Source organism: Paenibacillus shenyangensis (assembly GCF_000346635.1).
GTDB classification, from domain to species: domain Bacteria; phylum Bacillota; class Bacilli; order Paenibacillales; family Paenibacillaceae; genus Saccharibacillus; species Saccharibacillus dauci.
Genome location: NZ_AOIG01000003.1, coordinates 230,686 through 288,356, shown reverse-complemented (window position 1 = coordinate 288,356; position 57,671 = coordinate 230,686). Strand labels below are relative to the sequence as shown.

Below are 57,671 nucleotides of genomic sequence, written 5' to 3'. Positions count from 1 at the left end.
CATGGCAAGACAGTCAATCATCTGCCACCACAGGAGCGTGAGATCGGGTTTGTTTTTCAGAACTATGCGTTATTCAAGCATATGACGGTATTCGATAATATTGCGTTTGGTCTCAAAGTCAAAAAGATCCGCAAGGAAGCGATCCGGGAGAGGGTACGCGAGCTGGTCGAGCTGACCGGACTATCCGGATTCGAGCATCGTTATCCGCATCAGCTGTCCGGTGGTCAGCGGCAGCGTGTTGCTTTTGCCCGAGCGCTGGCACCTGAACCGCAGCTGCTGCTGCTGGATGAGCCGTTCGCAGCGATCGATGCCAAGATCCGGCAGGAGCTGCGTACCTGGCTGCGTGAACTGATCGAGAGAGTCGGTATCACTTCGATTTTTGTTACTCATGATCAGGATGAAGCGATCGAAGTGGCTGACGAAATCATGATTATCAATAGTGGTCGTCTGGAACAGAAGGGTACGCCATGGGATATTTACAAGCAGCCTTCTACACCATTTGTGGCTTCCTTTATCGGGGAGTCGACGATCGTAGAAGAGATTGGCCAACTTAAAGGATTCGATCATCACGGAATCACTGCTTCTGCACGTGCATTGATCCGGCCGGAATATATCGAGATTGGACCTGCGCATGAGTTCCGCCTGCTGTCTGCCACAGAGACAGGTATTGTCAGACATATGCACTTCCGGGGCAGTCAGTGGATGGTAGAAGTCGAAGTAGGTACCCATCGACTGATCACCTATCGGTCACTGGAAAAAGATACGCTGGAAGTAGGACAGGACGTTCAGGTACTCGTTCACCGTGCTTATCTGTTCAATGATGACGAGAGCTGGATTGCGGAAAATACGCTCAAAGCCGATCCGTTATCGGTATTTATTTAAATGGAAAAAGAGATACGGCACCTGCAGCGAGTATATGCGAAGATCGTAAATAATCGTTTGACAGGCTATATAGCTTGGAAAGGAGAGAGCGGGGTGAAACAGAAAAACTCATGGTCGCTAAGATTACTGGCAGGGGTTCTTGTGCTGAGTATGCTGCTCTCCGGATGCAGTAATGCAGGAGAATCCACTACACAGCCCGCATCCGCTGCGCCGGCGACAGATGGGGAAGTCACCCTGGTCATTGGCGCCTACAGTGTAGCCAAGGATGCAGTCGGTGAGATTCTGCCAGAGTTCCAGCAGTACTGGAAAGAGAAAACCGGTCAGAATGTGCGCTTCCAGGAATCGTATGAAGCTTCAGGTACGCAGGCACGAGCGATTGCTGGAGGATTCGAAGCCGATGTAACGATTCTGTCGCTGGAAGGGGATGTCGACAAGCTGGTCAAAGCAGGGCTGGTCAACAAAGACTGGAAAGAGGCTCCGTATCAGGGGATGGTTACACGCTCTATCGTAGTGCTAGGTACACGTAAAGGAAATCCGCTCGGTATTCATCAATTTCAGGATCTGGCACGTCCCGGGGTGAAAGTGCTGTATCCCAATCCCAAAACATCCGGCGGTGCGCAGTGGGATATTAATGCGATCTATGGCGCCGGGCTCAAGCAGTCAGAGCGGGAAGAAGGACAAAAAGATCCGGCTGCAGCCAAAGCTTTTTTGGAGGCGGTGCATCAGAATATCGAATCGCTTGATAAAAGTGGGCGGGCTTCGATGGCTGCGTTTGAATACGGAGTAGGCGATGTGATTGTAACATACGAAAATGAGCTGCTGGCACGGATGGCCAAAGGAGCACAATACGATCTGGTCGTACCCGACGATACGATTCTAATCGAAAATCCAGCTGCCGTGGTCGATTCCTATGTAGACAAGCATGGTACACGCAAAGTGGCCGAAGCTTTCCTGGATTATCTGCGCACGCCGGAAGCCCAGGAAATTTTTACCAAACACGGATTCCGTCCGGTAGATGAGCAGGTAATGAAAGCTCATCGCAGTGAATACCCCGATCCGTCAGGATTATTTGATATACAGTATCTGGGTGGCTGGAGTGAAGTACGCAGTTCGCTGTATTCCAAACGCGGGATCTGGTATCAGGTGCTGGCAGGAATTTGATCCTGTATTGCCTATCCAAAAGAAATTAAAGCTATCTTTTTACACGTTGTAAAAAGGTAGCTTTTTTTATTTGCGGGTCTGTATAATATGAAATAATGATTGTTTCTGATCTCCAAAACATGCACCTTGGGCCGTACATACCGAAATAGTAGGGAAAATGATATACTCTAAGATATAATACATTACAGGCAACAGAATACTGCCTTACGCGCAAAAGGAAACCTTTAAGCGTTATTATGATTATATAATCAGTTAGAGCTATATTCATTAAACTTGTACTTTTATGAATGACATATGAATTGGTGTATACGAATAGGTAATCCTGATGATGTGCAAGAACTATACCCTCAGGCTCAAGGAGAGAATACAGGATGAACGGACGTGTAGTAGATCGCTTAACATTTTTGGGGACCGGTGATGCAATGGGGGTTCCCCGGGTATATTGTGATTGTGAAGTATGCGAAGAAGCGAGAAATAGTGGGACGAATCGGCGTCTGCGCTCTTCTGTACTGATTGAAAGTACGGAAGGTGATTTTCTGATCGACTGTGGTCCCGACTGGCGGCTGCAGATGGAGATGACCAATCGTCGTGCGGATATTACGGATATCGTTATTACCCATGCCCATTTCGATCATATTGCGGGTCTGCCGGAATGGGCAGACGCTTGCCGGTGGCAGGGAGTCAAAGGACGTGTGTATGCACCACAGGAAGTGCTTGATATCATTCAGCGTCAGTATCCATGGATTCATACGCATCTGGATATGATCGCTAATGATGAAGGCATGATACTAAGTGGCTGGAAAATGACACCGTGGAAAGTGCACCATGGGTTTAATGGTTATTCCTACGCGTACCGTATGGAAAAGCATGATTTTGGATGGGTATACTGTCCGGATGCCATCGGGCTGACTGCAGAGCAAAAAGTGTTGATGGATCGTCTGGATCTGCTGATTTTGGGAACAAGTTTTGTTCATGAAGAGGCAGAATACAGTGGGCGTTCGGTATATGATATGTGTGAAGCTGCTGAATTGGTAGATGAATTGGCTCCGATTGAGACAATCTACACGCATATGTCTCATGGTGTAGATCTGCGCCAGGAACTTGATTTGCCTGTAGGTGCCCGTACAGCGCGTACAGGTATGACAATTGATTTGGGTAATTATACGGTATTATTGCCCGAAGAATAGGAATCGGAATTGAACTGTAAAAGCAAGCCGGTATCGGAAGATACCGGTTTTTTTGTATTTTTTTGATTATTTTTTAGAGGAATTCAGGAATTTACAGTATTACCGCGTAGGTTTACGTAGTTTTATGTAGGTGTAGTTTAATATTATAAAAAATGTAAGTATACCTGACAGTCTTATCACGAAAAAGATAAATTCAGTACATAAAAAGGAGGAAAAGGATGATTACCTTCCATGAAGTTGACAAATTCTATGGCGACTTTCAAGTTTTAACAGGAATTAACCTGCATGTCGAATCAGGAGAGGTTGTCGTAGTACTTGGTCCCTCCGGCTCCGGTAAAAGCACGATGCTGCGCTGTATCAACCGTCTGGAAGAAACAAGCAGCGGTCAGCTAACTGTAAACGGAGTACGTGTGGATGAACGCAAAACAGATCTGAATAAGCTGCGCCGCAATATCGGCATGGTGTTCCAGCACTTCAATCTGTATCCCCACAAAAAAGTAATCGATAATATCACCCTGGCTCCGATTAAAGCACTGGGCGTCTCCAAAGCGGAAGCGCATCAGACGGCTATGCATTATCTCGAAAAAGTCGGTATCGCCGATAAAGCGCAGGCATATCCTTCCCAGTTGTCCGGTGGACAGCAGCAGCGGGTAGCAATTGCCCGCGGTCTGGCAATGAAGCCGCAGATTATGCTGTTCGATGAACCGACATCGGCGCTTGACCCCGAAATGGTCGGTGAAGTGCTGGACGTTATGAAAGCCCTCGCTCTGGAAGGAATGACGATGGTGGTCGTTACCCATGAGATGGGCTTTGCCCGCGAAGTGGCTGACCGTGTTGTCTTTATGGATCAGGGCAGAATCGTAGAAGAAGCTCCACCGGAGCAATTTTTCTCCGATCCGCGCGAAGAGCGTGCCAAGCTGTTCCTTAGCCGATTGTTGAATCATTAATACCTGTAATTCATGGATATTCGCAAGTCATTACACATATACCAATGAAAAGGGGAAATGAATAATGTCCAACAAAAAAAGATTCTCGCTCCTTCTTATATGCATGATGGCTCTGGTAATGGTACTGGGAGCATGTAGCACGACCAAGACGAATCCAAGCGGAGGCTCTGCCGAAAGTAATACAGCCGCCCAACTTGATCAGATCAAGCAGCGCGGCAAACTGATTGTCGGCGTCAAGTATGACACCAAATTGTTTGGTCTCAAAGATCCGGGCAGCGGCAAAGTAGAAGGTTTTGATGTAGATATGGCTCATGCCCTGGCGAAAAGTATCCTCGGTGATGAAAACAAAGTCGAGCTGAAAGAAGTAACTTCCAAAACACGTATCCCGATGCTGAACAATGGTGATGTGGATATGGTTATCGCTACGATGACGATTACGGATGCCCGTAAAAAAGAAGTCGATTTCTCCGATGTCTATTTCCAGGCGGGACAATCGCTGCTCGTGAAAAAAGGTAGCCCGATTCAGGGTATCGAAGATGTGACTGCCGATACTACAATCTTGGCAGCCAAAGGAGCTACATCAATCGATAATATCGAAGAAAAAGTACCAGGTGTAAAAGTACTGGAATTCGATAACTATCAAGATGCTTTTAACGCTCTCAAAGCAGGTCAGGGAGAGGCACTGACCACAGATGATGCTATTCTGTATGGTATGGCTGCACAGGATCCAAACTATGAAGTCGTAGGCAAACCATTTACAGATGAGCCATATGGTATTGCTGTGAAAAAAGGCCAGACCGGCCTGGTGGAAGCCATCAATAAAGGACTGACCGATATGAAAGCAGACGGTTCTTATGATGAGCTGTACAAAAAATGGATCGGTAAAGCACCGGAAAGCAAGTAAGTTTGGCTGATATGAAGTCAATAGCACAAGATCGGTAAGGTTAGAAATCAAATAAGACAAAGGATGGGCCATCACGCCCGTCCTTTTCATTAGAAGAGATGAGGAATCGATCTGGGATTGATGTTCAAATACCGATGGTGGTTCAGAACTGGAGTGAAGAACTAGCCGGAATCGGAATTGAGCATAAGAGAGCAAGTCCATGCAGTCAGAGCATCATGGATATACTGGATTGCAAAGAATCAAAGGAGGTATGAAAATGCTGGATTTTTCTATTCTGATTGAATATTTCCCTGACTATATGGAAGGGTTTTTGAATACAATTCAAGCAAGTCTGATCGCACTGGTTGGAAGCTTTATCCTCGGTACTATTATTGCCGTGTTCCGTATTACCGGAATCAAACCACTGCAATGGCTCGGAACCGCTTATGTGGAATTTATCCGAAATATCCCCATTCTGATCGTCGTACTGTTTTTCTATCTGGGATTGCCTTCGTTGGGTGCTAGACTTGATGGGTTTCAGGCAGGAACATTAGGATTGACCGTTTATACATCTGCATTTATTGCTGAAGCGATTCGTGCTGGTATCCTGTCTGTACCCAAAGGGCAGATGGAGGCTGCACGTTCATCAGGAATGAGTTACATACAATCCATGCTGCATGTTATTTTACCGCAGGCAATCAAACTCGTTATTCCACCTTTGAGTAACCAGTTTATTAACCTGATCAAAAATTCATCTGTCCTGACTATTGTAGCTGGATTGGATCTAATGTACTTTGCCGATTCGATTAACGGAGACAGTTATGCAACAGTCAGCACATATATGTTCACCGGAATGTTCTATCTGATACTGACATTGCCAATGAGCTACGGATCGCACGTGCTGGAACGTAGATTGGCCAAAAGCTCATAACAATCCGCAATAAGGGTTAAAGGAGGAGTACTATGGATTTCGCAGGTGCGTATTCACCCGAGAATTTGAAGTTTCTGATGGAAGGTCTGGGCATGACGCTGTATGTGGCCTTCTTTGCTATTATATTCAGTTTTGTAATCGGATGTTTTGCTGGAGTTATCCGTTATATGAAGATTCCCGTATTGTCACAGGTACTGGCAGTTGTCGTGGAGATTCTGCGTAATCTGCCACTGCTGCTGATTATTTTCTTTGTTCAGTTTGCGGTGCCGCAGATTTCATTTTTCGGCATTCAGTTCAAGTTTACCATTCCCGTAGGTGCGATTATTGCGCTGACACTGTTTGAAGCGGCAATGATCTCGGAAATTGTCCGGGCGGGACTTAATTCCATTCCCAAGGGTCAGGTTGAAGCTGCGCGTTCTTCCGGTCTCGGAACGGTGCAGACGCTCTGGCATATCGTTCTGCCCCAGGGCCTGCGCCGGATGGTGCCGCCGCTGGTCAGCCAGTTCATTTCCCTGCTTAAGGATACCTCGCTGGCAGTAATCGTAGCATTGGCTGAACTAATGCATAACGCACAGATTATTATGGGTCAGAACCATAACTATCCGATCCCGATTTTACTGCTTGTCGCCATGATCTATTTTGTTGTAAATTATACATTATCGCTAATCTCCAGACGGCTGGAGACACGCACAGTTTAAAGTACACACAGGCAGCCGGTTTCCGGAAGGAGACCGGTTTTTGTGATCTTTGCAGACGAAACATGTTGTATAACCGTTATGGAGAGAGTTTTATAATGAAAACAGCATGAAAGGGAAATTTTATGATACCATATAAACAATTTCACAAAACGACAGAAGCCCTATTGCCTGCTGCAGTCACACGCCAATCCGAATCGCGCCGAAAGGGAGCTGAAGGACGCATGCCTGCTCTTTTCAGAAATGAAAAAATTCAGATTCTGACGGTAGCGCTTGGAACAGCGGTTGCCGGGGAGTTCAAGATCAATCCGGTACCGGGCGATCTGTTCCGGATCGGTCTGGGTGGCAGTGCTTTTCTGCTGTTCCTGCTGTTGATGAATCGTTTACCTTTTATCCGGGCAGGAATATGGACAGCGGTTACAGTAATTATATTCCGCATTCTTCTGGATCTGATTCTGAGACCCACTGGATTCGATCTAATTGACCGGATACAGGTGCATACATCAGGCGGTTTGTATTATCTGACCTTTTCGATAGGGATGTATCTGATTCAGGGACAGATTGAACGTATGAATCTGCTGCTGCTGGGTGTACTCGCGACTTGTATCGATTTTAGCTCCAATACAATCGAGATGATCTGCAGATGGATGCTGACCGGATCGGAGATCTCCAATCCGGCGACCTGGATGTATATTATAGTTGTAGCTGCGATCCGCGGATTTTTTATGACCGGGCTGTACAGCAGTATCGCAGTAAGCCAGATCCGGGCATTATCGCTGGAGCAGAACAAGCGAATGGAGCAGATGCTGTCTGTCAGTTCCGGTCTGTACGGCGAAGTATTTTACTTGCGTAAATCGATGGATACAATCGAACATGTGACCAGCAGCAGTTATCGTCTGTATATGGATCTCAAGCGGGAGGGACTGATCGACTTTAGTCAGCGGCAGCTTAGTATTACCCAGGAAATACACGAAGTTAAGAAAGATTCGCAGCGTATTGCTGCTGGTCTGCTCAAGCTGTTCGATCACGATGCCCAGTCCTTATTGTCCTTATCAGAGATTATGGATTATGCGATTCGTGGCAACCGTAAATATGCCATGATGCTGAACAAGCAGGTCGTATTCAGTGCCCATCTGCAGCAGGATTATCTTACTTCCGACTATATTCCGCTTTTGACACTGCTTAATAATCTGCTGGCCAATGCAATCGAAGCCCTGGATAAGTCGGGATCGATTGAGCTGCGGATCGAGCAGCAGTCGGACTGGACCGTACTCACTGTAGCTGATTCGGGCAAAGGGATTCCCGAACGCGATCGGGAGATGATTTTCGAGCCTGGATTTACGACCAAATTTGCCCAGGGAGGCAGTGCGGCTACCGGTATCGGTCTGTCGCATGTGCATGATATTGTCGTATCGCTTGGCGGCAGCATCCGGCTCTGCGAAAGTCAGGAACATGCTTCATGGGCAACTGCTTTTCGGGTAGAACTGCCAACCGATTCATTAAAGAGAGGATGATAATATGGGATTATCTTTTTGTATAGTAGATGACGATCCAGCAACACGTGCAATGCTGGAAAATATTATCAGGGAAAGCAAGCTGGGCGAAGTGACCGGAACAGCAAGAGGCGGGGAGGAAGGCACCCGTATTATTCTGGAAAGTCAGCCGGATGTGGTACTGATTGACTGGCTCATGCCGGATCAGGATGGACTGGAGACGATTATGCAGCTGCAGCGGCAAGGGTTCCGCGGCAAATATATCATGATCTCGCAGATTGAAAATCAGGAGATGGTCGGTGAAGCCTATCAGTCGGGGATCGAATTTTTTATTCGCAAGCCGATTAACCGGATTGAAGTAGAGTCCGTGCTATCTCGTGTCAGCGAACATGCAGAGATCCGGCATTATCTGCATGAACTCAAGTCTTCACTGTCCCGTCTGGATACGCTGAATCTGCTGTCTACGGAGCGCCAGACTGCTGTGCCCGTCAAACCGCGCAGCATTAGCGAAGTGATTCGTCCTATTTATATGAATCTGGGTATAGTCGGGGAAGCGGGCTGCAACGATATTACCGCTATTATGGAAATGCTGCTGCAGCGTGGTCAGGCCGGTCCATTCCCGCCGCTCAAGCAACTGTACGAGGGAGTGGCTGCCAGCTATAAGAGCACTCCACGTGAAGTTGATAAAGAAGCCAAAGCGATCGAACAGCGTATCCGCCGCACCGTTACGACAGCGCTCACACATCTGGCTTCCATTGGACTCACCGATTACGGTAATCCCAAGTTCGAGCATTATGCACCGCTTTATTTTGATTTTGAGGATATCCGCGCCAAGATGAAAGAGATTGACGAAGAACGCGATGACAGCAAAAGCAAGGTAAGCATCAAAAAGTTCCTGCAGGTCTTATATCTGGAAGCACTGGATCAGATGCAGAATGTATAATTCGTCCGTATGAGTATGATGTAAATCCAGATACGTCGACAATGCAATCTACAGCCATTCAAAACAAAAAGCACCTTGCGGTGAGTATAGCATTATCCCGGCAATAATCCGGAATGATGCTATACTCTCTGGCAAGGTGCCTTTTAGTACCTATCTTTTACAATCTCCAAGAAAAAATCCAAAGGAATGACGGTGAGAATCAATAGGTTACAAAGCCTTTAAATCCTCAAAGTTTTAGATTAATTAATGTTTTAAATTTCTACAAAACAATGCCAAAATGAATTCCCTTTCCGCAGCGGACATGCACATCTGGTACAGAATTTATCAGCAGTACAAATCGCTGTCCAATACAAATGCATAACAGCCTGTACCATCTACAAATTATCAGCCTTTAAGAATAAACTCCTCGATAACCTGCTTCACACCATCTTCGTTATTGCTTGCTGTAATATAATCCGCAATCTCTTTGAGTGGTGCAATCGCGTTACCCATAGCTACACCCAGACCAGCCACTTCCAGCATTTCATGGTCATTCCAGGAATCACCAACAGCAATTGTATCTTGCAGATCACAGTTAAAATGATTGGCAAGGAAAGTCAGTGCAGCGCCTTTGGTACCTTCTTTGTGCATGATTTCCAGAAATTCCGGCTTGGACTTGGTAATATGCACGCCATCACCCAACAGTTCACGCAGGATCGGCTGCAGCTCGTCCAAGAAAGCTGGATCGTCGATGATCAGCATTTTTGGTGTAGGCTGTTCGATCATTTTGGCAAAGTCCGGCTCTACATAATATTGTGTACGATTCAGCGTCGTATAATCAATCAGATGCTGGTTCAGCTCACGGGCATACAGTTTGTCATCGATATACGTCTGCAGATGAAGATTGTGCTCTACGCAGTATTCGAACAGTTTGCGTGCAGCTTCTACAGGAACATAACGCTCATACAAAACTTCTTCATCCATCAGGTTTTTGATCAATGCACCCTGATACGTAATGATCGGTACATTCAGTCCGGTCTGGCGAGCAATCGCCTGGGCAGAAGCATAGGCGCGTCCGGTAGCGAGCGTTACTACAGTGCCTTTGGCAACTGCTTGTTCCAGGGCTTGCTGTGTGGCAGGGGTAACTTCTTTGTCATCGTTGATCAGTGTATCGTCGATATCAATAGCGATTAATTTGTACATGGTATGTGCTCCTTCTATCCATTAATAGATCTGTATTTATATATCTGTGATGAATCCTAGTCTTCCAGCAGAGCCAGTCCGACAAAGTCTTCCAATTCTACATTACCAAAGTAATGCTTGAGGTCGATCCCCTGCAGGGCTTCGCGCACGGCATTTTCCTCGTACCGCTGACCGCGCAGCTTGTTCTCGATATCGGCAACGTCGCCTATACCGAAGAAGTCGCCATAAATTTTGATTTCATGGATATGACCCTCTTTGATATTCATGCGAATATCAATAATGCCGGCCGGGAATTTTTTGGCGTGTTTGATATTGGATTCCGGTGACTGACCATAGTTCCAGTCCCAGTTACGATAACGTTCTGCAGAGATTTCATGGATTTTGGCCCAGTCTTCCTCGGTCAGTACGTATTGGGGAACATCCGCAGGTTCTACGCCGAAAATATGACGCAGAATATCATCACGGAATTGCTCCATCGTCATCGGCGCATTCAGGAATTCGGAGATATTGGCAACCCGGCTGCGTACCGACTTGGTACTCTTGGATTTGAATTTCTCCGGATTTACTTTGAGTGCGGACTGTACATTGTCCAGTTCGGAGTTGAACATCAACGTACCATGGCTGAACATACGGCCGCGTGTAGAGAACTGTGCATTGCCGGAGATTTTCTGCTCACCTACCTGCAGATCATTACGACCGGACAGCTCGGCATTTACACCAAGCTGCTGCAGCGCTTCGACTACAGGCTGGGTGAATTTGCGGAAATTATGGAACGATTGTCCGTCATCTTTGGTCAGGAAGCTGAAGCTGAGATTTCCGAGATCATGATACACAGCTCCGCCACCAGACAGACGGCGTACGACGTGAATATTATTGGCTTTTACATATTCGGCGTTGATCTCTTCGATTGTATTTTGATGCTTGCCGATAATGATGGATGGCTCGTTGATATAGAACAGCAGATAGCTGTCATCCATCGGCAGATGCTTGAGCACGAATTCTTCAATAGCCAGATTGATCGTTGGATCGGTAATGCCTTTGTTATCGATAAAGAGCATGGTCTTTCCTCCATTTATGTTCACCTTACCGGCATGGTCTCTGCGGAGGCGAGTACAACTGCTGGCCGGCAAAACAGAGCCTTATCTGCTTGACCGGACAGTCCGCGGGACTGAAATGTCCGCAAATCTGCCTGCTTTCTTATTGTAAACCAAAGATATACCAAAACCAATTGAATTATGCAAAATGATAGTATTGTTCATCCATCTGATCGTAGTGACAGATTACTGGATCGATCCCCGATTATGCGTTTAGCTGCAAAAACAGACGGGTAATAGCTGGTAACGCTTGCTACAAGGAGGCATACAACGATGAGTGATCAAGCCAAAGATTTGCTGCAAAGTAAACAGGAAAAAGACCAGCATAATCAAGACATGAAAAATTTCGTGGATGGTAAAGAGAAATCACCGGATATCGATCAAGGGGTGTCCGATCAAAGTCGTGTACCGGATGAGCAGCATCATATGAAAGATCAGGAGAATCGCAGAATATAACCGTATAACCAAAGAATGGCCGCCGGGCTGCTTGACTATATAAGCGGCTCGGCGGTTTTTTCTGTATATAAATGCTGAGCGCATAACGATCAGGGACCAGCAATCCACCTCTTAATTTTATTGAGATTGCTATATCAGCTATAGTAATGTAAATACATATGCGCAGAATTGCAGCAGTATGCCTGCTGCCAGCTCTAGACAGGGCGGGAAGGCATATGACGAGGATCAGGAGGGAAAGCAGCAGTATGATTGAAGTTTATGGACATGGAGGCGACCGTACGACAGCAGCAGAGCAGTTTGGCAGGCCGATAGCGGAAATGATGGATTACAGTGCAAATATGAATGCAGCGGGTCCACCCCCGGGTTTGCTCGATTATCTGGCAGAATGTCTGCCGCAAATCATTCATTATCCGGACCCGGTACATCGTCGGCTGCGAGGACTGATCGCCGAGCGGAATCGATGCAGTAATGAGCAGCTGGTTATTGGTAATGGAGCAGCAGAATGTATGGCTTTGCTGCTGCTGGCACTGCGTCCGGCTGTTGTCGGACTGGTGGAACCGTGTTTCTCTGAATACGCGCAGCTATCCAGCCAGTATGGGAGTAAGATTATACGCATTTATGGTCGACAGGAATTGGATTACCGGGCAGATGTGGCAGAGATCTGTCAGCTGATTACACAGGTGGATCTACTTTTTCTCGGACAGCCGAATAATCCGAATGGTGTGCAGTACATACGCGAAGATCTGAAGCGCATCGCTGATACAGCGAGAACTCATGGAGTGACACTGGTAATCGACGAGGCTTTTACAGATTTTATTCCGGCTGGGCAGCGCGTATCGCTGCAGAACGAGTTGGAGCAGTATCCGAATATGATTATTGTGCGCTCGATGACCAAGTTCTATGCAATTCCCGGTCTGCGTCTTGGTTATACAATCAGCTCGCTGGAGCTGGCTGCCCGTCTGCGTAGTCAGCAGGTAACCTGGAGTGTCAATACACTGGCACAGGCTGCTGGTGAATGGTGTCTGGAACACGCTGATGATACAGATTATGAACAGCAGACGATCCTGCATAATATCGAGCGACGGGAACATCTACGGGAGCAGCTTATACAAATGGGATGCAAGGTCTGTGCGGGAGAGGCGAATTATTTGCTGGTCGAGCTGCCTGAGCCATGGGAAGCAGAAACGTTCCAGATGGCCATGGGACACAAAGGAATCCTGATCCGCAGCTGTTCCATGTATCCGGGCCTTGGCAGTCGGCATATTCGCGTTGCGGTCAAGGATGAGAAACATAATGCACAGCTGCTTGCAGGTTGGAAGCAGATTATTACCGGCCAGCAGAAGGGTGAACAGCAATGAGTCTGTTGTACTGGCAGTATGATGCTCTCTGGGCAGGCGGAATATGGATACCTATGGCTGCTTATTTACTGGACCGGATTATAGGCGATCCGCGCTGGCTGCCGCATCCGGTGATCGGCATGGGACAAGCCATTCACAGGGTAGAGCGTATGATTCGGCGATGGTCACTGCCTGAGCATCGATTGCGTGCAGCAGGAATTCTGCTGCCGCTGCTGATTGTAGGCGGAGCGTGGCTTATCACGTGGTTAGTTCTGCTGGTGGCCAATTGGATTCATCCTTACCTTGGTGCAGGGCTGGAAATTCTGCTAATCGCTACCACCATAGCTTCCAAAGGGCTCAAGCAGGCAGGCATGGAGGTCTATCGGGAACTGATTCGGCAGGATTGGCAGGCTGCCCGGCGCTCACTCGGCATGATCGTGGGACGGGATACAGATCAGCTGGACGAACCGGAGATTATTCGCGGGACGGTAGAGACGATTGCCGAAAATATAGTGGATGCCGTCATTTCGCCGCTGATCTATGCACTGCTTGGCGGAGCACCGCTGGCGATGGCTTATCGCGCCGTGAATACACTGGATTCCATGGTCGGTTACAAAAATGATAAGTATCTGCATCTCGGCTGGGCTTCTGCCCGGCTGGATGATATCGCCAACTATATTCCTGCAAGGTTAACCGCTATCCTACTGATTGTACTAAGCGGATGCTTACGATTAAATGCGGTCGGTGCATGGCAGACGGTAGTACGTGATGCTTCCGGTCATCCGAGTCCCAACAGCGGCTACCCGGAAGCTGCTGTCGCCGGCGCGCTGGGTATCCGTCTCGGGGGACAGAACCGTTATCATGGAGTACTGTCGCATCGAGCATATATGGGTACAGCCCGGCGCCATATGGTGCCGGATGATATTGTTCAGACCGCCCGGCTAATGTACTGGACAGGCAGTGTGACTATAGTCTGTGCGACAGTGCTGGCGATAGGAATCAGGATAGGAGGCAGCGGATAAGGATGAGCGTACATATATTGCTGCTGCGCCATGGCACTACACAGTGGAACAGGGAGAAGAGGTATCTTGGACATACGGATGTGCCTTTGCTTACTGAATCTTATCAGGAATTGGAGCCTGTCCGGCGGGCACTGTCTGCCTGGCAGTGGGATGAGATCTATTGCAGTGATCTTCTGCGCTGCCGAGAGTCGCTTGATTATGTACTCCCTGTAAAGAGGAGCAAGGGAGCGAAAATAACCTATGATCCAGCGCTTCGTGAGCTGGATTTTGGAGAGTGGGAAGGTTGTATCTACAGCGATTTGTGTGACCAGGCGATGTACAGACGCTGGATTGATGATCCTGCGTCGATTTGTCCACCCCATGGAGAGCCCTGGCAGCATTTTAGCAGTCGGTTGAACCATTTTGCGTGTACATTATTACCTGAATTACAACCTAACCCTGCCGGATTATGTGCATCTTCGCTGGATGCCTCCCCGTCGGTCATAGCCGGACTTTATGCAGTTCCATCATCGGAAAAGAAAGCTGAGAAAACGCGACAGATCCTGATCATGACGCATGGTGGAGTGATCCGGCAATTGGTTACGCTATGGTGTCCGGAGATTCCATTCTGGGATTTGGTGATTCCACCTGCTGGAGGCTATTTGCTCAAATGGGCTGAGGCCGATTGTGAGGTAGTGTCTTTTCCCCTATAATCAGAAGGTTAATGTCAAAGATGCTTATAACAAAGGAGAACAAATAATGAATACGAACAGATACACTTCCAGATGGGCAATGTTCATCATGACCCTATCGCTTGCGCTACTGCTCGCTTCCTGCGCACCTGCTCAGGAAAAAGCTCCAACTGCAGTCCAGCAGCCGGCCGGTACTAACGAACAGAGCAGCACGGCTACCGGGCAGACAGTCTATCCACTGACTGTCCAGGATGCCACCGGCAAGTCATTTACCTTTGAGCAGGCGCCGCAGCGGATTGTGTCGATCTCTCCGGCAGAGACAGAAGCTTTGTTTGCTCTGGGGCTGGATCAGCAGATTGTCGGGGTCTCGGAATATGATGATTATCCCGAACAGGTTAAGACCAAAGCCAAAATTGGCGGCATCACCGAGCCGAATGTAGAGACAATTATCGCCCAGAACCCGGATATTGTGTTCACGGGCATCTCTTCCAGTGAAGAGCTGGTACAGAAACTGCGTACAGCAGGTATTAATATTTTCAAAACGACTCCCAAAACGGTAAATGATGTTATGAGCAATATTGAACTGTATGGCAAAATTACCAATCGTCAGGCTGAAGCCAAAAAAGTAACGGATCATATGAAGCAGCAAGTACAGATGGTTAAGGATGCAGTTGCTTCGGTAACACCAGAGCAAAAGAAAAAAGTATATATCGAGTTCTCTCCGGGATGGACCGTCGGCAAAGGAGAATTCATGGATGAACTGATCACCCTCGCAGGCGGTATCAATATCGCTGGAGATACCGAAGGCTGGAATGAGATTAATGAAGAAAATATTGTCGCAGCGGATCCGGATGTAATTCTTTATTCCAAAGAAAGCGTCGACAACAAAACCAAGCAAACGCTGGATCAGATTATTCGTGCCCGCAGCGGCTGGAATAAAATCAAAGCTATTCAGAACGATCAGCTATTTGGTCTGAACGATGATCTTGTGAGTCGTCCAGGACCTCGTGTGACAGATGGATTAGTCGAGATTGCTCATGCGATCTATCCGGATCTGGTCAAGAAATGAGCCGCAAAGCGACACTGCCGGTACTGCTGTTTGTCGCTTTGCTGGTAATTAGTCTGGTACTGACGACCGGAATCGGTTCAGTCTATATTTCGGCAGGACAGATTATACGTATTCTGCTGTATCATCTACCTTTTATGCAGCACTGGATTGTACCGGATTGGAGTGGAGCCTCCGAGCAAATTATGCTGCGAATTCGTATGCCGCGTGTCGTGCTGGCTATGCTGGTGGGAGCAGCGCTGGGTGTTGCCGGCGCTGCTTTTCAGGGGGTGCTGCGCAATCCGCTGGCCGATCCATTTACACTGGGGGTCTCGTCAGGGGCATCGGTGGGAGCAGCAGTACTTATTTTTACAGGATATGAATACTCGCTGTTTGGTAGCTGGACGTTGCCGTTGGTTGCTTTTGTTACAGGGATGATCACGCTGTATGGGGTATTGATGCTGGCACGTGAACAGGGGAGGATTCCGACGAACAGCCTGATTTTGTCAGGCGTGGTGATGCAGTCTTTTCTCGGCGCGATTGTTTCCTTTCTGGCATCCATGTCCGAGGGAAGCGTGAATGAGATTATATTCTGGACGATGGGCAGTCTGAGCCTGCGCGGATGGCCGTATGTTGTCGTTATGCTGCCGTATGTATTGATCGGTATTCTATTTCTGTGGACACAGTCGCGGGCGATGAATCTGCTGGCTCTCGGGGAAAAGGAAGCGGCCCATCTGGGCCTCCCGGTAGATCGTACCAAAACGCTCGTATTGATTGTAGCTACATTGATCACGGCGGCAGCGGTCTCGGTATCCGGTGTGATTGCGTTTGTCGGACTGGTCGTGCCGCATATGATTCGTCTGCTGACTGGTTCTGATTATCGTCTGCTGATTCCACTGTCAGCGCTGGGAGGAGGCATTTTCCTGATGTGGGCCGATACGGTTGCACGTACGGTGTTGTCACCGACGGAGATTCCGCTGGGTGTCGTAACGGCTTTTGTCGGGGCGCCATTTTTTGCCTATTTGCTGCATCGCTACAAAAAGCAGCGGACCGATTAATGGATACACAGCAATCTGTATGCCGGGGCATAAAGTAGCACATAGCCATAAGAGAGAGCATACTAGCAGACAGCGGAAAGGAAGATTCCAATGACACCGATGAGAACGCAGCAGGATCAACATATCCAGAATGCAGCCCCTGTTATAGAGCTTCGTCAGGCTGGCAAAGCTTATTCGCGCAAGCCCGTACTCCAGGATATTAATTGGCAGGTGCAGACAGGGGAATACTGGGGGATTATCGGTCCCAATGGCAGCGGCAAAACAACGATGCTCCAGTTAATCTCCGGTATGGAGAGGACGGACACGGGTACGGTACTACTGGAAGGCAGGGATATTAGCAGCTACAGCAGGCGGCGTATTGCCCGGTTCACAGCTGTACTGGGTCAGGAAGGACTTGCTCCGCTGCATTACCCGGTACGCGAAGTATTAACTATGGGCAGATATCCGTATCAGAGCTGGCTGGGCCGGGATGAACTGGATACGGCCGATGAGCTGATTGATCAGATTATGGATCGTCTGGATCTGCGCTCGCTGGCTGACCGTCCACTGGATCAGCTGAGTGGTGGACAGCGTCAGCGAGTTGCTTTTGGTAAAGTAATGGCACAGCAGCCCAAACTGCTGCTGCTGGATGAACCAACGACGTATCTGGATATCGCCTATCAGATTCATTTTATGGAATGGCTGGATGAATGGCGGCGTGAATCGGGGATTACTATTATTGCTGTACTGCACGATCTGAATCTGGCTGCGCGTTATTGTGATCGTCTGCTGGCGCTGAATGAAGGACAAATGATCCAGACAGGCACTCCGCAGCAGCTAATGCAGGAAGAGACAATTCGTAGTCTGTTTCAGGTAGAGCCGGCGATTGTTCATCACCCGGATATTCATGTACCGCAGCTGCTGCTGAAGCGTCAATAGCAGGGCAGCCCGATCATTATTTTCATAAGTAATGTCATCTTATTATATCAATGTAAATGTGGAAGTCTGCGGCATTTCTATGGACTCGGATACCAGTGAATCATTGAAATGAGAGCAAACACAAGCAGGAGGAGGAGCATCATGGAGCAGTTTATTCGAGAAGTATCTGAACGTATCCAACCTGTCCGTCTGGAGGTGGGCCGGGCAGCACAGCTGCATTTGGATCAACTAACCAAGCCGCCCGGAAGCCTCGGAATGCTGGAGAATCTGGCGGTACAGCTGGCATGTATCACGGGAGATGTCAAATCGGTCATACAGCACAAGACCGTAATTGTGATGGCCGCGGATCATGGGGTATGCGAAGAGGGAGTCAGTGCTTTTCCGCAGGAGGTTACCCAGCAGATGCTGCTCAATATGCTGTCCGGTGGAGCAGCGATTAATGTACTGTCCCGTCAGGCGGGAGCCGATGTGCTGTGCGTAGATATCGGGGTGAAAGGCAATGTAGAGCATCCCGAACTGCTTAACCACAAAATTCGCCAGGGCACCGGCAATATGGCGCGGGAACAGGCGATGACACGCGAACAAGCGGTACAAGCGATCGTAACCGGAATGAATATCGCTATCGAAGCAGCAGATCGTGGCAGCCAATTATTTGTTACTGGTGAAATGGGAATCGGCAATACAACAGCCAGCAGTGCGATGTTGTGTGCCTTATCCGGCTTATCACCGGAAGAAGTAACCGGCCGTGGAACCGGACTGACAGATAGCGGACTTAAACGCAAAGCCAGCATTATCAGAGACGCGCTAGCTCTGCACCAGCCGGATGGCAAGGATGCGATAGACGTATTGATCAAAGTAGGTGGTCTGGAGATTGCCGGCCTGGTGGGTGTCATTCTGGGAGCAGCTTCCCAGGGCTGTCCGGTAGTACTGGATGGATTCATCTCTACAGTAGCTGCTGTAGCTGCCTATACGATGGCTCCGCAGGTCAAAGGCTATCTGATCGGCTCACATATGTCTGCGGAAAAAGGTCATCGTCTTGCTCTCAAAGTGCTGGGAATACGTCCGCTGCTACAGCTGGATATGCGGCTTGGAGAAGGAACCGGGGGTGTGATCGTGCTGCATATGATTGATGCAGTCAGTCATCTGATGAACGAAATGTCTACTTTCACCAGTGCAAGGGTGTCCGGCGGTTCCGGGAATATGTCCTGATGAGCATATATCGCCATAACAAAGTGCTCGTTACCGGTGGGGCCCGCAGCGGCAAAAGTACATTTGCAGAACGTCTATGCGCTGCCGAACATTCACAAGCATGGTATATTGCGACTGCACAGGCTGCCGATGATGAAATGCGGGAGCGTGTGCGTCTTCATCGTCAGCAGCGGCAGGAGAGCGGATATGTCTGGGAAATAGATGAGGAACCGATGAATCTGGCTGGTCTGCTGCGCCGCCGGACCGAAGAAGATAATGCACCTGCACTGCTGATCGATTGCCTGACTCTATGGCTCTCCAATGTGCTGCTGCATTATGAGCATGATCCTAATGTACAGGAACAGGTGATGCGGCAGGTCGATGAGCTGGTTACGGCGATCGAAGCGTATCCGGGAGCCATCATTCTGGTGACCAATGAGGTGGGCGACGGAATTGTGCCAGCCTATCCGCTAGGCCGCTTGTACCGGGATCTGGCAGGTATAGCCAATCGCCGGATCGCTGAGGTCTGCTCGCGTGTATTTCTGGTGACTGCAGGTATCCCTATAGAACTCAAAAGCAGGGAATACCGATTATGAACAGGGAATTGGAAGCTATTGCAGCTGCTTTTCAGTTTCTATCGCGTATTCCGGTACGGCTGGAGCTGGATTTTGGCAATGAGCTGCTACGACGTAGTGTAAAATACTATCCGTTCGTCGGTTTGGTGATTGGAATATGTGCTGCTGCCGGAGCATTGCTGTTTCAGTGGCTTCTGCCGACGGCACCTGCTGCTGTGCTAACTCTTTGTCTATGGATTGGCTTAACAGGCGCACTGCATCTGGATGGCTGGATGGACAGTGCGGATGGATTGCTTAGTCACCGATCGAGAGAACGGATGCTGGAAATCATGAAAGACAGCCGGGTAGGAGCCATGGGTGTAATCGCCTGTATCCTGCTGCTTGCCTTGAAAGGATCACTACTGTATGCGCTGATGGCTACCAGCAGTAAGGATTCTACATATACCGTTTATATCGTTATGATTCTGCCGATGATCTGGAGCCGCTGGTATATGGTTAAAGCAATAGCCAGCTGGCCTTCAGCCAGGCAGCAGGAAGGATTGGCAGCTCTGTTCTCGGGTACCGGTCGCATGGAACGCAATCATGCCAGCTGGATCGCGATTGGGTGTACAGCTGTCGTAGCTGTAACTTTGTGGATGATACTTTCTCCGTCAGGCGAATGGATAGTCGATAATCATCTATCCGGATACAATACCCATATGCACCTTGTTTTGACCGCTTCACTGCTCAGCTGTCTGCTCAGTCCAATCTGTGCCTGGCTCACCGGCGAATGGATGGCTCGCCGTGCAGCCAGACGGCTCGGTGGATTGACCGGCGATATTTATGGTGCATTGAATGAAGGTGTGGAACTGATCGTTCTGCTAATGATCACTATGATCTGGTATCAGTTCGGACTGCTGGGATAATGGCAAATCAAAAGGAGGCTGCAGGATGCGAAGGTCAATTATTATGCTGCAGGGCACAGCATCAGATGTAGGGAAAAGTGTAATCACTACCGCACTCTGCCGTATCTTTACACAGGATGGCTGGAATACGGCCCCTTTCAAATCGCAGAACATGGCGAACAATTCCTATGTGACCCCGGATGGGAGAGAAATTGGGCGCGCCCAGGGCGTACAGGCCGAAGCCTGCGGCAAATGCGCAACGACCGATATGAATCCAATTCTGATTAAGCCTGTCCGGGATATGCATTCGCAGATTGTGGTGCATGGACAGCCTTATGCCCAGATGAGTGCGTGGGACTACCGGCAGGACTTTTTGCCACAGGCTCGTCCGCTGGTAATGGAGGCACTGAACCGGCTGCGGGATCAGCACGATATGGTAGTGATGGAGGGAGCAGGCAGTCCCGCTGAGATTAATCTAAAAGATCGCGATATCGTCAATATGAATCTGGCAGGCTGGGCAGATGCTCCGGTGCTGCTCGTAGCGGATATTGACCGCGGCGGTGTATTCGCTGCAATCGTCGGTACGCTCGAACTGTTGGAATCCCATGAACGTGAACGGGTCAAAGGATTCATTATCAATAAATTCCGGGGTGATCTGGCGTTGCTGCAGCCTGGACTTGATTGGCTTCAGCAGCGTACCGGGATTCCGGTGATTGGAGTGCTGCCATACGAAGAGAATCTTCATCTCGAAGCCGAAGATTCCGTAGCTCTCCAGCGCAAATCCAGTATTCCTCTGCCGGATCGTGAACTCGATATCGTCATTATTCATTACCCGCGAATATCCAACTTTACAGATTTTGATCTGTTGGAAGCAGAACCCGATGTATCTGTACGTTACGTTGATCATCCCGATCAGCTGGGAACGCCTGATGTTATTATTTTGCCTGGAACCAAGGATACCCTTGGTGATCTGGAATTTCTGCAGAACCGCGGTCTGGCTAGTTGTATCAAAAAGCAGCATACCCGGCACTCCGTGCAGTTGGTCGGCATATGTGGTGGCTATCAAATGCTCGGTAGGCATCTGCATGATCCGGCTGGCCATGATTCACCATCTCCTCGAATGGCCAAGGGACTGGGTCTGCTTCCGGTCTCGACCGTCTTTGCCTCGGCCAAGACGACGGTACAGGCAGAAGGTCACCTGAATACGGAATCTCCATGGTTCCAGCAGATGAAGACGCTGGAACCACCCCTTTCTGTCAAAGGATACGAGATTCACATGGGTACCACAACGGTAGAGAGCAGAGCCGATGTGCAGCCCTTGTTCCATCTACACCGGTTATCCGGCAAAAAAGGTAACCCTGCCACGATTGAAGACGGATGTATCTTGTCCGATGGCTCTGCCTGGGGAACCTACCTGCATGGAGTATTCGATAATAATCAGCTTCGCCGCAGCTGGCTGAATTTTCTCCGCCAGCGTAAAGGACTGGAGCCGCTGATCCAAAGCATACACGGTCAGACTCGTCGCGAAGAAGCTTTTGACCGCTTGGCTGATACGGTGCGCAAACATCTGGATATGAAGCGCATTTATGAAATTGCATCCGGACAATAACAATTGCCTATACATCTAGGTGAAAAGAATGCCAAAACATAGAACGCCACAAAATAAGAGCAATGAACGATTACACAGAATAGATACAAAAAGCAGCCACTTCCTTGGGAGAAGGGCTGCTTTTTATATTGTAGTTATCCATAACGTTATGATCGATCTTATTTATTTCTGTAAAGGTACCTTAGCTTACTTTGAACTTGCTGACTGCTTCCTGCAGAGAAACTGCCTGTTCGTTTAGCTCCTGCATAACTGCTGCATAAGCGAACATCTCCGAAGACTGGCGTTCCGTATTTTTGGCAATGCCTTTAATATTACCGAGTGCTTTCTGGGTAATCTCGGCAGTCTCATCAACCGAAGCACTCACCTGTTCAGAACTTGCAGACATCTCCTGGGTAGCCGCAGAAGTCGATTGAACCGTCATGTTGACCTGCTGCATCAGCTCAACGAGCTGATTGAATGCTTCACCTGCCTGATGCACCAGCTGTGTACCGGATTGTACTTCCTGGCTGACCCGGTTCATGGATTCGGTAGATTTCAGGGATTCTTCACGAATTGATTGCAGAGCGGATTCGATCTGCTGCGCTGCGCCGCGGGATTGGTCCGCCAGATTGCGTACTTCAGCAGCAACGACAGCGAATCCGCGTCCATGCTCACCCGCACGGGCTGCTTCAATCGAAGCGTTCAGCGACAGCATTTGAATCTGTTTGGTGATCTCGCCGATCGAGAGCAGGATCTGGCTAATCGCTTCGGAGCTGTCGATCAGGGTCTGTACGGACTGGCGTGTATCGGTAACAACCTGCTCGACCGAGCTCATCTGCTGGATAGCATTCTGGGCCATATTATTCCCGGTAACTGCACTGTCCGAGGCCTGTCCAATCTGGTCGGAAATATCAGCAGTGGACGAAGCGATATGCTGGATGCCATTGGTTATCTCTTCCATAGCACGGGCATTTTCGGTAGAAGAAGTCGCGATCATCGTACTGCCGCCTTCTATAGTACTGATGGACTCCACCGAACTATCGACCATTCGGTGCATTTTGTTAATACGGGATGTGAGAGCTTCTGTCCCCATGGATACTTTCTCCGAGCTGTCGAGCACATGATTCACCATAGCGCGCAGATTCTCGGTCATCAGTCGGAAGCCGCGTGCCAGTTGGGCGATCTCGTCGCTTCCGGTCATTTTGATATCCTGCTGCAGATTACCTTCGGCTACGAGCCGTGTATGACGAACGAGTCTGGCGAGCGGCAGGGTGATTTTACGGCTGAAGCGATAAGCAATCCATAGACATACAGCGACCGATACAATTGCCATAAGCAGTGTCATCAGTACCAGATTACGGGTAATACTATCAACGAAGCTTGCATCCATACTGGCAGCCACAAGAATCGAACTGCCCGGTATATGATAGTAATAAGTCACATGAGAACCGGCATCGGTTGTATACAGATCTGTTAACAGTTTGCCGTCTTTCATTGCTTGCTGAATATTATCGCTTAATTCTACGCTCTGTTCTTTTTTGAAATTTTTGGAGGCATTGGACAGTGCGGTAACAACGGCTTTGTCTTTGTCGACCCGGAGTACGTACAGATTATCCAGCTCATAAGCTTTGAGCTGGGAATCCAGATACGTCTCCAGCTTCATTGTCTCGCCGCTGTTGCCCTGGGCAGACTGCATGACCTGTGTATTATCGAGTCCCTTTAGAATCCCGTCCATCGCAATATTAAGCACCTGACGGAATTGTGGAACGACATTGTTATTGACCACTCCCCGGGTCATAACATAAAAGAAAATACTCATAACCAGACACACTGCAATAATCAGCAGGGCAAAGGTCACCATAATTTTACGGCTGATCGATTGATTAATTCGAAACATGCTGAATCCCCTCTCCATACTTAACAAGTCTGCAATTCGATACTGAAATTCATTTTGGATAATTAATATCCCTGAATTGATCCCCCGACGTGATAATAACTAACGCGACTTTTTACGATACATACTCCCAAGAAGTATAAAGACAGGCTGCCATTCATATGTATGCTGTGTGAGTATCTAGTCCTGGTTTTATTTGACTCCTTTCGACAATATATTGAGCTTATAACGATAAGATATTCTATAAAACTATGAAAAATGAACATTATAAGCAGATTGAACTATGATAAAAGACATAAATAATTTCTTATTCTATATCAATTGACCATTGTTTGAATAGGTATTTTTGCGTATAAATAGTCAAAAATCTAAAATAAATATCAAAATAAGCAAAAATAAGGCGAAAAATAAAGATTAGGTATCACAGAATTAACACTACTTGTTTACTCGGGATTATGTTAGAATAAAAACGAAAATAGACAGATAAAGGGGAGAATATAATGCATGTATTTCTAGTTATACTTAACGTACTCATTCTGGCAGTACTGATCGGCGTGCTGATCTGGATGCAGAAGAAACATATTTCTTTTACGAAACGGGTATTTACCGGTCTGCTGCTGGGTATCGTATTCGGTGCCTTTCTTCAATTGATCTATACACCGGATTCCGAAGTGGTGTCGGATTCGATGGAATGGTTTAGCCTGGTCGGTAACGGCTATGTAGGTCTGCTGCAAATGGTCGTTATTCCACTGATTATGGTCTCGATCATCATGGCTATTCTCAAGTTGAGCGGCCGTCAGAATCTGGGTAAAATCAGCGGCTCTATCCTGGCTGTACTGCTGCTGACGACAGCGATTGCTTCCGCAGTAGGCATCGCATCTGCACTCAGTTTTCATCTGACAGCAGAAGGTATGCCGATTGGTCAGGTAGAACAAGAACGCGGAGCAGCTCTTCAGGAGCGTCTCGGTGAAGTGCAGGATAAATCATTGCCGGCACAGCTGCTGGAATTTATCCCGACGAATCCATTTGAAGATATGACTGGAGCACGTCAATCCTCCACACTGGCTGTTGTTATTTTCTCGGCTTTTGTTGGTGTAGCGGCTCTTGGCTTTATGCGTAAAAACCCTGCTCAGGGTGAAATATTCCGTAATTTGATGGAATCCATCTATGGTGTAGTTATGCGCATGGTAACGCTGATTCTGCGTCTGACTCCTTATGGAATCCTGGCACTTATTACCAAAATGGTTGCAACGACAAGTGGTCATGATATTCTGAATCTGTTCAAATTCGTAGTCGCTTCTTATGTAGCGCTGATTGCGATGTTCGTGATTCATATGATTATTCTGGCTATTAATGGACTCAATCCGGTCCAGTATGTGAAGAAGATTATTCCTACGCTGACTTTTGCATTCACTTCTCGCTCCAGTGCAGCGACGATTCCATTAAACGTAGAGACACAGACCCGCAAACTGGGCGTGTCCGAAGGGATTGCCAATCTATCTGCAAGCTTTGGTGCGACGATTGGACAAAATGGCTGCGCCGGGATCTATCCATCCATGCTGGCGATTATGATTGCACCAACAGTGGGCATTAATCCGCTGGATTGGCAGTTTATCCTGACGCTGATCGCAGTAGTCACAATCAGTTCGCTTGGTGTTGCAGGTGTCGGCGGTGGAGCTACGTTTGCTGCACTGATCGTTCTGTCCACGATGAATATGCCGGTAGCACTGGCAGGTCTGCTGATCTCCGTAGAACCGCTGATCGATATGGGACGTACTGCTCTGAATGTGAGCGGATCGATGACAGCCGGTCTGGTGAGCAGCCGGGTACTCAAGGAACATGACAAAGACGTCTACAATCATGAAGATCGCGATCTGGATACAGCTGAAGCTTCCTGATTGCAGAATTGATCTTGCGTAACATCCGGTAGAATACAAGGCAAAGCGGCAGGCTGATGTGCCTGTCAATTATTCCTTTGTGGAATACTGCATTGTACGCGCTAAATGCTAAACCGAACAGGCATGCCATACGCATCCGAGGATGCAGCAGGCATGCCTGTTTTTTTATCATGATACAGGGTTGTGAATTATGGAAAATGAATGCAGAACCGAGCTATCTACAATGTTGTTCAAAGGAACTGTTTTCCATAATATGTTGGCAATGTCGTATTCCTGTGATAAAGTAGAACAGGTTTTCCACAAAATTCCGCGGTTCGTAACCATCCCGCGTTATCAAAACTAGGGGGAAAGAGTAGTGCTCAACAATATAGAGTGGGGTATTTTGTTTGTTATTGTGAATTATGCGTTATTTACAATCTGTTATCGATTGTTTGGGATCAAGGGATTATACGGATGGATAGCAATCGCTGCTATTCTGGCGAATATCCAGGTCGTCAAAACGATCGAGCTGCTGGGAATTGTTACTACACTGGGTAACACGATGTATGTCAGTATGTATCTGGCAAGCGATCTGCTGAATGAACGATTTGGACCACGTGTAGCACGCAAAGCAGTCTGGTTCGGATTTTTCACTCTGATTGTAACGACGATTGTTATGCGGATGGCTATTCATTTTGATCCGGCAGTGGGAGTGGATGTCTCCCAGGAAGCGCTGGAATTGATTTTTGGTCCTCTGTCAACGCTGTTGATTGCCAGTCTGACGGCTTATCTGGTCAGTCAGTTCCTCGATGTTCGATTGTATAAATGGCTGCGCCGCCGTTTCCCGGCTCCGCATCAGCTGTGGATTCGCAATAACGGCAGTACAATGATCAGTTCGTTTATTGATACACTGATCTTTTGCAGTATTGCCTTTTTGGGGATGTATGAATGGTCGGTCTGGATCGAGATTTTCCTGACAACTTATATACTCAAATTCCTGCTTACTGCTGCAGGAACGCCTTTCCTTTATCTGGCGCGCAGTTTCAAGGTGCATGAAGAAGATCTTCCGCAGCTGATCCAGCCGGGACATCCTGCTGCCGAGCAAGAATTACCCTCATCGACTTCCTGATCCATAGATTCAAAATAAAAGACACATGATTGCATATCATCCATGCAGTCATGTGTCTTTTTTGGCTATGGTTATTCAGTGTATGATCCAGTATTCGTTCTGCACCAATTAGCCGATAACGGTTAATTCTTTGGGGAAAGAAGACAGTACATCGACACCGTCGGCGGTCACGATTACATCATCCTCGATCCGTACGCCGCAGTGTCCCGGTACATAGATACCCGGTTCTACCGTGAACAGTACGCCTTCTTCCAGCACATTCTCATTGCCACCATGAACCGAAGGGTATTCATGGGTATCCATACCAAGTCCGTGTCCAAGACGATGGATAAAGCGTGGGCCGTAGCCAGCTTCAGTAATCACATCACGTGCAGCCTTGTCGATTGAGGCAAAAGTAACCCCCGGACGTGTTGCACGAATCGCTGCTTCATTCGCCGCCAGTACCGTATTGTAAATGCGTCTGGCTTCCTCATCCACTTCGCCAATAGCAAAAGTACGTGTGATATCGGAAGCATAACCATTATAGAAAAGTCCAAGGTCAAACATAACCAGCTCGCCTGCTGCCAGTTTGCGTGTCCCCGGTACACCATGCGGTAGAGCGGTATTCGGTCCGGACAATACCATCGTGTCAAAAGCAGGCTTTTCTGCGCCCAGCTTTTTCATCTGGTATTCGAGCTCGGCAACCAATTCAATCTCGGTAATGCCGATTTTGACGCTGGAAAGACCGCGGCGCAGTACTTCTTCGATCTTCAGAATAGATTCTCTCATCCGCTGTACTTCTTCCGGTGACTTGCGTGAACGCATGCTGTTCAGCATATTGCCTACATCGATGTACGATGTAGCATTGAGTTCAGCAGACAGCTGTTCGAACCGTGCTACCGACAGATGTTCCTTTTCCAGACCAAGATTGCCTACATTGCCATTGATGCAGTGCTTAAGGCGAATATAGGGATTATCCGTATCCGTATGGGTCTCAATGCGTTCCACACTGGATACGCTGCGCGCCTTGTCTTCGTCCAGCGCAGGCAGCAGCATAAAAGCTTCCTCTCCATCGGGAATAAATAATCCCAGAAAACGTTCATGTGGATCGCTCGCAAAGCCGGTCAGGTAGTATACATGTTTGGGATCGGTAATTAGCAGGCTGTCTACGCCGGCTTCTCTCATTAATCCACGCAGGGTGGCGATTCTGTCATCCATAGGTGCAGCTCCTCGTCATTATGAAATAGTGTAAAAGTAGTATGAATCCTGTTATATCATTACCCGCAGCGGGTTCTATCACTCTTTCTATTGTAGCGGTTAATCCGGCTCAGGAAAAGCAGGTGACCGGATTCGCTTGACTGTGAGCAGAGAATGGAATCAGGATTGTGCTATAATAACCCCGGATGAAATAGAGCCGGCGCAAGTAGACAATACAGCCAGGTAAGAGGAGGAGCAAAGATGCGGCTAATTCCCGAAAAGGTCCCTTTCCGCATATCGACTACTGATCTTGAAGTGATATATACCGAATCAGGCGGTGCGGTCATTCGTCTGGATGTGCAGACGCTGGATGATACCATACATAATCATTATCGCGAAATTCAATTGAAATTCAGCACAGTCGCTGAACTGAGATGTATTACATTGAACTTGTTTGAACAGTATGCGGGCACTATTGATATATCGCTGCCGAAGGGAGAAGGGGTAACTTACTGGCAACAATATGGTTATCCTTTGGATTCAGGCTTGTATCAAGTCATTCCATCCACGATTCTGGAGGAAAAGGAAAAGCTTTTCGACCCTCACAGCAGACTGAATCTGCGCCATTATCTAATTGCAGGCTACGACAGTTACATAGAAATTATCGCTTCTGGCTATACCCAAACATAGGGAGGTTTTCACACATGAATCAGTCTATTGTTCATATTGCTCTGGTCGTTCACGATTATGATGAAGCTATCGAGTTTTATACACAAAAATTAAATTTTACGCTTATCGAAGATATTTACCAGCCTGAGCAGGACAAGCGCTGGGTGGTTGTCGCTCCTCCCGGCTCTACAGGCACAACGATCCTGCTGGCGCGTGCGTCCAAACCTGAACAAGAGCCTTTTATTGGTAATCAGGCAGGCGGACGGGTGTTTCTGTTTTTGAATACAGATGATTTCTGGAGAGATTATCATGCCATGCTAGCCCAAGGGATCCATTTTGTGCGAGAACCCAAAGAGCAAGATTACGGAATGGTTGCCGTCTTCGAGGACCTCTACGGCAATCTATGGGATTTACTGCAATTAAACGAAGATCACCCTATCGCCAGACGATTGGGATAATTGCAGAATGCCGATATCATGTATTCGCGAAGCAGTAGATTGTTCATATACGACAAACAGCCTACCTGTTGTGATATAAGGTGGGCTGTTTGCAGATTTGAAAATAAAGACAGTTGATCAATCGGCAGCAGTCAGCGCTGCATGGATTTCTTTCATTTGTTCCAGATGGCGCTGCTCGTGAAGACCGATAAATTCGTTCCATTCTTCAAGAGTCAAAGGACCAAATACCGGATGGTTCATCGTTTTATGATGGAGATCTTCACTGCTCGCAGTCTGGATAGTCTCTTCCAGACGAGTACGTGAGCGATCCAGGCGGGCGCGAAGTTCAGTGAGTGTCAAATGCTTATCTGCCGGTACCATGGCAGGTGGTGCAGGGATATGACGTGAACGATCTAGGGTCAGATGGAAAGACGGAGTAGCTGTCGCACCGGAGACCGGAGCCGGTGTTGGCTCATCTTGCTGAATAGTATGTGCCAGCCGATCGGTAATGGCCGTCTCCATTAGGTACAGATGCTCCATAACCTGGGCGATAGTCCATTGGTCAGGACGGGCATGTTCATTCAGGATCGGCTCATCCAGTGAACCGGCAAAATTCCATATTTGTTCGCGAACTTTGATTGTATTGGGATGCAGCATAAGTGTAGCCTCCTTTGATAAATAAACGCGTTAGTATGGATGGCGGTACATATATCCTATCGTTCAAAATGGTACAGCGTCAGGGAGAAATCCTGTATTGTATACAGGATATGGAGCAGCTGAAGCCCAAATAATAATCGTCCCTGATCTTACATACTTGTACAAGCTGATTTTGCCTGAAACATGGTCATTATACAATGATAAAAATCGCCATGTCATTATTTATCAGCTACAATAATTCAGAATAGCTATCAAGCGGGTAATAATAGGCTAGCTACTATAATGGAGAAGCAGATTAACCGATTGAAAGGGGTAAAAGGATGAGACCAACTAATTCGAACCAACCAGACCCGGAGGAACAGCAGCGTCTTGAACAGGATTATGGATATGCAGCCATTTATACGGCCAAGCTGTTATACAAGCAAAAACCGGTGATTGACCGTGAAGCTCTTTATGCCAAAATACAGGAATATGCTGGACCACTCAATACAGCCGAAGATCTGGAGGGTCAGGAAGAGACACTGGCTGTCTGGGAAGCCAGAGAATCCGTCAATGATAATGGGGAATCACAGGAGCAGCTGGAAGATCATTATCACTTCTTTCATCTAAATCATACGCTTGAATATCAAGAAGGACCGATGCCTGTCCAGACGGTATTGATGCCTTCAGTAAATGGTGTACATCCCGAAGAATATGAGACAGCGCTTCAGCAATCCTGGCATTGGCCGGAAGTTGCCGAGACACTGGCTGGCTGTTCTTACGAGATGATTCTTACTGATATGATGGCTCGGGGGATGCCGCATCAGCGCAGACTTCCGCTATTCAATCATGTGCTGCGCGCGATTCTGGAAGTGGTTCCTTGTGACGCGGTGTATTACAACGAAAGTGACAAGCTGGTGGATCCGCAGGCACTGCTTCAGGCATTCAGCCAGGGGCATGAATTGTATGGTGCGCTGAATATTCGTCTGTACAATATCCAATCGGATAATGGACGCCGGGAAATGGTCATGGACAGCCGCGGACTGGCTGCATTGGGCGTACCGGATGTGCAGTGTCATTTCTATGATATCGAGCCTGCAGAAGTGGCGCAGTTCCTGATGAATACAGCCGAGTATCTCTATCATCAGGGCGACATTATTGCAGACGGCGAGACGATCGGTATGCATGAGAATCAGCGCTGGAAAGTAGAACATCAGTATTCCCTGGTCGGACCGCGCCGGGTAGTACTGGACGTTGATCCAGGCGAAGCCTATTATGCAGGAATGCACGAATCCAATCGATCGTCCCGCAGTCAGGGATAGGCAGTATCATGGAATACTATAGATTGCGTTTTGAGGAAAGTGATGAGAATTATTACTTTGAAATTGACGACGACCGTACCGTATTGCGTCAGGTAATCGAGGATGAGGAGCGCTGGGTCGTTTCCAGCCGTCCGGATGAGGAACTTCATTTTTGCCTGTATGATCAGGACTTTGACCAGAGCATGGACGGGGCGGATGGTGAAGATATTTCACAGGAAGAATTTGAACAGGTATGGACGCAGGCTATGAAGCCTTATCGCAAAGACTGGAACAGCATCAAAGCCCATTATAAGCCGGGTGACAAAGTAACCGGAGTGGTAGAGGTAAGCTATCCACAGGGAATTATTCTGAGTCTACCCAATGATGCTTTTGGCATTGTAGCCGATGATGAATGTGCCCAGTTTGTTCCGGTAGAGCATCGCTATCCCGGACATATGCTCAAGACTGTGGTGATCGGCTTTGATGAAGTTAACGGTTGGGTGGAGCTGTCCTGTCGTCCAGACTGAGTTCAAAAGGGGGATGTATATGCAAGAAACAACGATTCATCATTTGCAGACCGTACTGCAAAACGGTTCGCTGCTGTCTCCGGATATGTGGGAGCAGCTTGATATTGAGCGGTATCTGGAATATCGGGACAGTGCAGATTTTGATACCGCATGGATTCAGGCTTATCAGCAGCTGCGTCGTGAAGGGCTGAAGCCAGCAGAAGAAGAGCGGGTACGGGAGTGGAGCCGTCAGGCTTTTGATCAGGTTATTCGGGCATCCGGCAGTAGTGAGCTGGCTACTTATGTCAGTGATGATATGGATATGGTCTTCTGCGCTTATCTGCTTGGACTGGATCACGAATTTATCCGGGAGCTGGCAGGCCACTATGAACAGGGTGAACTTCCGGTCTAATTATCAGGATGCAAGTACTTGTATATGGGGCCATATCCAATGATATATTACGTCTCAGACCAAATACGCCGTGCAGCCCCTTAACGGGCGGCACGGCGTATCATTTGATTGAACACTTCGGATAGTACAAGTCCCAACGCGATCGAACCGGAGATCATCGATGCCTGGGCAGCGAGCTCGGTTGCAGCCGTGTAATGATTTTCCACAAAGGATCGCATTGCATTATAAGCCAGTCCACCGGGAACCAGCGGAATGACTCCTGCTACACTAAAAATAATGACCGGTGTCTTGTAAATACGCGCAAATACCTGGCTGATTCCGCCTACAATAAAAGTAGCCATGAGGGTAGCTCCTACCGGATCAATATGCTTGTGCAGCATGACATAGACGATCCAGCCAAGCATGCCGGCTACACCGCACTGTAGCAGCGAACGCCTTGGCGCATTGAATATAATGCCAAAACCGGCGGTGGCGATAAAGCTGGTAATTAACTGAGCCAGCATAGTAGGCATAACTTCCTTTCCTGAATCTATCGATTTATCCCGATCAGACGAATGTCAAAATAATGGCGACTCCTGCTCCGATCGCAAAAGCCGTAAGCAGTGCATCGGCACCTTTGGAGATGCCCGAAACGAGATGGCCTGCCATCAGATCACGTATCGCATTGGTAATCAGCAGCCCTGGAACGAGCGGCATAACAGATCCGATAATAATTTTATCCAGTTCATTTCCCCAGCCATAGCCAATAAACAGGGAAGCCAGCAGCCCGATAATAAAGGCGGCACACAGCTCCGCAAAAAACTTCACCTGCACCCATTTGTGCAAATAAAGCATGGTGGTATATCCTGCCAGGCCTGCAACGAGAGAAGGGATAAAATCTCCCCAGCTGCCCTGAAACATAATAGTAAAACAACCACTGGAAATCGCTGCAGCCATCATTTTCATCCAGGATGAATATTCTGCAGGACCGGCTTCAATCACCTTGAGCAGTGGATAGGCTTCTGCAGGTGTCAGCTGTCCGCTGCTGATTTGCCGTGAAATAGCGTTTACCTGGGCGATCTTGTGCAGATCGGTTGTGCGTTCGGCGATCCGTGCGAGCCGCGCGCTCTCGGCGCCGGTGATCGAGAACATAATAGCAGTAGGCGTCACATAGCTGTGCGCACCCGGCAGCCCGTAGGAAGTGGCTATACGGGTCATTGTATCTTCCACGCGGTAGGTTTCCGCGCCGCTTTGCAGCATAATCTGACCGGCCAGCATACAGGTATCCATAATTTCATTGATCGCCCTGCTGAGGGTTGTCGGTTCTTCCAAACTCGTTCTCCATCCTCTCTCTTGATGACTCATCTATCACATTATGCGCGATACCGGAAAATCATTCAATAACTGTTATACCCACATCATGCAAAATATTCTTTCTTTCTTCTTTTGTCGGAAAAAGGAGATTTAGCGCACGAAATAAACATAATAGATAGCCTGTTGTCGATTTCCAAAAATGAACAATATATTTTTACGAATATGTCATAAAAAAATGTTCCTTCTGCGTTGTAGAAGGGTATAATGATACTTAATCTACTATAAAGCGAGTGGCGTCATCTCAAATCATACGTAAATATCCGACGTTATTATACGCGATAGTTGGAGCGGCATACTGCCTAATGTGGTAGCACGGAGACTGTGAACAATGATTTACAGTCGATGAATTGCTGTTATCTGCCTTGGTTACATGACATGTTGGCGTGGCATACTATCATACTGCTGAGGGAGGAAAGAAAGATGGACAAGGTTATGCATGAGAGTAAGGTACTGGAGGAAGTGTTCGGGGAAGGTGTTCACCTGGAACAGGTCAAATTCTGGAGAGGCCAGAGACGTAATCTTGCTTTTTATACCAAGTCTATCGGGGAGCTGCGCGTGACCACAGGCAAAATTGTGGCCGATGATCCATACAGCCTGATTGAATCTACCCCATTTGTGCAAGTGTTCCCCAAAGGATCTTTCCCTGTCGAGTTGTCAATTGCCCGCATTACCGATCCGGCTGTATACAAGGAAGGCCGGGAAGATATGGTGGATGAGCGTATTGCCTTCGTACGTGTAAGGTTCAGCGATGCTCCCGTAGCTCGCTGGGCAGGAGCAGAGCGCGAATTCAGCCCGGAAGCAGATCCGAATAATCTGTATGAACAAGCACGCTGGGGCTATGCCGTTGATTCCGGAACCGGCAGTCTGCTGGATGCACAAGCTTATCAATGGCTATCCGAACAACAGGAAATGGACAACCCCGAAGTCGCTCAGGAGCTGATGGATGCGTGGGAATCGGCAGCGATCGAATCATTCCGTCCTTCACGCAGCTGGCTGGTCACGGAGCTTGAGACTGGAGATAACATTGCTTTGTTCTCCAGCGGATTTGGCAATGGCGTATACCACAGTTATATCGGATACGCTGAGGATGGAAGTCCGGTACAGCTGGTCACCGACTTTAACGTATATCCGGATTGATCGTTTATGAGGATCGGTACTGGTTGCCGGTCTGTCCGAGCGCTGTTTACTAAGAAGAGACCAATCATATAGACTGTTTTTAGCCGGATGAGCTGATTCATCCGGCTAAAGCTGTGTAATAACTAAACAGGCAGAGTTTTTCGACTATTTAAATGTAAAGGATGTGAGTACTGATGAGTAATCTGGAAAGAGCTATTATTCTGGCCACCCGTGCGCATTCCGGACAGGTCGACCGTTCGGGTCAACCGTATATTCTGCATCCGCTGCGTGTGATGCTCAAAGTGAGTTCCGAAGAAGCACGTATCGTTGCTGTACTGCATGATGTACTGGAGGACACAGATGTTACTGCTCATGATCTGGCGGCCGAAGGATTCTCCGAAGAAATCGTAGAAGCTGTTCAGGCGATGAGCCGTCATGAAGATGAATCCTATGAAGACTTTGTTCTCCGTGCCAAGCAGAATTCCTTGGCCCGTACCGTGAAAATGGCGGATATCGAAGACAATATGGATCCTTCACGCAATGTAGAGCCTTCCGAAAAGGATATGGAACGCCTTAGTAAATACGGTAAAGCACTAGATGAGCTGATGACCGAGACAGAAAGCGCACGTTAAAGGAAAGAGAATTGCTTGAATAAAAGCAATTCTCTTTTTTATTTTCAAAAAAATCCCAATATGTATTGGAATACTATTCATTAATATACTTTATATCCGATATTAATAAGGTGGCTTATTAACTACATATCAAAAGGGGATATGAGAAATGAAATTGAAGATTAGTATGATTGCATTATTTACAGTAGTGATGTTAACTGCTTGTGGACAAGAAAAGCAAGCAGCAACAACGCAGCCTGCAGCCAGTACGGAGACAGCAGCAACGACAACAGAAAGTACAACGACAACTACGGAAGCAGAAGAACAGCCAGCAGTAGAGCAAGCTGCAGAAACAGCACCAGTAACAGCACCTGAGCAAAATACGTTTGCTGATGCGATGGTAAATCTCGTTCCTTATATGACAGAGAATCAGGGAGAGATGTCTCAGCAGACGTACGATTATATTACTGCACATCCTAATCAGTTCCCTGCTACAACAACTGCAGATAAACAGGAAGTCAAAAATGCCGTAGACTCCTCGGTCACTTCGCGTCATATGTTCAAAAATGTAGCTCCTTATCTGGATAAGATGGTTACCGTCAGCGGTAATGTAGTGGAAGTATCCGAAGAAGAAACAGAAATGGGAACAGTCGCGTTTGTTCATCTTACGGATGAATACGATAACTCTGTAACTGGAGTATACCTGGGCTCTACAGGAGATTTGCTGGATGGTGACGATGTTACGGTCAGAGGCGTACCGGTTACTACCTATTCATTTGAAAATGTGGGCGGAGGAACAACGAATGCAGTTATGCTGGCGCTGTCCACTGTGCAAAAAGAAAAGTAATTACTATTCATAAATCATAAATGCAATTAAAAAAGGAAGGCTACCCGCTGAGGTGTAGTCTTCCTTTTGCATTCTGTAAAAAGAATAATGGACGCTGATTGGTTATTCATTTGCGGTCAGCCGGATAGACAAGTCCCAACTGCTTACGGGCTTCTTCCATAATCTCGGCTGTAATCAGGGAATGTTCCCATGAATTGATACTGGATTCCTGCCGACCTTCAGCGATAAGATCAAGGAATTCACGAATCTCGTAATACATTGGTGGTTCGTACTGGGTCACATGCAGCTCTTCTGTATAACCGCCGCGATATGTCATTACGATCTGGTTGGGTTCGCTGATCTTGTCGATCCGGATACTGCCCAACTCGCCCTGAATCTCGGATGGAAGGGAAGAATCGGTGATTTTGGAATACATCACTACTGCGTCCATATCATCATAAGAGACGACAATACTGCCTTCACCATCGACGCCTGATTCCAGCATAACGCCGGTTGCTTTGACCGTGTTGGGACGGCCGAATAAGGCGACCAGTGGATAGATACAATAGACGCCAAGATCCATCAATGCACCGTTGGAGAATTCAGGTTTGAAGGCATTCTGGATATTGCCTTCCTTATAGGCATCATAACGGGAAGAATACTGACAATAGTTGGAGAAATAGCGACGAACCTGTCCCAGTTTGGGCAGACTGTTACGCAGTGCGGTAAAGTTCGGCATCATCGTCGACTTCATCGCTTCCATCAGGACTACCTTGTTCCGTCGTGCTGCATCAATAATCGCCTGTGTCTCTGCAACATTGGAAGCCAGCGGTTTCTCGCAGAGCACATGCTTGCCATGATCCATACAGAGTACAGCCTGCTCTGCGTGCAAAGAGTTGGGACTGGCGATATAGACGGCATCGACCTGCCCACTGCCAAGCATCTCCTCCAGATCCGTGAACAGATGATGGATTGCATGTTTGCGACCGAACTGCTGAGCGCGTTCCGGTGTGCGCGAATACAGTGCAGTCAGTTCAAAATCGTCATTGCGTTTAGCGGCTTCAATAAATCGTTCTGTAATAAAGTTAGTACCAATAATACCAAAGCGGACCATACCATCGTCCTTTCTATAAATGTAATCAATATATAATCTTGTCCAATCTGTTCCATTCATCATGGCGTACCGTCTAATTATACCCGACTTGAAGGGAACCTGACAAAGTGTTCTTCGTAATTGCGTGGGTTTTATAGATACGGCGATTCAGAACATCTGTAAAAGCAATGCGTCCTGTTGACAAATGTGGTGTAAATAAGGAATAAAAGCTGGTTTTTTGCCCTTATTCCAATTATTATTGGATGTAATCTGCACGTTAACTATTTCATTTCGTTTTGAGACCAATAGATGGAGTCACACTACAGGGAGAGAGGCATTTTTGAAACAGAATCATACAGAATTATTGCTGCAGCTGATTTCAGAAAGTGTTTTGCAGGATTCATTATTTACCAATTCACCGGATGGTATGCTGATTCTGGATCATGTCGGTATGCTGGTTCGTGCGAATCCTGCTATTCGGCATATGACCGGTTATCACTTTGAAGAGCTGTATCTTTTTACAGAGAGTCATCTGCAGTCCTGTCGCACCATTCAGCCGCTGCAGACTTCAATCACTCAGGCCTTGTCAGGCACAGCTTCAACGATAGAACTGGAAGCACTTCACAAAGATCGCTCCAAAATCTGGATGCAAATGACATTTACTCCGATTCAGCATACGGGAGAGATGATAGGCATCTATGTGATTTGCCGGGATATTACTGCGCAAAAAAAGATGGAACAGCAGATCCGGCAGAGTGAAAAAGATTTCCGGCTGATTTCCGAGCATTCCCTTGATTTTATTTCCAGACATATGGCCGATAGCAGCGCAACCTATCTGTATGCTTCACCTGCCTGCAAGACGATACTCGGTTATGAACCGGAAGACATGATTGGCAACAGTGCATATGACTTTTTCCATCCCGATGATATCCATGTCGTGATCCGTTATCTGGAGCAGATTCTGCATACAGAAAGATCGTATACCGTCTCTTACCGCATCCGTGCCAAAGAAGGTCATTACGTGTGGATCGAGAGTACAGGCCGCTATAGCTACAATGAGCAAACAGGTGAAATTGAAGAAATTATAGCGGTATCTCGTGATATCACCGATCGCAAAAAATCCGAGCGTCGGCTCAAGGAAAGCGAACAGCGTTACAAATCGCTGTTCGAGTACAATCCGGCGAGTGTATATTCGTTTGATCTGGAAGGGAATTATACATCGAGTAATGAAAATCTGGCGCTTCTGCTGGATTATCCACTCGAGCAGATCATGGAGATGTCCTTTCATAACATTATCGTACCGGAAAAAGTGGAAGATACGAATCGGCATTTTGAAGCTGCGCGTAGTGGTATTCCGCAGAATTACGAGACAACCGTAGTACACAGCAGCGGCAAAGTTATCGATATCAGTGTGATTAACGTACCGATTATCGTCGATTCCGAGATTGTGGGTGTCTACGGAATAGCCAATGATGTAACCGAACGCAAAGAATATATTCGTAAACTGGAAAAGCTGGATTATGAACATGAGCTGATCCTCAGCTCTGTCTCGGAAGGCATATTTGGACTCAACAAAGAAGGCAAAGTCATGTTCACTAACCCGGCGACCCTGTCCATGCTGGGATTCTCCCAGAACGAATTCAATGGACATTACAGTCACCATATTATCAACCCGTCTGCACCAGGTGGAGTACCGTACTCCCCGGAAGAGTGCCCGATTTGTGCAACGATTCGGGATGGTATTCCTCGTTCCATCAAAGAAGGGATCTTCTGGAAAAAGAATGGTTCCAGCTGTCTCGTGGAATATAACGTGAATCCGATTATTGATAAAGATCAGATTCAGGGCGCCGTCATTGTATTCCGCGATATTACCAATGAGCGCGAAGTACTCCGTCAAAAAGAACTGGCTGAACAGGCAGCTTCGGCCAAATCCGACTTTTTGGCCATGATGAGCCATGAGATTCGTACACCCATGAATGGTGTACTTGGAATGACCAATCTGCTGCTGGATACCGAGCTGACAGAGACCCAGCAGGATTATGCCGAGATTATACGCAGTAGCGGGACGTCGCTGATGCGGATTCTGAATGATGTTCTGGATTTCAGCAAAATTGAAGCAGGAAAATTCTCACTCGAACCCGAAGAGTTTGAACTGGAGGCGCTGGTTGAACATGTTGCCGAACTCTTCACCCCTAGCGCCATGGAGAAAAAGCTTGATCTGTCGTGGTACGTAGCACCTGGACTGCCGCGCAGAGTGGTGGCTGATCCCGATCGGCTCCGCCAGATTCTGAGTAATCTGGTCGGCAATGCCATCAAGTTTACGGATAAAGGAACGATTGGTATTATTGTGGATAAACTCTATGAAGACAGCGACAAAAAGCAGTTGATGCTGGAATTCATCGTAGAAGATACAGGTGTAGGAGTAGCAGAAGACAAGAAAAATCTGTTGTTCCAATCCTTTTCCCAGCTGCATCCGGCATTAAACCGTAAATACGGAGGAACCGGGCTGGGTCTGTCCATATGCAAAAAGCTGATTGAGCTAATGGGTGGCACGATTCAGGTCGAGAGCCGCGAAAATGTAGGTTCCATTTTCCGCTTTATCCTGCCCTGCAGCTGGCTGGGTGCAGAACATTCCAACGAAGTGGAAGCAGAACAGACGTCGGATCTAGATCTGGAATGGATCAGTCATGATCAGGTAGATGTATCCGATCTGTCTATCCTGATCGCTGAAGATCATCCGGTGAATCAGCAATTGATGGAAGATATTATTCGCAAATTTGGCTGCCGGGTAGATACTGTCAGTAATGGGGTAGAAGCTTATGCCGCTATTGTACGACATCATTACGATCTGGTGTTCATGGATATACAGATGCCCATGATGGATGGTATCGCGGTCTCCAATCTGATTCAGCAGCTGCTGCCACTGGAAGCCAGACCATCGATTGTAGCTGTGACGGCCAATGTAGGCAGTGATATTCAGGCAGCATGTCTGCGCAGCGGTATGATTGATTTTATTATCAAGCCGATTCATCCATCCGAGATTCACAGAGTACTGGTAGAGCAGCAGAATAGACAGCAAGCTCCAACTGCACAAAATGATCATATGCACTAATAAAGCAGGTATACCACCTAATGCGCCTGTCGCTGGTTTTTGAGAGGAAAGATGTTCTATTCGGGGAAAACGGGTAAGTAACATACAGAAAGACCAGGCAGTGATTATGGGAGGGATCGGGATGAATACAGTATCATGGGATGAGCCTCTACGCAGAATTATGGAACAGCTTGCCAGATCGGAGCCTACCCCGGGAGGCGGCAGTGTATCCTCGATTGTCGCAGCACTTGGTGCAGCGATGACTTCGATGACAGCCAACTTTTCACAGGGAGAAGGATATGAACAGATTGAACAGCATGTCGCTCAGGCACTGCAGGATATGGAGTACATATCTTCTGCTTGCGAATGGTTGATGGCCAAGGATATCGAAGCGTTTGGCCAGTATATCGAAGCCCTGCGGATGCCGCATCGTACGCCTGAACAGCAGGAGCAGCGCCAGGAGACTGTATATGATACGAAAATTCAGGCGATCGATACTCCTTTGCAGTTGATGGAGTGTTGTCTATACGGGCTGTATAGTGCAGCTCCGTTGATTGAAGTATGCAATCATACTGTGTTATCCGATATCGGAATTGGCATTATCTTGTTTGAAGCGGCTGCACGGGCCTCGATGCTGACGGTGCAGATTAATCTGGTTACCCTGCAAAATGCAGAGCAACGAGCAATTTATGAACAGCAATGTACGGAACTGATGGACAAGGTCAATGAACGACGGATGGTGTTGTTGGAACAAGTGCAATCCCGGATTCTGGCACGTGTTATCTAATCGGTTGGCAAATGTTCTTTTTGCAGCTATACTATAGAAAATAAATGATTCGGAACTGGAAGCACCAGACTCCTCACTATGGGGATTCTGGTGCTTTTTTGTTGTGGAAGGAGTTAGTATCATGCATTATCGTTACCCTCTGCTAAAGCCAATATTGCTGTGTACCGGTGCTCTATTTCTGATAGCGGTGATGGGGCTATATATTTATTTCGGTACGGGACAGCAGGAGAAGTCTCTGGAAATGTCTGTAGTCTCGGTGCTTGCGGATGGGAATACTTACAGTATTCGTACCCATGGAGATACAGTCGGTGATGTCCTTCGTCAGCAGCATATCGAGCTGGCAGCGGATGATTTGCTGCAGCCGCAGGCAGATACACCGCTGCATAACCGGATGACGATCCGTATTACGAGGGTCGCACATCAGAAGACTGCTGCACTGCAATCTGTTCCTTATGAAACGGTATATTATCAGGATGCCAGTTTGGATCAAGGACAGCAGCAGATAATCCAGACAGGCCAAAATGGTACAATCCGAATCATCGGGTTGGCAGGTAGGAATGATGGAATGACCGTATCCGAGCGGATAATTGACCAGCAGATGATACAACCATACACTGCGCAGGTTATTGCTATAGGAACCAGATTACCTGCGAAGAACAAACCAATTATACCGATGCAGACAGATACTCCAGCGAATCCAGCGGATCAAGTGGATCAAGTAGATCAAGCGAATCCAGTGGAACAAGAGCGCAGCCGTTCGGATCGATCGGAATCTTCCGTATCGACAGTCCATCTGCAGGCTTTGTCAGGTGAAGGGAATTATCCAGTCAACCCGGTAAAATCGTATCGATACGAGCTGGCAGCTGAACTGACAGCATATACAGCCGGTGTAGAAAGTACAGGCAAGCAGCCGGGAGATAGCGGATATGGTGTAACAGCTTCCGGAGCCATGGTGAAGGAAGGACAGACTGTATCGGTCGATCCAACAGTGATCCCTATGGGTTGGTGGATGTATATCGAGGGCGTAGGCTACCGTAAGGCAGAAGATACGGGCAGTGCTATCAAAGGAAGCAAAATAGACATTTATATGGACAAGCTGGATGCAGCGCGTTCATTTGGACGAAAATCAGGTATCAAGGTGTATGTGATTGGACCCGACAAGCCTGATGTATAAAATTCTATAAAGCTGTTGGATCAGCGAATAACAGGATAGTAACCAAAGCTTCTTTATAAAGTGGTTATCCTATTAGGAACACGTCAAAATGGACACCGCTTGAAGTTGGTGTCCATGAGGGGAAAGTAATGAAGTCTCTGTGTCCATCAGGAGCACAGAGACTTTGCACTGGAACAAGGTAGAGAAGAATTGTGCTTCACGATAATCTTCGTGATTTTGCACATCAGTCAATATAGGCTGATGCCTTCTTACTCGTCCTTATCATCCATATTTTTGGCGTAATAGATCTCATCCATTTCGCGGGTTAATCGCTTGGTGATTTGTTCCTGTTCTTCTTGGGACAAGGATTCTTTGGTATAGCCAAACAGATAGTTATCCAGATCGAATTTTTTGAGTTTACATTTGGTATGGAAAATATTTTCCTGGTATACGTTCACATCAATCATGTGATACATATCCTGTACTTCATCCGGAATGAAGTTCTGAATGGAGCTGATATCATGATCGATAAACAGCTTGTGACCTTCTATATCACGCGTAAAGCCGCGTACCCGGTAATCCATCGTCATAATATCGGTGTCAAAGGAATGGATCATAAAGTTCAATGCTTTGAGCGGGGAAATCTCACCACACGTCGATACATCAATATCCGCACGGAAAGTACTGATACCTTCATCAGGGTGATACTCAGGATACGTATGAACGGTGATATGACTCTTGTCCAGATGCATCAGCACATGTTCCGGCAGTGGACCGGGAGATTCTTCAAATGAAGCATTCGGAGCTGTCTCGACCGGTCCTTCGGAGATCAGCATTGTTACGCTGGCACCCTGAGGTACATAATCCTGCTTGGCTACATTCAGTACGTGAGCTCCGATAATATCCGATACGTTGGTCAGAATTTTGCTCAGACGATCGGCATTGTACTGCTCGTCAATATATTCCAGATAAGCTTCCCGCTCCTCTTTGGTACGGGTATAGCAGATATCGTACATATTGAAGCTGAGTGATTTGGTCAGGTTATTAAAGTTGTGAAGTTGGATACGTTCTTGCTTGGTTAACCCCATATTTGGTTACCCCCTGTTGTCAATGAGTGTGGGTGTATGGATATCGTTGATGTCGTAGATGAGAGGTATGGATTGGATGTACAGCCATCAACTTAGCCAGTCAGCATAACTGAATATGTGCCCCGGTTGAAACACTGTTAATTTACCCAATCTACTCATTCAAAAACAGAAGTTGGTTCTGCCGCATCTTCCCGGGAAGATTCTGAAGCTTCGAGGGAGTCTGTTGATCGCATACGCAACCATAATAACAGATGACGTACAGGATATCCATAGCAGGTCAGTGATCTTCTATGTACTTGGCTTATGCTGCGGCAGCGAAACAACAGGGCATATCCATACGCTTTTATTCAGCATCACTTGCCCCTAGCGGCAGAAGAATCTGATGAAATGGCGATTCAGCCCGTAAGCAGACAGGCGGCTGCGTCAGTTTCAAACTGATCATAACCGTCTGTCTGCCGGACTGAAAAGAAATCATAAAACGGATTATAAAACAGATCGGGAATAATAATGAAATAGAACGATCAGACTGCATCTACTATTCAAATCGGTGTTCTCCAACTGCCGATACCGGATTGAGACTTGTTCATGGCTGAAATCGACTTGTCATTTACGATAAGAAGCGTATCCGGCGACGTCTTAACAATAACTCGTTCCCGGGTACCGTAGGGGCATTTGATCAATGCTGGATGGTCATCGGGAATAAAAACATCAGGATCAATAGCGACATGGACGGCCTCACCGAGAGGGATCTCAATCTTGGACTGCTGCCAACCAATGACCAACTGTTCTTCATCACGGGCAACTCGGATACCAGACATCGTAATTCCTCCTTTTCCATGTAATAGAGACACTGTATAAACATATAGAGGCTATCTAATCAATGAATGACACCAAATGTCCAAGCAATGATCATACAGCCTCTATACCATTAGATTACCCAATCCTACCGTGGTGTCAAGCAACTTTATACCGTAGAAGCGTGGTCTGTTCGATAATGGATCAGCGTGAAGCGAGCCCCTCCCATTGGCGAAGTAGCGTATCCCAATTCGGCATTCAGCCGGGAAGCAATCTGACTGCTGATCGCCAGCCCCAGACCGGTCACTCCGTTGGTTCCGGCATAATACCGCTGGAAAATATGCTCCTGTTCTTCGGCTGCAATCCCTGGACCGTCATCATCTACATGAATCATCCAGTCTATCTGCTGCTGCTCCGGTTGTTCCAGAGCAAGCATGACATGCCCGGCGGTATGACGGACCGCATTTTGCAGCAGATTCAACAGCACCTGAAATAGCTGCTCTGCCGCGATATCGACAGTTAACGATTCTCCTTGTACCTGCAGCTCGATCTGCTGCTGCTGGGCGCCTGGCTGCAGCAGATATGCGGCTTCTTCAAGCATGCTGCGCAGATCAACCTGGGTAACCGGCCATTCTTCATTAACGCTCTCCAGTCGGGACAGCTGCAGCAATTTACTCACCATATCGATCAGGCGCTGGGACTGGGTAGAGATAATATGAAGTCCTTGCTCTGTCGGAAGTACCTGATCCTGTATAGCATACACATATCCCTGGATAGACATCAGCGGAGTCTTCAATTCATGGGATATATTCTGCAGAAATTCCAGTTGGTGCCGATGATGAAGCTGCAGCCGATCAGCCATCAGTTGAAAAGTGCTGATTAGTTCACCGATCTCGGTATGATCTGCCTGCAAAAAGGGCTCTTTGGTCATGCGATGGGGCTCATAGGTGCTTACCGCTTCTTTTAACCGGTTCAGCGGTTGTACCATACGCCACACTGCAAACAAACCGATCAGCAAAATAACAATAAAACTGGCGGCTATCGACAGCAGTGTGGTGCGCAGGAGTGGAATATACAGTGCCCGCAGGGAAGAAAGAGGTGAATACAGAATCACTCGAAAAGGCTGATGCATCAGCCGGGCTTCACTGTACAGTACCTTGGTGTTATGCAGCTGCATAATGCCTTCCCGATTAGCCGAAAAACCATTCATTTGAGTACCTACTTCATCGGCATTACTGGAAGCTACCACTTTATTCTGCGTATCCAGCACAAAATAATCGGCATAAAAGAGTGTATCTTTGATAAAAAAGCGGAAGCTGTCGCTATCCAGACTATCGATGTCATTGGTATTGAGAATATGAACGGCTTTGATCGTCTGTTCATTAAGCTGATGCTTGACCTGATTCAGCAGCAAATCATCAATCAACCGGATAAATAACAGCACGGTAATCGCGACAGTCACCAGCATGCCTGCGCACAATGCCAGCAGCATTTTGCTGCGGATCGTTTTCATGATTCATGTACAGCTGCTTTGTAGCCGAATCCCCATACTGTATCGATTGTGAGCGTGGAATGATGCTGTACCAGCTTTTTGCGGATTCGTTTGACCAGATCATCAACAACACGCACTTCACCGAAAAAGTCATAGTTCCATACTTGCTGGATTAACTGTTCTCGGCTAAACGGACGCTGCAGATGATTGGCAAGAAACAGCAGCAGTTCAAATTCTCGTGCTGTCAGGGATAATTCATGTCCCTGTACCGTGACCTGCCGGAATTCTTCGAAAATCTGCAAATTGCCGGCATGAATAGAAGTAGAAGCCTGCTGAGGCGCAAATTGATCTGAACGACTGCCAGCGTCCACATGTTCCGAAGAAGAGAGAACGGCTGCTTCAGCAGCCAGTTTGCTGCTCTGAATGAGCCGTAGCATACTTTTGACCCGTGCAACCAGCTCCCGGGGGTTGAATGGCTTGCTTAGAAAGTCATTACAGCCCAGTTCAAGTCCATTCAGCCGATCGACTTCTTCTCCCCGTGCCGAGATCATAATAATAGGAATCTCGCTAAACGTACGCAGTTCGGTCAACAGGGTAAGTCCATCGATGCCAGGCATCATAATGTCCAGAATCAGACAATCCGGCTGAAGGGCACGTACATGCTCGAGCAGTTCCCGGCCGTGTGCGAACGAAGATACTTCATATTGTTCTTTTATTAAATAACTGCTAATTAGCTGGAGGATGTAAGGATCATCATCCACAACAAATATACGGGTCATACCAAGCCCACCTTTACAAATAAATAAACCAATGATGCAGAGCCACTACTATGTAAATGTTAATGTAACAGATGAACAGAATACATTTCAAAGTTAGCAGATTTTCCCTGATTATAGACCGTATTTGATGCCAAAAAGACGGAAACTCTTCAAGAGAGCATTCCGTCTTTTTGCAGCGGGTTATTAGTTAACATACAGACATCCATTGAGAACCGATTATGAACATTGAGAATCAATCATGAACCATGGAGAGTAAGTGTGTGAGCGTGACGCAATTGGATTGCGATTGTTTTTATTTATGTGCTGCTGGTTGAGTAGTTGTTTTGTGTGCAGCTGCAGAACCGGTTGTTTTGGAAACAGGTGCTTTGTGGGTTACTGGTGCTGCTTTTTGTGTTTTGTGAGTCAGATGTGTAGCTTGTTTAGCTTTATGGGCTGCTGTTTTGTGAGTAGTGCGTGCTTTGTGAGCCGCTTGTTTAGCGTGATGAGCAGCCATTTTGTGAGTTGTTCTTGCTTTATGGGCAACATGTTTGGCTTTGTGGGCTGCTTTTTTGTGTACTCTTACTTTGTGAGCTGCCGATTTACCAGCTTTCGTTTTGTGTGTTTTAGTAGCATGAGTTGCTTTTTTCGCTGTGGAATGAGCAGCTTTTTTGGAAGATGGTGCTTTCTTGGTTACTGGTGCTTTGTGACTGGAAGTTTTGGAAGTTACCGGCGCTTTTACAGCTGCTGCTGGTTTTGCGGATTCTACTTTTTTGGCAGGTGTTGCTGGAGTAGCGACAGGGGTAGCGGCGAATACGCTGCTTGCTCCTCCCAGGACAGTTACGGCTGTTAACAATGCTGCTGCGTTTTTGGACCATTTTTTCATTACAGTCACCTCATTAGTAAGATATAAGCAATCGGTCGTGTGAAGCGAAGGAGCAGGCGCTTGGATGAAGATACGATACTGTATCCGTGCCCGTCTGCCTCACTTCAAATGGCTGGCTGCTGATTTAAGTTCATCTTACCAGTGGATTATGTGAGAACCGTGGGAAAGATGTGTGAAAAGTATATGAAAATCAATCGCATGGCGGAACAGCTATTGAGTGCCTGCGCATAATGAGCAGAAAAGCTGCAGCGATCATGCAAGGATACAGAATCGCCCAGCCGGAAAAAGGAAAAATCACAGCTGTTGAGATAAACGATATCCAACTGATAATTACGCCCAAGCGATATCCACGTAGTAGCCGTATACCTGCTGCACAGCCTGCCAGATAAGTGAGAATGAATGCAGCATTGGGCAGCTGGATCAGCACGGATAACGACAGAATATGAGTACTGTACAGCAGCAGTATGATAACAAAGCATACAGCCAGGAAAAGTAGCCCGCCTGAAGGTGTCTGATACCGACTGGACAATCTGCTCATCCACCGCGGAGCATAACCTTGCCGTGACATGGCATATGCTACCCGGGAAGCAGCTCCTACATACGCGATAATAGTAGCTGTACAGATAAATAATCCGGTTACACCTGCCAGTACGGCGCCCCATGAACCGAGTGTCTGGCTGATCATCCATACCAGGGATGTGTCCGATCCTCCATGCAGATAGCTCTGTGTACCGACAGCTGCCAGAGCCGTCAGAAAGTACAGAATGCCTACCACGATAGCTGCAATTGTAATCCCCCGGACTGCCGCCTGCCGGGGATCACGGAATTCTTCCGACATATGGGACACAGCTTCCCAGCCGATAAAGCACCAGAACAGCATCGCTGCCGCTTGACCGACAGGCAGCCAGCCATGCGGCAGGAACGGGGTGAAATGTACCTGCTGCATATGCGGCATCGCCGCAGCAATAGCAAAAACAAGTACAGCTATAATAGAAAGGACAACCGCAATCTGAAGACGTCCTGCTAGCTGCATACCGATCCAGTTGGTTACTAGTCCGACAGCAAGGATCAGTGCAGCCAGTCCAATCCGCACCGTATCGCTCCAGCCCATCGCGGCTGTCATATAGCCAGCTCCTGTCAGTGCAGCAACTGGCGCACCAATCGGCACCGACATCAGGAAAAACCACCCTGCCAGTGCCCCGGCCCGTGGGCCAAAAGCCAGCGTGACAAAATGCGAGACTCCTCCTGCGTTAGGGAAACGAGCAGATAGAAGTCCCATTGACAAAGCCATAGGTAAAATCAGCAGTGTCATAAATCCCCAAGCGAGCAGTGAAGCAGGACCAGCTATCTCGGCAGCCAGCCCCGGAGCAATCAGTATACCGGAACCAATTACTGCACCAATATAAAGTGCCACTGCCTGAGACAGACCAATAGTAGGACGAAGCTGATGCTTGGGTTCTACGGTATGTTGGGCAGAAGATGAATGAGGCGATGTATGATCAGGTAGAGATGACATATAAGTTCCTGCTTTCCTTGTTATTTTCTACAGAGTAGCAGATAATAGTTCCATCGGAAAAATAGAATATTCAAATAACATCCATCGGTATAATCGATAGATGATAAAAAAGGAGCGGAAATATGGAGTCCAGGCACTTATTTACTTTTCTGACGGTGGTAGAGACCGGGAGCTTTACACGTGCAGCACAGAAGCTTGATTATGCTCAATCCAGCATTACTGCACAGATTCAGACCTTGGAGCAGGAATTAAATACGCCCTTATTTGACCGGATCAACAAAAAGATCCTGCTGACCGATGCAGGACGAAGACTGCTGCCCTATGCCCAGGACATTGCCCGGATGCATGATATGGCAAAGGAGATTGTCCGTTCTTCGGATGAACCAGGCGGAACACTGAATATTGGTGCACCGGAGTCGCTGGCTGCTTCACGACTACCAGGCATTATTCGCGAATTTCGTAATCGTTATCCGAATGTACGCATAATTCTCAGACCGGGTAATTGTCTGGAGCTCAAGGAGATGGTACGCCGGGGGGAATTGGATATTGTATTTACCCTGCTGCCCGAAGAACAACAACAGGATCTGCATATGGAGATGCTGGTAGAAGAGCGAATGACCCTGATCGCGCCTGTGGAGCATCCGCTTGTTCAGAAGCAGACCGTGCAGCCGGAAGATCTGCGGCAGGAGACGATTCTGCATACGGAGACAGGCTGTCTGTATCGTGCGCTGTTCGAGCAGCATCTGAATCGACATGGCATATTTACAGATCCGAGTCTGGAATTCTGGAGTATTGAAGCGATCAAGCAGTGTGTAATGGCAGGTCTGGGATTGAGCTTTTTGCCGCTGATGACTGTCCGCAGTGAACTCGAGGAGGGCAAGCTGGCTGCACTCGCCTGGAATGACGAGAATCAGCGTGTCTGTACACAAATGGTCTATCATCTCAAAAAGTGGCAGTCGCCATCCTTTACAGCTTTTGTGGAATTGGCACGTGCCCATGCTATCGGGTGGCGTGAAGAACTTACTGCTATCAGATAAGAAGCATAGGCGGATGAAAAACAGCAACAAATGATATGCCAAGATAACTGCAAAAATAGACAGACAAGAAGCAGGAACAACGGAAAAAAGCATATACACTGAAAAGAAAATACATTAAAAAAAGCTGCTATCTCGTAGATAGCAGCTTGTAGTCGATACAGGTTAGTGGATTAACGGGCAAATCCGCCTTCCGAATGTATAATCTGTCCGGTAATCCACTGCGCTTCCTCACTGGCCAGAAAAGCAATAATCCGTGCTGCATCGTCCGGTGTGCCGATACGCCCCATCGGAAATTGCGGCAACAGAAAGCTTCGGATATCGTCTGTCATCCATGTCGAGTCAGTGGGACCCGGGTTCACAGCATTGACGGTAATATGCAGTGGCGCAAGCTCACGTGACAAAGATCGGGTAAAAGCCGAAATAGCGCCTTTGGTTGCTGCATAGGCCAACTCTCCAGGCATCGCAGCCAAATCCTGACCGGACGTCATATTGATAATTCTGCCCCATGTTAGATCGGACTGCTCCAGACCGCGGGCAAACTCTGTACAGAGCAGGAATGTGGAGCGCATATTCACGGCATAATGATTATCCAGTGTCTGCGCGTTCAGGGTCATGTAATTATCATTGGTTGAATACGCTGCATTATTGATTAGAACGGTAGGAGTTCCCAGTGTGCGCCGTATCTCCTCATAGACTTGGCCTGCTGCATCAGTAGCGGATAGATCGATGCAGTAGGGGCTGCAGCGTACGCCTATTTCGGTGATCTCCTGTTCCAATGTAGGCGGCCAGCCTTCGTCTGCCTGCCAGTAGGTAAAAAAGATATCCATTCCTTGCGCAGCCAGTTTACGGCAGATCGCTGTGCCCATATCTCTCGGGCTGCTTGCTCCTGTCACGAGGGCGATCGGTCTATTGGTTTCATGCATTATATAGTCCTCCTTTATTTAAAAGCACGATCCAAAGCCATGATGGATAAACATCATTTCCATATGTATCCTAAAATTCATATTAAATCCTAATGAGGTAGAAAACAAATCATGTGTTTCATCCCTTAATCTATAACCAAATTTGCTGTGACTCCAGAGAATTCTGGGTTGTATATCCATGATTTGACCATATATAATCGCTCATCTTCCATTATATTAGTCAGCATTTCCTTATTTTATTATTGTAAGCGTTTACAAATATTCTTAGAATAAGCATGTAATCTGCTACATGCTATCTATTCGATACACTTAGGAGGATGAATGTATGGAGAAGATCACCCGATTCTCGTATAAGCTGCTGTTGACGGGTCTGGGTCTGCTACTGGTATTGACCGGCTGGGGAACTGGAAGTTCACATGCCGAGGCGGCCAGTTCTACCATTACCAATGGAACCGATTGGAAAGATACCTCGGGCAACCCCATCCAGGCCAACAGCGGCAATATTCTCAAAGTCGGTTCTACATATTACTGGTACGGAGAGCATGCAGTCAGCGGCAAGTTCGACAAAGTAAATGTATATACGTCGACTGATCTCAAAAACTGGACATTCGGTCATAGTATTCTGACGAAAAGCTCTGCTGCCGAGCTGGCTTCCAGCAAAATCGAGCGTCCCAAGGTTATTTACAACAAAGCCACCGGCAAATACGTAATGTGGGCGCATTATGAGAATGGAAGCGATTATTCGCTTGCGCGTGTTGCCGTAGCGACCAGCGATACACCGGATGGAGACTTTACTTATATGGGCAGTTTTCGTCCGCTGGATTATGAATCCCGGGATATGACGGTATTCGTCGACACGGACAATCAGGCGTATCTGATTACGGCTTCCCGTCAGAACAATGGGGGTGCCAACAACTCGATGGCGATCTTCAAGCTGAATAGTGAGTACACCGCGGTAAGTTCCTTTGTAGGCTGGGTATTTGAAGGAGCATACCGGGAAGCTCCTGCTGTAGTAAAAAAAGGTAACACCTACTATCTGTTCACTTCCCAGGCATCCGGCTGGTATCCGAATCAGGGCAGTTATGCGACCGCTTCGTCAATGACAGGCAGCTGGTCAGCACTGTCGCCATTCGGTGATCCGTCTGCCTATGCGACACAGATTCACTCTATCGCGACGATCTCCGGCAGCACAGGCACCAGCTATATCTATATGGGAGACCGGTGGAATCCGCTGAATCTGAGTGATCACAAGTTTATTTGGCTGCCCCTGACGCTCAATGACAGTGCCCGAACCGCTTCACTGAATTGGTACAGCAGCTGGAATATAGATGCAGCAACGGGTCAGGTGACGCTACCGGCATTGACCAATCATGCGCTGGGCAAACCGGCAACCGCTGTCTCGGCAACAGGATCGTCTCCTGCCTCCAATGCCAATGATGGGAATGCCCAATCTTCCTGGGCAGCCAGTTCAGCATCATGGCCTGCCTGGTGGCAGGCAGATCTGGGCGCATCCAAAAAAATCAGCGAGGTCAATATCTCCTGGTTTATGTATAAAGGGTCGGAAGCTTACTACAAATACAAAATCGAATACAGCAATGATGGTGTTAATTATACGACTATTGATCGTACCAGCAATACGACTTATGGCTTTACATCGGATGCAGTATCGTTCACAGCCCGTTATGTACGCATCAATATGGTGAATGCCGTACTGCATAATAATCCGAACAACTGGTATACACCAACCCTGCATGAAGTGAGGTTGATGGGAAATTAACACGTAATCCATGCGCAAAGTAGCACGGTTTAATAAAGAATCGATTAAGAGCAGCTGCAAACGGATACAACATACAGACATATACAGTAGAAGATTTTAATCAAAACTCGATTAGCAAAATGATTGACCCATTTCCTATCTTACAAGTACAGAAAATTATAAACATCCAAAACAGCCAGTAGAATCACACCAGCATACGAAAGGTATGCTGGTGTGATTTCTCTGGTTGTTTTTCGTGTTAACCGTTATAGAAGAACAGCTAATAGAACGATTGTAAAAATTAATTTTGAAAAAAGCTTGCCATTCAGTAGAAGAGGAGTTATATTATAAATATCTCGAAGTTAAGATTTATTAAATAAAGATTATGAAGGAGTCAGTAATAATGACGGTTCACCATTTCCTGTAGATTGATTTCTTTGATAAATGAGCCAGGTATATCGTAAGTACATCAGCAGCACTGGAAGTACAACAGAAGAATAAATTTTTTTGAATAAATATCTTAATTTAAAGACAATTAAAAAACAATTTAAACAAATGGAGGAAAAGAAAATGTTGAGTATGGGATTATTGTTAATACGTGTAGTGATCGGGGTTATCTTTGCAGCACATGGTGCACAGAAATTGTTTGGCTGGTTTGGCGGATTCGGTCCAAAAGGAACCGGTGGTTGGATGGAATCGCTCGGAATCAAGCCTGGTGTTGCAGCAGCTGTAGCAGCCGGATTGGTCGAACTGCTAGGTGGGCTGGCTTTTGCCGCAGGATTATTTACTCCAATCGCTGCCGTACTGCTTTCACTGACTATGATAATGGCGATCGTCAAAGTACACGCACCAAATGGCTTCTGGAACACGGCAGGCGGATATGAATTTAACCTGATTCTGATCGTAGTATTGATCGGCATCGCTCTGACTGGTGCAGGCAACTATTCCCTGGATGCTTTGCTCTGATTGCTATAAGCAAGACAATTATTACGCATATTCTTATAAAATATACAAAAGGCAGCCAGCGATGATGTGGGCTGCCTTTTGTATATTATGGTTTACAAATCAGCTGGAATCATCTAAAATACGTTCACAATAAGCAGATAGCTGACAGCATTTTCTGCTGATTACAGAACAGAGATCGGATCGTTCTGTGCAGAAGGACTTTTTGACAGTAATAACTTTATTGCATGAAAGGGGTAAAGCATGAATTCAATTCAATCCATATTGGAACAATACGGAGTTATGATCCTGGACGGAGCCATGGCTACCGAACTGGAACGCAGCGGAGCAGACCTTAATGACAGTTTGTGGTCAGCACGACTGCTGAAGGAGGATCCGGAAGCGATCCAGCAGGTACATTATCGGTATTTTGAAGCAGGAGCCGACTGTGCGATAACAGCAAGTTACCAAGCGACCATACCAGGCTTTGTGCAGCGTGGCTGGAGTGAGCAGGAGGCCAAGGAACTGATTCGCCGATCTGTACAGATAGCGATTGAAGCAAGGGATACTTTCTGGACGGATTATACAAACTCCGAAAATAATAACTTTGCCGCGCAGAAATTCCCGAATCAATTGGATAACGAATCTGTTCGGGCTACGTCACGTCCACGTCCGCTTGTAGCAGCATCTGTCGGTCCCTATGGGGCTTACCTGGCGGATGGTTCGGAATATCGCGGTGATTACAAGCTGAATGAACAACAGCTGGTGGAGTTCCATGCACCGCGTATTCGTGAGCTGATTGAAGCAGGAGCAGATATACTGGCCTGCGAGACGATCCCCTGTCTGATAGAGGCAAAAGCTATCGTGACTGTGCTGCAGCAGTTCCCGGGTGTTCAGGCCTGGTTCAGTTTCAGTGGCAAAGACAATGAGCATATCAGCAGTGGAGAGCGTGCAGCCGACTGTGCAGCATGGCTGGATTCATATGAGCAGGTGGCTGCGATAGGTATCAACTGTACGGCTCTGGAGTATATTCCTGCCCTGATCAGCACAATGCATGCGCAGACGACCAAGCCGATTCTGGTCTATCCAAACTCCGGCGAACAATACGATCCGGCAACGAAAACCTGGCATGGATCTTCATGTACACAGGATTACGGACAGCAGGCACAGGATTGGTATGCGCGCGGAGCACGATTGATCGGCGGATGCTGTCGTACGACACCTGCAGATATTGCCAGTGTTCGCCAAGTACTCCGGACAAAGTGATGCAATAAATGGAAAAGATGGATGAGTGAAAGGTAGGAATATCATGTCAGCACAACAGGAACCGCTCCACCCGGAAGCCGAATCCGGGCAATTTCAACGTAAAATGAAGAGCCGTCATCTGGTTATGCTTTCTCTTGGAGGGGTGATCGGCACTGGTCTTTTTCTCAGCTCAGGCTATACCATTAATCAGGCAGGACCGCTGGGTACGATCCTGGCTTATCTGGTAGGAGCGGTAATTGTCTACCTCGTCATGCTCTGTCTGGGTGAGCTGTCTGTACATATGCCGGTAACGGGAGCTTTTCACGCTTATGCAGCCAAGTTTATCGGACCGGGAACCGGCTATATGATCGCCTGGATGTACTGGCTGACCTGGGCAGTTGCCCTGGGATCGGAATTTACGGCAGCCGGACTGCTGATGCAGCGCTGGTTCCCCGATACATCGGTCTGGATGTGGAGCGCGATTTTTGCCATACTGGTCTTTTTGTTAAATGCCTTCTCGGTACGTTCGTTTGCCGAAGCGGAATTCTGGTTTTCCGGTATCAAGGTTGCGGTTATTTTGCTGTTTATCATTCTTGGAGGAGCAGCTGTCTTTGGACTACTGCCAATGAATGATACAGCATCCGCACCACTGCTCAGTAATTTTACGAGTGATGGTGGATGGTTTCCAAATGGTGTTTTCCCGATCTTTATGGCAATGCTTTCTGTGAACTTTGCTTTTTCCGGTACAGAACTGATCGGTATTGCCGCCGGAGAGAGTGTCGAGCCGGAGAAGACGATCCCGCGTGCAATCAAGGCAACCGTCGGTCGTCTGATTATCTTTTTTGTCGGAACGATTTTTGTGCTGTCGGCGCTAATTCCATGGCGGCAGGCAGGTGTGATCGAGAGCCCGTTTGTCGTTGTATTTGACCGGATCGGGATCCCTTATGCAGCAGATTTGATGAACTTTGTGATTATTACGGCGCTATTGTCTGCTGCCAATTCGGGGCTATATGCCTGTTCGCGGATGCTCTGGTCGCTCTCTTCCGAGCGTCTGCTGCCGCCGCTGTTTGCCAGATTGACCCGTGCTGGTATTCCGCTGAATGCAATGATCGTCAGTATGCTTGGCGGCGGATTGGCGCTTCTGTCGAGTGTGCTGGCGCCGGATACCGTATATATTTTCCTCGTCTCGGTATCGGGGTTTGCCGTTGTCGTAGTCTGGATGGGAATCACGGCATCACAGTTTATGTTCCGCAGGCAGTATATTCGCGAAGGCAATGATATCCGTGATCTCAAATACCGGACACCGCTGTATCCGTTAGTGCCAATTGCCGCTTTTGTACTTTGTCTGGCTTCTTGTATCGGTATTGCTTTTGATCCGAATCAAAGTCTGGCCTTTTACTGCGGCATTGCCTTTATGGTGCTGTGTTATGTAGTGTATTATATTCAGAGTAAAATCGGCAGATCGTCGCATTAGTCAACTTTCTGCTGTCATGAGTTGTTGAAAAAATCGTGTATATCATGGGAAAAGAATCCTAAATAAGCTATAATGAAATACAGGAAGCAGACCAGGCAGGCTACGTATCCTTACGGGTCTGCTTTTTGCCGTCTGCCACATACAGCATACATTCACAGACGTACTCTGATAAAATAAAGATAGAGTATAATCTTGAGAAATTCTGTCTGCTGTCAATTGTTAATGGGCAAACCATACGATAAGCCAATACTATATGATATAAAGTTACATTTTATTTAGATAGGAGTTTTGTACATGAGCGTGCAGGCGCCTGCCATGCAGCAGGCACAGGAGCTGTTGCAGAAGTATTTTGGATATGAGGATTTTCGGGAAGGGCAGCGCAAGATTGTATCGAGTCTGTTAGAGAGGCACGATACACTGGGCATTATGCCGACTGGTGGCGGTAAGTCGATCTGTTATCAGATTCCAGCACTTGTTCATGAAGGTGTGACTCTGGTCATTTCACCACTGATTTCCCTGATGAAGGATCAGGTAGATGCATTGACGGCAGCGGGAGTACCTGCTGCATATATCAACAGTACCCTGTCCGGCAAAGAAGTGAATGATCGCATTCGTGCCGCCCGACGCGGTGATCTGAAGCTGCTGTATGTAGCCCCCGAGCGTCTGGAGCTGGACTGGTTCCGCGACGAGATGAATGGAATGCAGATTACCTGTATTGCGGTCGATGAAGCACACTGTGTCTCCCAGTGGGGACACGATTTCCGGACAAGCTATCTGGAGATTGCACCATTTGTAGAGCAGATGCCGGAACGTCCGATGGTTGCAGCTTTTACGGCTACGGCGACACCGGAAGTACGCAGCGATATTTTGCGGTTGCTACGCCTGGATCAACCGGAAGTATTTATTACCGGACTGGGTCGTGACAATCTGTCGATGTCGGTACTGCGTGGTACCCAGCGCAAGGAGTTTGTGATCGATTATGCCCGTTCCCACGAGAATGAATCGGGTATTGTATATGCCGCTACACGCAAGGATGTGGATGATCTATATAGCCGTCTGCTCAGCAGCGGCGTGAGTGCTGGTCGTTATCATGCAGGGATGAGTGATGATGAGCGCGATCAGAGCCAGGAAGCTTTCCTGTATGACGATGTACGTGTTATTGTAGCGACCAATGCATTCGGTATGGGGATCGATAAATCCAACGTACGCTATGTTATTCATTATAATATGCCCAAAAATATGGAAGCCTACATTCAGGAGGCTGGTCGTGCCGGTCGTGACGGTGATCCGAGTGAATGTATTCTGCTGTTCAGTCCGCAGGATATCATGACCCAGAAGTTCCTGCTGGAACAGAATATGAATGAAGGCGACCGCAAGCATAACGATTACCGCAAAATGCAGCAGATGATTGACTACTGCTATACAACCAAATGTCTGCGCAATGCGATGCTGGATTACTTTGGCGAAGAGCATTCCGGAGAACCCTGCGGACAATGCAGTTCCTGCCGGGATAATCGGGAGCTGGTGGATACAACCATTGAAGCGCAAAAAATCT

The 57,671-nt window shown here is 47.6% G+C and carries 54 protein-coding genes (2 of these 54 only partly in view); 39 read left to right on the top strand and 15 right to left on the bottom strand.

The genetic code is table 11. The features are described 5' to 3' along the window. The 9 genes from H065_RS0102735 to H065_RS0102695 form a co-directional block, all read left to right on the top strand. On the top strand, positions 1–882 hold the 3' portion of the coding sequence (locus H065_RS0102735) for a sulfate/molybdate ABC transporter ATP-binding protein (protein ID WP_017811479.1). The gene continues 183 nt to the left of window position 1, outside the view; only the last 882 of its 1,065 coding nucleotides appear in the window; its start codon lies beyond the left edge, outside the window; the stop codon is at positions 880–882. Between the two features lie 150 nt (positions 883–1,032). After that, positions 1,033–2,043, top strand: coding sequence for a sulfate ABC transporter substrate-binding protein (locus H065_RS0102730; protein WP_193746753.1), 1,011 nt, complete (start codon positions 1,033–1,035; stop codon positions 2,041–2,043). A gap of 371 nt (positions 2,044–2,414) precedes the next feature. Further along, positions 2,415–3,230 carry an MBL fold metallo-hydrolase gene (locus H065_RS0102725; protein ID WP_017811477.1) on the top strand — a complete coding sequence of 272 codons (816 nt, stop codon included), beginning with the start codon at positions 2,415–2,417 and terminating at the stop codon, positions 3,228–3,230. A 218-nt stretch (positions 3,231–3,448) separates the two neighbouring features. Next, entirely contained in the window at positions 3,449–4,177 is a 729-nt protein-coding gene (locus tag H065_RS0102720) for an amino acid ABC transporter ATP-binding protein (protein ID WP_017811476.1), read from the top strand. 64 nt (positions 4,178–4,241) lie between these two features. Continuing rightward, positions 4,242–5,081, top strand: coding sequence for a glutamate ABC transporter substrate-binding protein (locus H065_RS0102715; protein ID WP_017811475.1), 840 nt, complete (start codon positions 4,242–4,244; stop codon positions 5,079–5,081). Positions 5,082–5,337: 256 nt separating this feature from the next. Further along, complete coding sequence (locus tag H065_RS0102710; RefSeq protein ID WP_026136001.1) at positions 5,338–5,991, top strand: amino acid ABC transporter permease; 654 nt, start codon at positions 5,338–5,340, stop codon at positions 5,989–5,991. 32 nt (positions 5,992–6,023) lie between these two features. Continuing rightward, positions 6,024–6,689, top strand: a complete 666-nt coding sequence (locus H065_RS0102705; protein ID WP_017811473.1) for an amino acid ABC transporter permease — start codon at positions 6,024–6,026, stop codon at positions 6,687–6,689. A gap of 122 nt (positions 6,690–6,811) precedes the next feature. Next, positions 6,812–8,200: an ATP-binding protein gene (locus tag H065_RS25030; protein WP_081604034.1), complete on the top strand. Its 1,389-nt coding sequence runs from the start codon at positions 6,812–6,814 to the stop codon at positions 8,198–8,200. A gap of 4 nt (positions 8,201–8,204) precedes the next feature. Further along, positions 8,205–9,122, top strand: a complete 918-nt coding sequence (locus H065_RS0102695; protein WP_017811471.1) for a response regulator — start codon at positions 8,205–8,207, stop codon at positions 9,120–9,122. Between the two features lie 384 nt (positions 9,123–9,506). On the opposite strand, the gene H065_RS0102690 is transcribed toward H065_RS0102695, so the two are convergent. Both H065_RS0102690 and lplA read right to left on the bottom strand, forming a co-directional pair. After that, entirely contained in the window at positions 9,507–10,304 is a 798-nt protein-coding gene (locus H065_RS0102690) for a Cof-type HAD-IIB family hydrolase (RefSeq protein ID WP_017811470.1), read from the bottom strand. Positions 10,305–10,360: 56 nt separating this feature from the next. Then, positions 10,361–11,362 carry a lipoate--protein ligase gene (lplA, locus tag H065_RS0102685; protein ID WP_017811469.1) on the bottom strand — a complete coding sequence of 334 codons (1,002 nt, stop codon included), beginning with the start codon at positions 11,360–11,362 and terminating at the stop codon, positions 10,361–10,363. A 309-nt stretch (positions 11,363–11,671) separates the two neighbouring features. Here lplA and H065_RS0102680 point away from each other — a divergent pair, with 309 nt between their 5' ends. From H065_RS0102680 to H065_RS0102630, 11 genes are all read left to right on the top strand, one after another. After that, complete coding sequence (locus tag H065_RS0102680; RefSeq protein ID WP_017811468.1) at positions 11,672–11,854, top strand: hypothetical protein; 183 nt, start codon at positions 11,672–11,674, stop codon at positions 11,852–11,854. Between the two features lie 245 nt (positions 11,855–12,099). Continuing rightward, a complete protein-coding gene (locus H065_RS0102675; protein ID WP_017811467.1) occupies positions 12,100–13,212 on the top strand; it encodes a pyridoxal phosphate-dependent aminotransferase in 1,113 nt (370 codons plus the stop codon). Further along, positions 13,209–14,213 carry an adenosylcobinamide-phosphate synthase CbiB gene (cbiB, locus tag H065_RS0102670; RefSeq protein ID WP_017811466.1) on the top strand — a complete coding sequence of 335 codons (1,005 nt, stop codon included), beginning with the start codon at positions 13,209–13,211 and terminating at the stop codon, positions 14,211–14,213. Before H065_RS0102675 ends, cbiB begins: the two co-directional genes overlap by 4 nt. A gap of 2 nt (positions 14,214–14,215) precedes the next feature. After that, positions 14,216–14,905 (top strand): histidine phosphatase family protein, encoded by a 690-nt coding sequence (locus H065_RS25025; RefSeq protein ID WP_017811465.1) that lies wholly within the window; start codon positions 14,216–14,218, stop codon positions 14,903–14,905. A 46-nt stretch (positions 14,906–14,951) separates the two neighbouring features. After that, on the top strand, positions 14,952–15,953 hold the full coding sequence (locus H065_RS0102660) for an ABC transporter substrate-binding protein (protein ID WP_017811464.1): 1,002 nt from the start codon (positions 14,952–14,954) through the stop codon (positions 15,951–15,953). Then, positions 15,950–16,987 (top strand): FecCD family ABC transporter permease, encoded by a 1,038-nt coding sequence (locus H065_RS0102655; RefSeq protein WP_017811463.1) that lies wholly within the window; start codon positions 15,950–15,952, stop codon positions 16,985–16,987. Before H065_RS0102660 ends, H065_RS0102655 begins: the two co-directional genes overlap by 4 nt. A gap of 90 nt (positions 16,988–17,077) precedes the next feature. Next, complete coding sequence (locus H065_RS0102650; protein ID WP_017811462.1) at positions 17,078–17,905, top strand: ABC transporter ATP-binding protein; 828 nt, start codon at positions 17,078–17,080, stop codon at positions 17,903–17,905. A 141-nt stretch (positions 17,906–18,046) separates the two neighbouring features. Then, positions 18,047–19,114, top strand: coding sequence for a nicotinate-nucleotide--dimethylbenzimidazole phosphoribosyltransferase (gene cobT / locus H065_RS0102645; RefSeq protein WP_017811461.1), 1,068 nt, complete (start codon positions 18,047–18,049; stop codon positions 19,112–19,114). After that, on the top strand, positions 19,114–19,689 hold the full coding sequence (gene cobU / locus H065_RS0102640; protein WP_017811460.1) for a bifunctional adenosylcobinamide kinase/adenosylcobinamide-phosphate guanylyltransferase: 576 nt from the start codon (positions 19,114–19,116) through the stop codon (positions 19,687–19,689). Before cobT ends, cobU begins: the two co-directional genes overlap by 1 nt. Then, positions 19,686–20,573, top strand: coding sequence for an adenosylcobinamide-GDP ribazoletransferase (cobS, locus tag H065_RS0102635; RefSeq protein WP_017811459.1), 888 nt, complete (start codon positions 19,686–19,688; stop codon positions 20,571–20,573). The genes cobU and cobS overlap by 4 nt, the downstream gene beginning before the upstream one ends. Positions 20,574–20,598: 25 nt before the next feature. Next, on the top strand, positions 20,599–22,161 hold the full coding sequence (locus tag H065_RS0102630; RefSeq protein WP_017811458.1) for a cobyric acid synthase: 1,563 nt from the start codon (positions 20,599–20,601) through the stop codon (positions 22,159–22,161). Positions 22,162–22,342: 181 nt separating this feature from the next. On the opposite strand, the gene H065_RS0102625 is transcribed toward H065_RS0102630, so the two are convergent. Next, positions 22,343–24,037, bottom strand: coding sequence for a methyl-accepting chemotaxis protein (locus H065_RS0102625; RefSeq protein WP_017811457.1), 1,695 nt, complete (start codon positions 24,035–24,037; stop codon positions 22,343–22,345). Positions 24,038–24,534: 497 nt separating this feature from the next. On the opposite strand from H065_RS0102625, the gene H065_RS0102620 reads away from it, so the two are divergent. Next, positions 24,535–25,932 (top strand): L-cystine transporter, encoded by a 1,398-nt coding sequence (locus H065_RS0102620; RefSeq protein ID WP_017811456.1) that lies wholly within the window; start codon positions 24,535–24,537, stop codon positions 25,930–25,932. Positions 25,933–26,287: 355 nt separating this feature from the next. Beyond that, positions 26,288–27,040 carry a queuosine precursor transporter gene (locus H065_RS0102615; protein ID WP_017811455.1) on the top strand — a complete coding sequence of 251 codons (753 nt, stop codon included), beginning with the start codon at positions 26,288–26,290 and terminating at the stop codon, positions 27,038–27,040. A gap of 108 nt (positions 27,041–27,148) precedes the next feature. On the opposite strand, the gene H065_RS0102610 is transcribed toward H065_RS0102615, so the two are convergent. Next, positions 27,149–28,237, bottom strand: a complete 1,089-nt coding sequence (locus H065_RS0102610) for a M24 family metallopeptidase (RefSeq protein ID WP_017811454.1) — start codon at positions 28,235–28,237, stop codon at positions 27,149–27,151. Positions 28,238–28,477: 240 nt separating this feature from the next. On the opposite strand from H065_RS0102610, the gene H065_RS0102605 reads away from it, so the two are divergent. Continuing rightward, entirely contained in the window at positions 28,478–28,906 is a 429-nt protein-coding gene (locus H065_RS0102605; RefSeq protein WP_017811453.1) for a hypothetical protein, read from the top strand. Between the two features lie 14 nt (positions 28,907–28,920). Continuing rightward, the gene (locus tag H065_RS0102600; protein WP_017811452.1) at positions 28,921–29,343 is read left to right on the top strand and encodes a VOC family protein; all 423 of its coding nucleotides are present in this window, start codon (positions 28,921–28,923) and stop codon (positions 29,341–29,343) included. Positions 29,344–29,460: 117 nt separating this feature from the next. Here the strand turns inward: H065_RS0102600 and H065_RS0102595 are convergent, their stop codons facing one another. Then, entirely contained in the window at positions 29,461–29,979 is a 519-nt protein-coding gene (locus tag H065_RS0102595; RefSeq protein ID WP_017811451.1) for a DinB family protein, read from the bottom strand. Positions 29,980–30,299: 320 nt separating this feature from the next. On the opposite strand from H065_RS0102595, the gene H065_RS0102590 reads away from it, so the two are divergent. Genes H065_RS0102590 through H065_RS0102580 form a run of 3 tightly spaced genes read left to right on the top strand, consistent with a single transcriptional unit; the run spans position 30,300 to position 32,177 of the window. After that, positions 30,300–31,280, top strand: a complete 981-nt coding sequence (locus tag H065_RS0102590; protein ID WP_017811450.1) for a DUF4261 domain-containing protein — start codon at positions 30,300–30,302, stop codon at positions 31,278–31,280. 8 nt (positions 31,281–31,288) lie between these two features. Further along, positions 31,289–31,786, top strand: a complete 498-nt coding sequence (locus H065_RS0102585; RefSeq protein ID WP_017811449.1) for a hypothetical protein — start codon at positions 31,289–31,291, stop codon at positions 31,784–31,786. Between the two features lie 19 nt (positions 31,787–31,805). Then, positions 31,806–32,177 (top strand): immunity protein PIM1 family protein, encoded by a 372-nt coding sequence (locus H065_RS0102580; RefSeq protein ID WP_017811448.1) that lies wholly within the window; start codon positions 31,806–31,808, stop codon positions 32,175–32,177. A gap of 80 nt (positions 32,178–32,257) precedes the next feature. Here the strand turns inward: H065_RS0102580 and H065_RS0102575 are convergent, their stop codons facing one another. Continuing rightward, positions 32,258–32,710 carry a threonine/serine exporter family protein gene (locus H065_RS0102575; RefSeq protein WP_269430591.1) on the bottom strand — a complete coding sequence of 151 codons (453 nt, stop codon included), beginning with the start codon at positions 32,708–32,710 and terminating at the stop codon, positions 32,258–32,260. A 13-nt stretch (positions 32,711–32,723) separates the two neighbouring features. Continuing rightward, positions 32,724–33,446: a threonine/serine exporter family protein gene (locus H065_RS0102570; RefSeq protein WP_046225729.1), complete on the bottom strand. Its 723-nt coding sequence runs from the start codon at positions 33,444–33,446 to the stop codon at positions 32,724–32,726. A gap of 504 nt (positions 33,447–33,950) precedes the next feature. On the opposite strand from H065_RS0102570, the gene H065_RS25020 reads away from it, so the two are divergent. The 3 genes from H065_RS25020 to H065_RS0102555 all read left to right on the top strand — a co-directional run bounded on the left by H065_RS25020 (position 33,951) and on the right by H065_RS0102555 (position 36,104). Beyond that, positions 33,951–34,667: a DUF4241 domain-containing protein gene (locus tag H065_RS25020; RefSeq protein ID WP_017811445.1), complete on the top strand. Its 717-nt coding sequence runs from the start codon at positions 33,951–33,953 to the stop codon at positions 34,665–34,667. Positions 34,668–34,840: 173 nt separating this feature from the next. After that, the gene (locus tag H065_RS0102560; protein WP_017811444.1) at positions 34,841–35,278 is read left to right on the top strand and encodes an HD domain-containing protein; all 438 of its coding nucleotides are present in this window, start codon (positions 34,841–34,843) and stop codon (positions 35,276–35,278) included. Between the two features lie 148 nt (positions 35,279–35,426). Further along, the gene (locus H065_RS0102555) at positions 35,427–36,104 is read left to right on the top strand and encodes a hypothetical protein (RefSeq protein ID WP_017811443.1); all 678 of its coding nucleotides are present in this window, start codon (positions 35,427–35,429) and stop codon (positions 36,102–36,104) included. 106 nt (positions 36,105–36,210) lie between these two features. On the opposite strand, the gene H065_RS0102550 is transcribed toward H065_RS0102555, so the two are convergent. After that, entirely contained in the window at positions 36,211–37,197 is a 987-nt protein-coding gene (locus H065_RS0102550) for a Gfo/Idh/MocA family protein (protein ID WP_017811442.1), read from the bottom strand. A gap of 319 nt (positions 37,198–37,516) precedes the next feature. On the opposite strand from H065_RS0102550, the gene H065_RS0102545 reads away from it, so the two are divergent. The 3 genes from H065_RS0102545 (at position 37,517) to H065_RS26790 (ending at position 42,228) form a co-directional block, all read left to right on the top strand. Further along, positions 37,517–40,288: a PAS domain-containing hybrid sensor histidine kinase/response regulator gene (locus H065_RS0102545; protein WP_017811441.1), complete on the top strand. Its 2,772-nt coding sequence runs from the start codon at positions 37,517–37,519 to the stop codon at positions 40,286–40,288. 121 nt (positions 40,289–40,409) lie between these two features. Next, positions 40,410–41,054, top strand: coding sequence for a cyclodeaminase/cyclohydrolase family protein (locus tag H065_RS0102540; RefSeq protein WP_017811440.1), 645 nt, complete (start codon positions 40,410–40,412; stop codon positions 41,052–41,054). Positions 41,055–41,175: 121 nt separating this feature from the next. Then, on the top strand, positions 41,176–42,228 hold the full coding sequence (locus H065_RS26790; RefSeq protein ID WP_017811439.1) for a G5 and 3D domain-containing protein: 1,053 nt from the start codon (positions 41,176–41,178) through the stop codon (positions 42,226–42,228). Between the two features lie 248 nt (positions 42,229–42,476). Here H065_RS26790 and speD read toward each other — a convergent pair whose 3' ends face one another. The 6 genes from speD to H065_RS0102500 form a co-directional block, all read right to left on the bottom strand. Beyond that, positions 42,477–43,295 (bottom strand): adenosylmethionine decarboxylase, encoded by an 819-nt coding sequence (gene speD, locus H065_RS0102530; RefSeq protein WP_017811438.1) that lies wholly within the window; start codon positions 43,293–43,295, stop codon positions 42,477–42,479. A gap of 539 nt (positions 43,296–43,834) precedes the next feature. Beyond that, complete coding sequence (locus H065_RS25010) at positions 43,835–44,113, bottom strand: SunI/YnzG family protein (protein ID WP_017811436.1); 279 nt, start codon at positions 44,111–44,113, stop codon at positions 43,835–43,837. 146 nt (positions 44,114–44,259) lie between these two features. Beyond that, a complete protein-coding gene (locus H065_RS0102515) occupies positions 44,260–45,603 on the bottom strand; it encodes a sensor histidine kinase (protein WP_017811435.1) in 1,344 nt (447 codons plus the stop codon). Continuing rightward, complete coding sequence (locus H065_RS0102510; RefSeq protein ID WP_017811434.1) at positions 45,600–46,361, bottom strand: response regulator transcription factor; 762 nt, start codon at positions 46,359–46,361, stop codon at positions 45,600–45,602. Before H065_RS0102510 ends, H065_RS0102515 begins: the two co-directional genes overlap by 4 nt. A 292-nt stretch (positions 46,362–46,653) precedes the next feature. Next, positions 46,654–47,223 (bottom strand): hypothetical protein, encoded by a 570-nt coding sequence (locus H065_RS0102505; protein WP_017811433.1) that lies wholly within the window; start codon positions 47,221–47,223, stop codon positions 46,654–46,656. A 190-nt stretch (positions 47,224–47,413) separates the two neighbouring features. Further along, entirely contained in the window at positions 47,414–48,739 is a 1,326-nt protein-coding gene (locus H065_RS0102500) for an APC family permease (protein WP_017811432.1), read from the bottom strand. 122 nt (positions 48,740–48,861) lie between these two features. Here H065_RS0102500 and H065_RS0102495 point away from each other — a divergent pair, with 122 nt between their 5' ends. Beyond that, positions 48,862–49,776 (top strand): LysR family transcriptional regulator, encoded by a 915-nt coding sequence (locus tag H065_RS0102495; protein ID WP_017811431.1) that lies wholly within the window; start codon positions 48,862–48,864, stop codon positions 49,774–49,776. Positions 49,777–49,946: 170 nt separating this feature from the next. On the opposite strand, the gene H065_RS0102490 is transcribed toward H065_RS0102495, so the two are convergent. After that, the gene (locus tag H065_RS0102490; RefSeq protein WP_017811430.1) at positions 49,947–50,699 is read right to left on the bottom strand and encodes an SDR family oxidoreductase; all 753 of its coding nucleotides are present in this window, start codon (positions 50,697–50,699) and stop codon (positions 49,947–49,949) included. 325 nt (positions 50,700–51,024) lie between these two features. Here H065_RS0102490 and H065_RS0102485 point away from each other — a divergent pair, with 325 nt between their 5' ends. The 5 genes from H065_RS0102485 to recQ all read left to right on the top strand — a co-directional run. Further along, positions 51,025–52,476: a family 43 glycosylhydrolase gene (locus tag H065_RS0102485; RefSeq protein WP_017811429.1), complete on the top strand. Its 1,452-nt coding sequence runs from the start codon at positions 51,025–51,027 to the stop codon at positions 52,474–52,476. Between the two features lie 549 nt (positions 52,477–53,025). Continuing rightward, entirely contained in the window at positions 53,026–53,421 is a 396-nt protein-coding gene (locus tag H065_RS0102480) for a DoxX family protein (RefSeq protein WP_017811428.1), read from the top strand. A gap of 240 nt (positions 53,422–53,661) precedes the next feature. Continuing rightward, positions 53,662–54,663: a homocysteine S-methyltransferase gene (mmuM, locus tag H065_RS0102475; RefSeq protein ID WP_017811427.1), complete on the top strand. Its 1,002-nt coding sequence runs from the start codon at positions 53,662–53,664 to the stop codon at positions 54,661–54,663. 43 nt (positions 54,664–54,706) lie between these two features. After that, on the top strand, positions 54,707–56,116 hold the full coding sequence (locus H065_RS0102470; protein ID WP_017811426.1) for an amino acid permease: 1,410 nt from the start codon (positions 54,707–54,709) through the stop codon (positions 56,114–56,116). Between the two features lie 294 nt (positions 56,117–56,410). After that, positions 56,411–57,671, top strand: partial view of a DNA helicase RecQ gene (gene recQ / locus H065_RS0102465; protein ID WP_017811425.1) — the 5' portion only. Its footprint extends 614 nt past the window's final position; only the first 1,261 of its 1,875 coding nucleotides appear in the window; its start codon is at positions 56,411–56,413; its stop codon lies off the right edge, out of view.

What these genes read in the sequence shown, in the direction of transcription:
- H065_RS0102550 (WP_017811442.1), bottom strand. Translation starts at nt 37,197, where the DNA reads ATGGTCCGCTTTGGTATTATTGGTACTAACTTTATTACAGAACGATTT.
- H065_RS0102680 (WP_017811468.1), top strand. Translation starts at nt 11,672, where the DNA reads ATGAGTGATCAAGCCAAAGATTTGCTGCAAAGTAAACAGGAAAAAGAC.
- H065_RS0102725 (WP_017811477.1), top strand. Translation starts at nt 2,415, where the DNA reads ATGAACGGACGTGTAGTAGATCGCTTAACATTTTTGGGGACCGGTGAT.
- H065_RS25030 (WP_081604034.1), top strand. Translation starts at nt 6,812, where the DNA reads ATGATACCATATAAACAATTTCACAAAACGACAGAAGCCCTATTGCCT.
- H065_RS0102620 (WP_017811456.1), top strand. Translation starts at nt 24,535, where the DNA reads ATGCATGTATTTCTAGTTATACTTAACGTACTCATTCTGGCAGTACTG.
- H065_RS0102570 (WP_046225729.1), bottom strand. Translation starts at nt 33,446, where the DNA reads ATGGATACCTGTATGCTGGCCGGTCAGATTATGCTGCAAAGCGGCGCG.
- H065_RS0102610 (WP_017811454.1), bottom strand. Translation starts at nt 28,237, where the DNA reads ATGGATGACAGAATCGCCACCCTGCGTGGATTAATGAGAGAAGCCGGC.
- H065_RS25025 (WP_017811465.1), top strand. Translation starts at nt 14,216, where the DNA reads ATGAGCGTACATATATTGCTGCTGCGCCATGGCACTACACAGTGGAAC.
- H065_RS0102630 (WP_017811458.1), top strand. Translation starts at nt 20,599, where the DNA reads ATGCGAAGGTCAATTATTATGCTGCAGGGCACAGCATCAGATGTAGGG.
- H065_RS0102490 (WP_017811430.1), bottom strand. Translation starts at nt 50,699, where the DNA reads ATGCATGAAACCAATAGACCGATCGCCCTCGTGACAGGAGCAAGCAGC.
- H065_RS0102705 (WP_017811473.1), top strand. Translation starts at nt 6,024, where the DNA reads ATGGATTTCGCAGGTGCGTATTCACCCGAGAATTTGAAGTTTCTGATG.
- H065_RS0102605 (WP_017811453.1), top strand. Translation starts at nt 28,478, where the DNA reads ATGCGGCTAATTCCCGAAAAGGTCCCTTTCCGCATATCGACTACTGAT.
- speD (WP_017811438.1), bottom strand. Translation starts at nt 43,295, where the DNA reads ATGGGGTTAACCAAGCAAGAACGTATCCAACTTCACAACTTTAATAAC.
- H065_RS0102595 (WP_017811451.1), bottom strand. Translation starts at nt 29,979, where the DNA reads ATGCTGCATCCCAATACAATCAAAGTTCGCGAACAAATATGGAATTTT.
- H065_RS0102485 (WP_017811429.1), top strand. Translation starts at nt 51,025, where the DNA reads ATGGAGAAGATCACCCGATTCTCGTATAAGCTGCTGTTGACGGGTCTG.
- H065_RS0102730 (WP_193746753.1), top strand. Translation starts at nt 1,033, where the DNA reads ATGCTGCTCTCCGGATGCAGTAATGCAGGAGAATCCACTACACAGCCC.
- H065_RS0102690 (WP_017811470.1), bottom strand. Translation starts at nt 10,304, where the DNA reads ATGTACAAATTAATCGCTATTGATATCGACGATACACTGATCAACGAT.
- cobS (WP_017811459.1), top strand. Translation starts at nt 19,686, where the DNA reads ATGAACAGGGAATTGGAAGCTATTGCAGCTGCTTTTCAGTTTCTATCG.
- H065_RS0102715 (WP_017811475.1), top strand. Translation starts at nt 4,242, where the DNA reads ATGTCCAACAAAAAAAGATTCTCGCTCCTTCTTATATGCATGATGGCT.
- H065_RS0102510 (WP_017811434.1), bottom strand. Translation starts at nt 46,361, where the DNA reads ATGACCCGTATATTTGTTGTGGATGATGATCCTTACATCCTCCAGCTA.
- H065_RS0102555 (WP_017811443.1), top strand. Translation starts at nt 35,427, where the DNA reads ATGAAATTGAAGATTAGTATGATTGCATTATTTACAGTAGTGATGTTA.
- H065_RS0102590 (WP_017811450.1), top strand. Translation starts at nt 30,300, where the DNA reads ATGAGACCAACTAATTCGAACCAACCAGACCCGGAGGAACAGCAGCGT.
- cobT (WP_017811461.1), top strand. Translation starts at nt 18,047, where the DNA reads ATGGAGCAGTTTATTCGAGAAGTATCTGAACGTATCCAACCTGTCCGT.
- H065_RS0102695 (WP_017811471.1), top strand. Translation starts at nt 8,205, where the DNA reads ATGGGATTATCTTTTTGTATAGTAGATGACGATCCAGCAACACGTGCA.
- H065_RS25010 (WP_017811436.1), bottom strand. Translation starts at nt 44,113, where the DNA reads ATGTCTGGTATCCGAGTTGCCCGTGATGAAGAACAGTTGGTCATTGGT.
- H065_RS0102675 (WP_017811467.1), top strand. Translation starts at nt 12,100, where the DNA reads ATGATTGAAGTTTATGGACATGGAGGCGACCGTACGACAGCAGCAGAG.
- H065_RS0102540 (WP_017811440.1), top strand. Translation starts at nt 40,410, where the DNA reads ATGAATACAGTATCATGGGATGAGCCTCTACGCAGAATTATGGAACAG.
- H065_RS0102495 (WP_017811431.1), top strand. Translation starts at nt 48,862, where the DNA reads ATGGAGTCCAGGCACTTATTTACTTTTCTGACGGTGGTAGAGACCGGG.
- H065_RS0102505 (WP_017811433.1), bottom strand. Translation starts at nt 47,223, where the DNA reads ATGAAAAAATGGTCCAAAAACGCAGCAGCATTGTTAACAGCCGTAACT.
- cobU (WP_017811460.1), top strand. Translation starts at nt 19,114, where the DNA reads ATGAGCATATATCGCCATAACAAAGTGCTCGTTACCGGTGGGGCCCGC.
- H065_RS0102660 (WP_017811464.1), top strand. Translation starts at nt 14,952, where the DNA reads ATGAATACGAACAGATACACTTCCAGATGGGCAATGTTCATCATGACC.
- H065_RS0102500 (WP_017811432.1), bottom strand. Translation starts at nt 48,739, where the DNA reads ATGTCATCTCTACCTGATCATACATCGCCTCATTCATCTTCTGCCCAA.
- H065_RS25020 (WP_017811445.1), top strand. Translation starts at nt 33,951, where the DNA reads ATGGACAAGGTTATGCATGAGAGTAAGGTACTGGAGGAAGTGTTCGGG.
- cbiB (WP_017811466.1), top strand. Translation starts at nt 13,209, where the DNA reads ATGAGTCTGTTGTACTGGCAGTATGATGCTCTCTGGGCAGGCGGAATA.
- H065_RS0102585 (WP_017811449.1), top strand. Translation starts at nt 31,289, where the DNA reads ATGGAATACTATAGATTGCGTTTTGAGGAAAGTGATGAGAATTATTAC.
- lplA (WP_017811469.1), bottom strand. Translation starts at nt 11,362, where the DNA reads ATGCTCTTTATCGATAACAAAGGCATTACCGATCCAACGATCAATCTG.
- H065_RS0102655 (WP_017811463.1), top strand. Translation starts at nt 15,950, where the DNA reads ATGAGCCGCAAAGCGACACTGCCGGTACTGCTGTTTGTCGCTTTGCTG.
- H065_RS0102515 (WP_017811435.1), bottom strand. Translation starts at nt 45,603, where the DNA reads ATGAAAACGATCCGCAGCAAAATGCTGCTGGCATTGTGCGCAGGCATG.
- mmuM (WP_017811427.1), top strand. Translation starts at nt 53,662, where the DNA reads ATGAATTCAATTCAATCCATATTGGAACAATACGGAGTTATGATCCTG.
- H065_RS0102480 (WP_017811428.1), top strand. Translation starts at nt 53,026, where the DNA reads ATGTTGAGTATGGGATTATTGTTAATACGTGTAGTGATCGGGGTTATC.
- H065_RS0102710 (WP_026136001.1), top strand. Translation starts at nt 5,338, where the DNA reads ATGCTGGATTTTTCTATTCTGATTGAATATTTCCCTGACTATATGGAA.
- H065_RS0102470 (WP_017811426.1), top strand. Translation starts at nt 54,707, where the DNA reads ATGTCAGCACAACAGGAACCGCTCCACCCGGAAGCCGAATCCGGGCAA.
- H065_RS0102650 (WP_017811462.1), top strand. Translation starts at nt 17,078, where the DNA reads ATGACACCGATGAGAACGCAGCAGGATCAACATATCCAGAATGCAGCC.
- H065_RS0102720 (WP_017811476.1), top strand. Translation starts at nt 3,449, where the DNA reads ATGATTACCTTCCATGAAGTTGACAAATTCTATGGCGACTTTCAAGTT.
- H065_RS0102600 (WP_017811452.1), top strand. Translation starts at nt 28,921, where the DNA reads ATGAATCAGTCTATTGTTCATATTGCTCTGGTCGTTCACGATTATGAT.
- H065_RS26790 (WP_017811439.1), top strand. Translation starts at nt 41,176, where the DNA reads ATGCATTATCGTTACCCTCTGCTAAAGCCAATATTGCTGTGTACCGGT.
- H065_RS0102560 (WP_017811444.1), top strand. Translation starts at nt 34,841, where the DNA reads ATGAGTAATCTGGAAAGAGCTATTATTCTGGCCACCCGTGCGCATTCC.
- H065_RS0102625 (WP_017811457.1), bottom strand. Translation starts at nt 24,037, where the DNA reads ATGTTTCGAATTAATCAATCGATCAGCCGTAAAATTATGGTGACCTTT.
- H065_RS0102580 (WP_017811448.1), top strand. Translation starts at nt 31,806, where the DNA reads ATGCAAGAAACAACGATTCATCATTTGCAGACCGTACTGCAAAACGGT.